Annotated in this window: 45 protein-coding genes (2 of these 45 cut by a window edge); 12 read left to right on the top strand and 33 right to left on the bottom strand. The window is 72.5% G+C overall.

What is annotated here, in order from left to right; all coding sequences use genetic code 11:
• Both Msi02_RS21595 and Msi02_RS43355 read right to left on the bottom strand, forming a co-directional pair.
• Window positions 1-297 carry the 5' end (the start) of a sulfotransferase family protein gene (locus Msi02_RS21595; protein WP_079318221.1) on the bottom strand. 744 nt of this gene lie to the left of the window's left edge, so only the first 297 of its 1041 coding nucleotides appear in the window; its start codon is at window positions 295-297; its stop codon lies beyond the left edge, outside the window.
• Between the two features lie 123 nt (window positions 298-420).
• Complete coding sequence (locus Msi02_RS43355; RefSeq protein WP_239108588.1) at window positions 421-1311, bottom strand: CDP-alcohol phosphatidyltransferase family protein; 891 nt, start codon at window positions 1309-1311, stop codon at window positions 421-423.
• A gap of 154 nt (window positions 1312-1465) precedes the next feature.
• Between Msi02_RS43355 and Msi02_RS21585 the strand changes: the two genes are divergently transcribed.
• Complete coding sequence (locus tag Msi02_RS21585; protein WP_204049971.1) at window positions 1466-3046, top strand: stealth family protein; 1581 nt, start codon at window positions 1466-1468, stop codon at window positions 3044-3046.
• Here the strand turns inward: Msi02_RS21585 and Msi02_RS21580 are convergent.
• From Msi02_RS21580 to Msi02_RS21560, 5 genes are all read right to left on the bottom strand, one after another.
• On the bottom strand, window positions 3013-4740 hold the full coding sequence (locus Msi02_RS21580; protein ID WP_204049970.1) for a glycosyltransferase family protein: 1728 nt from the start codon (window positions 4738-4740) through the stop codon (window positions 3013-3015). The two genes, Msi02_RS21585 and Msi02_RS21580, sit on opposite strands and share 34 nt — an antisense overlap.
• Window positions 4737-7691, bottom strand: coding sequence for a bifunctional glycosyltransferase/CDP-glycerol:glycerophosphate glycerophosphotransferase (locus Msi02_RS21575; protein WP_204049969.1), 2955 nt, complete (start codon window positions 7689-7691; stop codon window positions 4737-4739). The genes Msi02_RS21580 and Msi02_RS21575 overlap by 4 nt, the downstream gene beginning before the upstream one ends.
• Window positions 7692-7787: 96 nt before the next feature.
• Complete coding sequence (locus Msi02_RS21570) at window positions 7788-11144, bottom strand: bifunctional glycosyltransferase/CDP-glycerol:glycerophosphate glycerophosphotransferase (RefSeq protein ID WP_204049968.1); 3357 nt, start codon at window positions 11142-11144, stop codon at window positions 7788-7790.
• Between the two features lie 76 nt (window positions 11145-11220).
• Window positions 11221-12801: a glycosyltransferase family 2 protein gene (locus Msi02_RS21565; RefSeq protein ID WP_204049967.1), complete on the bottom strand. Its 1581-nt coding sequence runs from the start codon at window positions 12799-12801 to the stop codon at window positions 11221-11223.
• The gene (locus tag Msi02_RS21560; RefSeq protein ID WP_204049966.1) at window positions 12798-14669 is read right to left on the bottom strand and encodes a glycosyl transferase family 2; all 1872 of its coding nucleotides are present in this window, start codon (window positions 14667-14669) and stop codon (window positions 12798-12800) included. Before Msi02_RS21560 ends, Msi02_RS21565 begins: the two co-directional genes overlap by 4 nt.
• A gap of 219 nt (window positions 14670-14888) precedes the next feature.
• On the opposite strand from Msi02_RS21560, the gene Msi02_RS21555 reads away from it, so the two are divergent.
• Window positions 14889-15626: a polysaccharide deacetylase family protein gene (locus tag Msi02_RS21555; RefSeq protein ID WP_204049965.1), complete on the top strand. Its 738-nt coding sequence runs from the start codon at window positions 14889-14891 to the stop codon at window positions 15624-15626.
• On the opposite strand, the gene Msi02_RS21550 is transcribed toward Msi02_RS21555, so the two are convergent.
• Window positions 15565-16785 (bottom strand): acyltransferase family protein, encoded by a 1221-nt coding sequence (locus Msi02_RS21550; RefSeq protein WP_239108587.1) that lies wholly within the window; start codon window positions 16783-16785, stop codon window positions 15565-15567. The genes Msi02_RS21555 and Msi02_RS21550 overlap by 62 nt on opposite strands.
• A gap of 92 nt (window positions 16786-16877) precedes the next feature.
• Complete coding sequence (guaA, locus tag Msi02_RS21545) at window positions 16878-18425, bottom strand: glutamine-hydrolyzing GMP synthase (protein WP_204049964.1); 1548 nt, start codon at window positions 18423-18425, stop codon at window positions 16878-16880.
• A gap of 148 nt (window positions 18426-18573) precedes the next feature.
• Between guaA and Msi02_RS21540 the strand changes: the two genes are divergently transcribed.
• Window positions 18574-19104, top strand: a complete 531-nt coding sequence (locus Msi02_RS21540) for a MarR family winged helix-turn-helix transcriptional regulator (RefSeq protein ID WP_204049963.1) — start codon at window positions 18574-18576, stop codon at window positions 19102-19104.
• 5 nt (window positions 19105-19109) lie between these two features.
• Here Msi02_RS21540 and Msi02_RS21535 read toward each other — a convergent pair whose 3' ends face one another.
• Window positions 19110-19967, bottom strand: coding sequence for a class I SAM-dependent methyltransferase (locus tag Msi02_RS21535; RefSeq protein WP_204049962.1), 858 nt, complete (start codon window positions 19965-19967; stop codon window positions 19110-19112).
• 39 nt (window positions 19968-20006) lie between these two features.
• On the bottom strand, window positions 20007-20651 hold the full coding sequence (locus tag Msi02_RS21530; protein ID WP_204049961.1) for a TetR family transcriptional regulator: 645 nt from the start codon (window positions 20649-20651) through the stop codon (window positions 20007-20009).
• Window positions 20652-20753: 102 nt separating this feature from the next.
• Here Msi02_RS21530 and Msi02_RS21525 point away from each other — a divergent pair, with 102 nt between their 5' ends.
• Entirely contained in the window at window positions 20754-22739 is a 1986-nt protein-coding gene (locus Msi02_RS21525) for a HelD family protein (RefSeq protein ID WP_204049960.1), read from the top strand.
• On the opposite strand, the gene Msi02_RS21520 is transcribed toward Msi02_RS21525, so the two are convergent.
• The 8 genes from Msi02_RS21520 to Msi02_RS21485 are packed head-to-tail and all read right to left on the bottom strand — an operon-like array spanning window position 22675 to window position 33040.
• Window positions 22675-23457 (bottom strand): tyrosine-protein phosphatase, encoded by a 783-nt coding sequence (locus Msi02_RS21520; protein ID WP_204049959.1) that lies wholly within the window; start codon window positions 23455-23457, stop codon window positions 22675-22677. The genes Msi02_RS21525 and Msi02_RS21520 overlap by 65 nt on opposite strands.
• Entirely contained in the window at window positions 23454-25067 is a 1614-nt protein-coding gene (locus tag Msi02_RS21515; protein WP_204049958.1) for a beta-N-acetylhexosaminidase, read from the bottom strand. Before Msi02_RS21515 ends, Msi02_RS21520 begins: the two co-directional genes overlap by 4 nt.
• A 25-nt stretch (window positions 25068-25092) precedes the next feature.
• The gene (locus Msi02_RS21510) at window positions 25093-27090 is read right to left on the bottom strand and encodes an NPCBM/NEW2 domain-containing protein (protein ID WP_204049957.1); all 1998 of its coding nucleotides are present in this window, start codon (window positions 27088-27090) and stop codon (window positions 25093-25095) included.
• An 11-nt stretch (window positions 27091-27101) separates the two neighbouring features.
• On the bottom strand, window positions 27102-28646 hold the full coding sequence (locus tag Msi02_RS21505; RefSeq protein ID WP_239108586.1) for an alkaline phosphatase D family protein: 1545 nt from the start codon (window positions 28644-28646) through the stop codon (window positions 27102-27104).
• Window positions 28647-28653: 7 nt separating this feature from the next.
• On the bottom strand, window positions 28654-29988 hold the full coding sequence (locus Msi02_RS21500) for an ABC transporter substrate-binding protein (RefSeq protein WP_204049956.1): 1335 nt from the start codon (window positions 29986-29988) through the stop codon (window positions 28654-28656).
• Between the two features lie 15 nt (window positions 29989-30003).
• Window positions 30004-30813: a carbohydrate ABC transporter permease gene (locus Msi02_RS21495; RefSeq protein ID WP_204049955.1), complete on the bottom strand. Its 810-nt coding sequence runs from the start codon at window positions 30811-30813 to the stop codon at window positions 30004-30006.
• 8 nt (window positions 30814-30821) lie between these two features.
• Window positions 30822-31730 carry a carbohydrate ABC transporter permease gene (locus Msi02_RS21490; protein WP_204049954.1) on the bottom strand — a complete coding sequence of 303 codons (909 nt, stop codon included), beginning with the start codon at window positions 31728-31730 and terminating at the stop codon, window positions 30822-30824.
• Window positions 31727-33040: a glycoside hydrolase family 36 protein gene (locus Msi02_RS21485; RefSeq protein ID WP_204049953.1), complete on the bottom strand. Its 1314-nt coding sequence runs from the start codon at window positions 33038-33040 to the stop codon at window positions 31727-31729. The genes Msi02_RS21490 and Msi02_RS21485 overlap by 4 nt, the downstream gene beginning before the upstream one ends.
• A 171-nt stretch (window positions 33041-33211) precedes the next feature.
• Here Msi02_RS21485 and Msi02_RS21480 point away from each other — a divergent pair, with 171 nt between their 5' ends.
• Window positions 33212-34396: an ROK family transcriptional regulator gene (locus Msi02_RS21480; RefSeq protein ID WP_079316221.1), complete on the top strand. Its 1185-nt coding sequence runs from the start codon at window positions 33212-33214 to the stop codon at window positions 34394-34396.
• On the opposite strand, the gene Msi02_RS21475 is transcribed toward Msi02_RS21480, so the two are convergent.
• Entirely contained in the window at window positions 34393-36105 is a 1713-nt protein-coding gene (locus tag Msi02_RS21475; RefSeq protein WP_204049952.1) for a GMC oxidoreductase, read from the bottom strand. The two genes, Msi02_RS21480 and Msi02_RS21475, sit on opposite strands and share 4 nt — an antisense overlap.
• Before the next feature lie 13 nt (window positions 36106-36118).
• Entirely contained in the window at window positions 36119-37675 is a 1557-nt protein-coding gene (locus Msi02_RS21470; RefSeq protein ID WP_204049951.1) for a succinic semialdehyde dehydrogenase, read from the bottom strand.
• 109 nt (window positions 37676-37784) lie between these two features.
• Between Msi02_RS21470 and Msi02_RS21465 the strand changes: the two genes are divergently transcribed.
• Window positions 37785-39731, top strand: a complete 1947-nt coding sequence (locus Msi02_RS21465) for a beta-propeller domain-containing protein (protein ID WP_204049950.1) — start codon at window positions 37785-37787, stop codon at window positions 39729-39731.
• 3 nt (window positions 39732-39734) lie between these two features.
• On the opposite strand, the gene Msi02_RS21460 is transcribed toward Msi02_RS21465, so the two are convergent.
• Window positions 39735-41495, bottom strand: a complete 1761-nt coding sequence (locus Msi02_RS21460; RefSeq protein ID WP_239108585.1) for a glycerol-3-phosphate dehydrogenase/oxidase — start codon at window positions 41493-41495, stop codon at window positions 39735-39737.
• Between the two features lie 193 nt (window positions 41496-41688).
• Here Msi02_RS21460 and nagA point away from each other — a divergent pair, with 193 nt between their 5' ends.
• On the top strand, window positions 41689-42834 hold the full coding sequence (gene nagA / locus Msi02_RS21455) for an N-acetylglucosamine-6-phosphate deacetylase (protein WP_204049949.1): 1146 nt from the start codon (window positions 41689-41691) through the stop codon (window positions 42832-42834).
• 57 nt (window positions 42835-42891) lie between these two features.
• Here the strand turns inward: nagA and Msi02_RS21450 are convergent, their stop codons facing one another.
• Both Msi02_RS21450 and guaB read right to left on the bottom strand, forming a co-directional pair.
• On the bottom strand, window positions 42892-44010 hold the full coding sequence (locus Msi02_RS21450) for a GuaB3 family IMP dehydrogenase-related protein (RefSeq protein WP_179155270.1): 1119 nt from the start codon (window positions 44008-44010) through the stop codon (window positions 42892-42894).
• A gap of 33 nt (window positions 44011-44043) precedes the next feature.
• Window positions 44044-45525, bottom strand: coding sequence for an IMP dehydrogenase (gene guaB, locus Msi02_RS21445; RefSeq protein ID WP_204049948.1), 1482 nt, complete (start codon window positions 45523-45525; stop codon window positions 44044-44046).
• 573 nt (window positions 45526-46098) lie between these two features.
• Here guaB and Msi02_RS21440 point away from each other — a divergent pair.
• Entirely contained in the window at window positions 46099-47103 is a 1005-nt protein-coding gene (locus Msi02_RS21440; protein WP_204049947.1) for a helix-turn-helix transcriptional regulator, read from the top strand.
• 84 nt (window positions 47104-47187) lie between these two features.
• Window positions 47188-47565 carry a DUF5319 domain-containing protein gene (locus Msi02_RS21435; protein WP_030508386.1) on the top strand — a complete coding sequence of 126 codons (378 nt, stop codon included), beginning with the start codon at window positions 47188-47190 and terminating at the stop codon, window positions 47563-47565.
• On the opposite strand, the gene Msi02_RS21430 is transcribed toward Msi02_RS21435, so the two are convergent.
• The 5 genes from Msi02_RS21430 to Msi02_RS21410 all read right to left on the bottom strand — a co-directional run bounded on the left by Msi02_RS21430 (window position 47526) and on the right by Msi02_RS21410 (window position 51966).
• Complete coding sequence (locus Msi02_RS21430; protein ID WP_143737446.1) at window positions 47526-47741, bottom strand: anti-sigma-D factor RsdA; 216 nt, start codon at window positions 47739-47741, stop codon at window positions 47526-47528. The genes Msi02_RS21435 and Msi02_RS21430 overlap by 40 nt on opposite strands.
• A complete protein-coding gene (locus Msi02_RS21425) occupies window positions 47738-48364 on the bottom strand; it encodes a sigma-70 family RNA polymerase sigma factor (protein WP_030508385.1) in 627 nt (208 codons plus the stop codon). Before Msi02_RS21425 ends, Msi02_RS21430 begins: the two co-directional genes overlap by 4 nt.
• Window positions 48365-48678: 314 nt before the next feature.
• Window positions 48679-50304 carry a chaperonin GroEL gene (gene groL / locus Msi02_RS21420; protein ID WP_079316228.1) on the bottom strand — a complete coding sequence of 542 codons (1626 nt, stop codon included), beginning with the start codon at window positions 50302-50304 and terminating at the stop codon, window positions 48679-48681.
• Between the two features lie 67 nt (window positions 50305-50371).
• Window positions 50372-50683 (bottom strand): co-chaperone GroES, encoded by a 312-nt coding sequence (gene groES / locus Msi02_RS21415; protein WP_030508383.1) that lies wholly within the window; start codon window positions 50681-50683, stop codon window positions 50372-50374.
• Window positions 50684-51123: 440 nt separating this feature from the next.
• Window positions 51124-51966 carry an NAD-dependent epimerase/dehydratase family protein gene (locus Msi02_RS21410; RefSeq protein WP_204049946.1) on the bottom strand — a complete coding sequence of 281 codons (843 nt, stop codon included), beginning with the start codon at window positions 51964-51966 and terminating at the stop codon, window positions 51124-51126.
• Between the two features lie 140 nt (window positions 51967-52106).
• Here Msi02_RS21410 and Msi02_RS21405 point away from each other — a divergent pair, with 140 nt between their 5' ends.
• The 3 genes from Msi02_RS21405 to Msi02_RS21395 all read left to right on the top strand — a co-directional run bounded on the left by Msi02_RS21405 (window position 52107) and on the right by Msi02_RS21395 (window position 54937).
• Window positions 52107-52667 (top strand): MarR family winged helix-turn-helix transcriptional regulator, encoded by a 561-nt coding sequence (locus tag Msi02_RS21405; protein ID WP_204049945.1) that lies wholly within the window; start codon window positions 52107-52109, stop codon window positions 52665-52667.
• A gap of 44 nt (window positions 52668-52711) precedes the next feature.
• The gene (locus Msi02_RS21400) at window positions 52712-53920 is read left to right on the top strand and encodes a class I SAM-dependent methyltransferase (RefSeq protein ID WP_239108584.1); all 1209 of its coding nucleotides are present in this window, start codon (window positions 52712-52714) and stop codon (window positions 53918-53920) included.
• A 156-nt stretch (window positions 53921-54076) separates the two neighbouring features.
• Window positions 54077-54937 carry a hypothetical protein gene (locus tag Msi02_RS21395; RefSeq protein ID WP_204049944.1) on the top strand — a complete coding sequence of 287 codons (861 nt, stop codon included), beginning with the start codon at window positions 54077-54079 and terminating at the stop codon, window positions 54935-54937.
• A gap of 39 nt (window positions 54938-54976) precedes the next feature.
• Here the strand turns inward: Msi02_RS21395 and tsaD are convergent, their stop codons facing one another.
• The 4 genes from tsaD to Msi02_RS21375 all read right to left on the bottom strand — a co-directional run.
• A complete protein-coding gene (gene tsaD / locus Msi02_RS21390) occupies window positions 54977-56014 on the bottom strand; it encodes a tRNA (adenosine(37)-N6)-threonylcarbamoyltransferase complex transferase subunit TsaD (protein WP_204049943.1) in 1038 nt (345 codons plus the stop codon).
• Between the two features lie 103 nt (window positions 56015-56117).
• Window positions 56118-56606, bottom strand: a complete 489-nt coding sequence (rimI, locus tag Msi02_RS21385) for a ribosomal protein S18-alanine N-acetyltransferase (protein WP_239108583.1) — start codon at window positions 56604-56606, stop codon at window positions 56118-56120.
• A gap of 19 nt (window positions 56607-56625) precedes the next feature.
• Window positions 56626-57348 carry a tRNA (adenosine(37)-N6)-threonylcarbamoyltransferase complex dimerization subunit type 1 TsaB gene (tsaB, locus tag Msi02_RS21380; protein WP_204049942.1) on the bottom strand — a complete coding sequence of 241 codons (723 nt, stop codon included), beginning with the start codon at window positions 57346-57348 and terminating at the stop codon, window positions 56626-56628.
• Window positions 57349-57481: 133 nt separating this feature from the next.
• Window positions 57482-57671 carry the final stretch of a class F sortase gene (locus tag Msi02_RS21375; RefSeq protein WP_239108582.1) on the bottom strand. 365 nt of this gene lie beyond the right edge of the window, so only the last 190 of its 555 coding nucleotides appear in the window; its start codon lies beyond the right edge, outside the window; its stop codon occupies window positions 57482-57484.

Here is a 57671-nt window from a genome sequence, read left to right as displayed (position 1 = left end):
GCCGATGACCGAGCCGAAGCTGCCCGGGCCGAGCATCGCCGCCTGGACGAAGTCGGGGCGGCTCAGCCCGAGCTCGTGGAACTTCGTGGTCCGGCCCTCGGCGATCCAGGTCGCCAGCCTGCGCCTGTTGTCGGCCAGCCGCATGTCGCCGTACGCCCGGCGGGAGAAGTAGGCCGGGACGAGGAACCGCGTCTCGGGCGGGACCGCGATGCGCGGGTGCGAGTGCAGCATGAGCTGCAGCATGGTGGTGCCGGAGCGCGGGCAGCCGACGACGAAGACAGGCCTGTCCGAATGCATAGTTCTATCCCCCGTGGTGAAATTGCCAGACGCCAGGCCGCCGCCCTCCCCCGGGCGCGGCTCGTGACGCGGGTCCTACGGCGTCACGCCGTACGAGCGTGCGGATCCGGCCGGGACGGCCGGTCAGACAAGGATCTTCTGTTTCTCGGCGGCGGTGCGGGGCACCTGGCGCGCCGCCAGCCAGACGCGGTAGACGAGGCTCATCTCGAACGCCAGCAGCAGTGCGCCGGCCACGACCGAGACCGGCACCAGGGCCTTGGGTCCGAACAGCGGGCCCACGACGAAGATCGCGGCGTGGAACTCGATGCCGCTCACCACGTGGGTGCGCACCCGGTGCCGCACCAGGAAGACGCGGAACCGGTCGTACCAGGGGAAGCGGGCGTGGAACGCCTTCTGCAGGTCGACCACCGCGGCGCCGTCCTCGGCGGCGACCTGGCCGAACTCCGCGGCGACCTGCCCCAGTTCGGTCCGCGGCCTGGAGCGCAGGACGCTCTCGGCGAGGACGTACTGCCCCTCCAGCCGCGCCTCGAGCAGCGCGCGCGTGGCGTCCTTGACCCGCTTCAGCTGCGGGCCGTTGATGTAGCGGAACAGGTCGAGCACCACGACGCCGACGGCGGCGAGCACCACGTCGGTGTCGCCCGTGCGGGTGTACTCCCCGAACCCCCACCCGAAGGCGCAGCAGACCACCCGCACCCGGTCGCCGACGTAGTCGAGCCACAGGCCGAAGGGCGTCCCCGTGCCCTTGAGCCTGGCGATCTTCCCGTCCATGCAGTCGACCGTGAAGCTCAGATAGAACAGAGCCGCCCCGGCGACGAGCATGCCCTCCGCGAAGGCCGCCGCCGACGCGAAGCCGATCAGCATGGACAGCCTGGTCAGCCCGTTCGGCGTGATCGAGGTGTGATTGGCCACGAGCAGCGCGAGCCGGCAGGCGAGCGGATCGACCATGAAGACGGTCCACCACGAGTCTCTCGGCTTGCGCGTCGCGAGTATGTCGTCCAGCGTGAAGCCCCCCATGCAGGCAAGAATGACTACAAGCGGTAGCCGCGGCCTGCTCTTCTGTAACAGGCAGGGCATCTCGTTGCCGGTTCTTGACCATCTCCCCCATCTACGTAAACCATCCGCCAATCCGGTCGCCGATCGGTTACAGTCCGTGTTCGAGGGGGAGACCATGCCCGTTGTCACGTTGTACCGGCGGCTGCAGGGGCGGCTGCCGTCGTGGGAGCCCGCGCCGCGGGCCGCACTCATCCGGGCGGACGCGGGTCCGCTCCAGGCCCAGCGCGAGACGCTGGACGTGGTGTGCGCCCTGCTGACCGAGGCGCGCGTGCCGTACTTCTGCGTGCGCCCGCTGCCCAACCGGCCACCGGTGATCGCCGTGCCCGAGGACGACCGCACGCGCGCGCTCGCCGCGCTCGCGGCCGGCGGTCATCCGCTGTTCGCGGCGCGGCAGCCGTACGGCAGGCAGGGGGCGCGGGCACGCCAGGCGGACGCGGGCCGGATGCGCCCGGTGCGGCGGGCGGCGGCTCTGCTCGGCGACGCCAAGGTCGTGCGGCTGGCCATGTACTTCGCCAGCCCCTCGCGCACGCTGACGCTCGGCCCGGAGAACGGATGCGACCTGGAGTTCTGGGCCCGCGAGGGCGACGAACTGGTCGCCCCGAGGCCGAACCCCGCCTGCGACCGCGTCCCCGCCGACGGCCCCGCCGTGGACGGCGGCGAGGAGCTGTTCACGCCGCTGGCCTGCGCCGCCCGCCGGGCCCGCGCCTACCGCACCCGGCCCGAGTTCGTCCGGCGGCTGCTGGACGACATCGACTTCCCGATCGACGCCGTCTACACGTGGGTGGACGGCGCCGACCCGGCCTGGCGGGCGCGGCGCGACCAGGCCGAGCGCGACGAGGCGCTGCGCACCGGCACTCCGCCGAGCGAGATGGCGACCACGGAGGCACGGTTCACCAGCAGGGACGAGTTGCGTTACTCGCTGCGCTCCCTGCTGATGTACGCCCCCTGGATCAACCGGATATGGATCGTCACCGACGGCCAGACGCCTCCGTGGCTCGACACCACCCACCCCATGGTCTCGGTGGTCGACCACAAGGAGATCTTCACCGACCCGTCGGTGCTGCCGGTGTTCAACTCCCACGCCATCGAGACGCAGCTTCACCACATCGACGGGCTCAGCGAGCACTTCCTGTACTTCAACGACGACTTCTTCCTGGGCCGGCCGCTGCCTCCCCGGACGTTCTTCGAGGGCAACGGGATCACCCGCTTCTTCCCCAGCACCGTCCACGTGCCGTTCGGCATGCCGGAGACCGAGGAGTCCCCGGTGCACGCCGCGGGCATGAACAACCGGCGCATCCTGGAGAACCTGACCGGCCGCACGATCACGCAGAAGCTCAAGCACGTGCCGTACGCGCTGCGCCGGTCGCTCATGTACGAGCTGGAGGGGCGTTTCGCGGCGGAGTTCACGGCGACCGCCCGCAGCAGGTTCCGCACGTCGCGGGACATCTCGGTGGTGTCCTCGCTGGCGCACTACTACGGCTACCTCAGCGGGCGGGCGGTGCCCGGCACGGTCGACTACACCTACGTGGACCTGTCGCTGCCGAAGACGCCCGCCAAGCTGCGCCGCATGCTGGCCCGGCGCAGGCACGACGTGTTCTGCCTCAACGACACCGCCCCCACCACCCCCGACCAGGACGCGCTGCTTGCGCGGTTCCTGGAGGCCTACTTCCCCACCCCGGCGCCGTTCGAGCGGTGAGCGTGCCGCAGGTCGTACCTGTCCACGAACAGGCCGCGGAAGGTCCAGCGGCCGGCGGGGGCGAACGAACGGGCGACCAGGGCGCGGCGGCGGGCGGGCATCGCGTTCTTGCCCGTGTGGCCGACGACCCAGAGCGTACGCAGCCCGTCGAGCCGGGCGGCGAGCACCCGGGTGCCCACCTCGCGGCCGGGGAAGCTGCCGTCCTGCTCGGGTGACCTGGCCAGCGCCACGTCCCGGAGCCTGCCGAAGACCGACGGGTAGACCGCTTCGTACTTCCTGACCTTGGCGGGGACGAACAGCACCCCGTCCCCCGGTTTCGCCTCGGCCGCGAGCAGCGCCATGACCGGCCGCGGATCGTCCTGCCTGCCGTCCGGCCCCCGCGTGGCGAACTGCCCGGGAACCGACAGGCCGAGCCAGGCGGCCAGCATGGCGGCGGCGAGGCCGGGAGGCAGCGCGGCCAGGCCCGCCCCGGCCAGCAGCGCCGCCGCCGGGACGCAGCAGAAGACGTAGCGGAACACGTACACGGGATGGAGGGCCCAGGAGGCCGCGAGCAGCACCAGCGCGGGCACGAGCAGCCACGGCAGCGTCAGCCGCACGAGCGCCGCATGGCCGAAGGGGGCCGGACCCGCCTCACCGGCGGGCGGCTTCCCGGCCGAGGCGGCGGCCCAGGGCGCTGCGGCGCGGCGCGCGACGGATCCTTCGGCGGGCATTCCGTCGAACTCCTCGATGGGCTTTCCGGCGCGGCGGGCGGCGCGGGCCCGGCGGACGCCCGCGACCGCGGCGTACGCGAGGCCGAAGAGCGCGAGCGCCCAGGTCAGCGGGGCCACCCCGGGTCCCGTCGCCCCGCCGAGGTCGCCGAACAACTGGACGGCCAGCCTGCCCACGTCCCCCGCATCCGGCCGGGGGATCCACCCCACCTGCGCGCTCTGCCGGGAGCCGAGCCAGGCCAGCGGCGCCACGGCCGCCAGTGCCGGCGTCGCCGCGCACGCCCACCGGAGCAGCGGTCCCCTCGACAGGATCAGCGCGACGCCGTGCGCCCCCACGACCAGGAACGCGAACAGGTTGAGGTAGGCCAGCACGGTCAGCGCCGCCGCGTACGCCGCCAGGACGCCCGAAGTGGGCGATCGCAGCACGCGCAGGAACAGCAGGGTCACGCCGACGGCCGCCGCCGCCGTCAGCGCGTACGGCCGGGCCTCCTGGACATACCTGGAGAAGATGGGCATGAGGGCCAGCAGCACGCCGCCGTACAGGCCCGCCCGGGGGGCGCCGAGGGCGCGGCCGAGGGCGCCGGTCCCGGCCGCGGCCAGCGCGCCCGCGACGACCGACGGGATCCGCAGCGCCACCTCGGCCGTGCCGGACAGGCCCGCGACGACGTGCATCAGCGCGTAGTAGAGGCCGTGCACCGCGTCGACCGACTGCAGCAGGTGCGCCAGCTGGGGGAAAGTGCGGACGGCCGCGCTGACCGTGGCCGCCTCGTCCCGCCACGGCGGCGGCCCGCCGAGGTCCCACAGCCCGGCGGCCAGCGCGAGAACGGCCGGCACGAGGGTCACGACGGCGGGCCGGTCCAGCCGGGCGGCCCGCCCGGTCGCCTCGGCAGGGCACGCCGAGGGAGCCTCGGCCGCGATGGGCTGCGACGGCGTTCCGGCGACACGGCGGGGCGGGCGACCGGCGACATGCCGGGAGGCGCGGGTCATGGCCGCATGCGCGCGACCACGCGCGCCGAGGCGTGCCCGTCGTCCCAGGGGCAGTATCTGCGGGCGAACCGCTCGTAGCGCGCCGCGAACGGCCCGAGGTCGCCGTGCCGCAGCACGTCGAGCACGTCGTCGCCGGTCCTGAGGACGGGCCCGGGGGCCTCGGCCTCGAAGTCGAAGTAGAAGCCGCGCACCTGGTCGCGGTAGCGCTCCAGGTCGTGCGCGAAGAACACCATGGGCCTGCCGGTGCACGCGAAGTCGAACATCGCCGACGAGTAGTCGGTGACCAGCACGTCCGCGGCGGCCAACAGATCCGCCATGTCCGGAAATCTGGAGACATCGCGGATGCGGTCGCCGTTCGGGATCGCCATGTCCCGCGCCACCAGGTAGTGCGCCCGCACGAGCAGCACGTCGTCGTCGCGCAGCGCCCCGGCCGCCCTGACCGGGTCCAGCGCGAGCCGCCCGGTGGTCTCGTCGTCCCGCCACGTCGGCGCGTACAGGATGACCCGCCGGTCGTCCGGCAGGCCCAGCCGCCGCCGGGCCGCGCGGGCGCGCCCGGGATCGAACAGCACGTCGTTGCGCGGATAGCCCGACTCCAGGATCTCCCCTTCGTAGCCGAACGCCCCGCGCAGCGCGGAGGTGGCGAACGGGCTCGGCGACAGCAGCAGATCCCAGGTCGCCACCTGCCGCGCCAGTTCGTCGCGCGGCACCCGCTGCGCGTACGGCATGCCCTCCAGGTCGAGCCCCAGCCGCTTGAGCGGCGTGCCGTGCCAGGTCTGCACGACCGTCTGCCCGCGCGGCTTGCGGTACCACCCCGGCTGGGTGCGCCGGTTGGCCACGACGAAACGGCTGGTACGCAGCGCCTCCTCGTGCTCGCGCGAGCCGTACAGGACCAGGCGCACACCCGGCGGGACCGCGAACTGCCCGTCCCGGGTGACCCAGACGATCTCCACGTCGGGGTGGCGGCGCGCCAGTTCCTCGGAGACGGCGCGGGGATTGCACGAGTACTGCCCGCCGCCGTAGCTGTCGAAGACCGCGGCGTTGCGCAGGGTCACCCTGCGTGGAGCCGACGCCCGCCGCCTGCGCGTCGCGTACGGCCCGCGTTCGTGCGGGCCGAGCGCGGGGCGCACCGCGAGGCTCAGTTCGCCGTCCCGCGAGGTGCGGACGGAGATCTCGTGAAATCCGGTGACCCGCGGCCTCGGCGGGTCGGCGATCAGGGCCGGGCTCAGGCGTACGCGCTCGTCCCCGCCCGCCGGTGACAGAGCCAGCACCCGCCAGGTCCCGCTGCGGAGCGGAAGCCCCTCGGCCGTCCTGCCGATGGCGGCCGTCCACGTGGCCTCGTCCTGGCGAACCGGCCAGGAGTGCCGCTCCGCGCCGCGCTCCAGGACGATCCGGCCGGCCGGGCACCGGCCCGTCCCCTCCAGGACCAGCTCGCCGGACTCCGTCCACCGCGCCGCACCGACCTGGCCCTCGGACTCCGTCCTCCGATCCGTGTCCACGCGGTCGTCGGGATCGGGAGACGGGCCGGCGGCGGCGCGGGGGCCGAGCGTCAGCCCGCGGTCGCGGGTGAGGGAGACCCGCACGTTCCCGGCGTCGAAGACGCGGTCGCCCGGGGCTCCGATCGCCCGGCCCACCCGGGTCACGCCCCGCGCGCGCACCCGCGTGTGCAACGCCCACCGGCCGGCGGGCAGGGCGTCGAGGGCGATCACGGTCTCGAAGCCGGAGTCGTCGTGGCAGGCGACCGACTGCCGGGAGTCGGCGGTCACGTCGGGCCTGCGGGTTCGATGCACCGGCAGGATGATCCGCTCCTCTCCCCGCTGGAGCCACAGCTCGATCCGGCTGCGCCCGCTGTCCAGATGGGCGATGTACGCGTGGCCGGTCAGGGCGAGCCTGCCGTCCGCGTGGCGTACGTCGTCCACGCAGGCGACGAGCCGCAGGTCGCGGGTGGCGTCGAACAGCGAGCGCGGCAGCCGGGGGTCGCGGCGGAAGGGATAGTCGAGATACCAGCGGCGGCGCCTCAGCCCCCGCCGCAGCACGCCCCGGTGCCTGATCTCCGACGCGGCGAACGTCCGCAGCTCCGCCAGTTCGCCGGTCATGCCGTGCGCGGCGAAGTGGATCTGGAGCCGCCTGAGCACCGGCAGCCGTTCCACCGCGTTCGGGTCCAGGCGGCCCAGGGCCTCGGCGAGCTCGTCGGGAACCCGGTCGCGTACGGCCTCAAGCACGGCTTCGAGGTCCGGCCCCTCCGCCAGGCGCAGGTCGTAGGCCGTGCGCAGTTGCGGCGCGTGCCGTCCGAGCAGGTCCGACACCTCCAGCATGGCCCGCAGGCGGCGCAGCGGGTCGGCCTGCGACCGGGACCCGCGCGTGAGGCAGACCACGTCGCCGAGCACGTCGGCCGAGGTGGACAGCACGTGCGCGGGGATCGTCACCGGAAAGTCCTCGCCCAGGCCCGCCGGGAAGGCGAACCCGTGCCGGTTCCAGAACTCCCGGCGGAACACCGTGCCACCCGCCCGCGGGTCGTCCAGCAGCTTCTGGTGCCGGGTGATGTGCGTGCGCAGCCTGGCCTTCGCCGCCGGGACGGGCGCCTGGCCCGGCGCGTACGGCGTCCAGGTGCGGATCCGGCCGCAGGCGAGGTCGGAGCCGGTGTGGTCGAGGGCGCCGACCAGCGCGCGGTAGGCGCCCGCGGGGACGACCGAGCCGGGGTCGGCGAAAGCGAGGTAGCGCCCGGTGGCGAAGGCCGCGCCCGCGTTGCGCGCCGTGCCGGGGTCGTCGCCGCCGTCGCCGAGCGTGAGGAGCGTGAACCTGTGGTCGGGCGGGCGAAGACCACGCGGGCGGCCGACAAGGATCACCTCCATGTCGTCCAGGGTCTGGTCGCGCAGGGATTCGAGGCACTCCTCGGCGTGTTCCTCCCCGCCGTGCAGGGGGACGACCACCGAGAGCCTGGCAGGCACCGTCACGCCGTCAGGATGCCGACGCGCGGCCGCACGCCACCCGGCTCATCCCCATTGCCTTACGGTCGCTTGGGCACCTCTTGACCTACCCCGACCAGGCGGTCAGGCGAACAGGGCGTCCACCAGGCGGCGCGCGGCCTGCCCGTCGGCCATCGGGCGATACCTCGTCAGGAACGCGGCGTACGCGTCCCCGTGCTTGTCCGCCACCTCGTCAAGGTGCGCGAGCGCGTCGAGCACCTCGGCCTCCCGCCGGAGCACCGGCCCCGGCGCCTCGGGCAGGAGCCACAGGTCCTGCGGCCGGCCGGCGTGCAGGAGCACCGGGCGTCCCGTCACGACGAAGTCGAACACCGCCGCCACGTCCCCCGCGAGCAGGACGTCGGCGGCGAGGTACAACTCGTGCGGGTCCGGATGGCCGCCGACGTCCCACACCGCCCCGTTTCCTGAGGGATGGGTTCCCGAGGGGTGGCGGACCAGCAGGACCTGGTCGCCGGTCAGGCCCGCCGCCAGGCGCCCGGCGTCGAGCGTGTCGTGCTCCCCCGCGACGTACAGCAGGACGTGGGCGCGTTCCGGCAGACCGAGGCGGCGCCGCACCTCGGCGGCGCGCTCCCGGGCGCCGGGACCGGTCAGCAGGTCGTCGCAGGGCAGACCTGTCTGCAGCACCTCTCCCTCGAAGCCGGACGTCCGCCGCAGGGACGCCGTCGATCCCGGGCCCGCGGACACGAGATGGGTCCACTGACCCGCCCCGCGACCGCCGGCGGCGTCCGTCCCGGTGTACACGACCACCTGGCCGGGCCTGCGCTCGAACCACGGCGGCAGCGGCGCGTCGGTGACGACGTAGCGGCACCGGGCGAGGGCCTCGTAGTGCTCCCGTCCGAGCATGCGCACCGGTTCGACGTCGCCGGGCAGGGCGACCTGGCCGTCCCGCACGTTCCACAGCAGCGGCAGGTCGGTCCCCCGGCGGCGCAGTTCCTCGCAGACCGCCCTCGGGCTGCCGCCGAAGCGGGTGCCCGCGCCGCCGTCGAACAGGACGGCGTCCCGCAGCGGCCTGTCCCTCATCTGGGGGTAGGTCCTCGTGCGCAGCACCCGCTGGGCCTTCTTGCCGCGCTCGTCGGCGGTCAGGTCGCCGCTCACGGTCAGCACCGCCCGGCCCGGACCCGACGTGACGATCCCGAACGTACGGCGGGCCGTCTGGTGGGCCGCCGGCAGGTCCGTGTCGAACTCCAGCGGCAGGTCCGTCCACTCTCCCCCGGCGGCGCGTGCCCGGATCGCCAGGGCGTACCGGCCGCGCGGCAGCGGCAGCCGCCCGGCGGTCGAGCCGACCTGCTCGGGCGTCAGCCGCGCCCGGAAACGGGTTCCCGCTCCCTCGATCGGCAGCAGCCACTCCCCGGGCCGGGGGGTCACCCGGGTGACGGGGCCGAGTGCGGCCACCACCAGCGCCGACATCTCGTGCGGCACCGCGAGGCCGCCCTCGACGAGCAACTCGCCGCCAGGCAGCCACTCGGCGAGGTCGGCGTACGCCGCGACGGGCTGGTCCCGCAGCACCAGGCCGCCGGTGCGGTCGCGGAACACGACGATCTCCCGGCCGGCCAGGCCGTACCGGCCGGTGGGCACGTCCTCGGCGAGGGTCACGGGCGTCACCGTGCCGTCGGCGGCCCGCACCTCGACCTCCCACCACGTCTCGGGCGCGGCGACCTCCGCCGGCACGGCGATCTGTGCGGTCCGGGACACGGGCAGCAGGTCGCGCAGGTCGACGGCCGCCTCGAACGTACGACGGTCGACGTTCACCGGATAGGTGCGGGGGACGCCTCCGGGGCGCCGGGCGACCTGGAGCACCGGGGTCGGGCCGAGGTCGTTGACGACGTGGCCCACCAGGCGCAGGCGGCCGTCCCGCACCTCCCGCGTGACGACCCGGGCGGTCTCCCGCTCGGCCCGCAGCACGAAGACGCCGGTCTCCCCGAGCAGCGGCGCGACGTAGTGGTCGGGGCCGACGGCGCGATACCCCGCCTGCTCGACGATCGAGGCGGCGGCGCGCGGGTCGGTCAGCCGTCCGCGCCGCAGGACGCCCCGGTGCAGCACGCGCAGTTCGACGTGCCACCGTCCGAGCCGGCCCGGCCTGGCCAGCGATGCGGGGTCGATGGTGAGCCGGAAGCCGCCCCAGTCGCGCTCCTTCGACTTCGTGGACACGCGGGCCCTGGTGACCGAGGCCGGCACCCGGACGCGCCGCCCGGTCCGCTCCTGCACGAGGGCGGCGAAGACCTGCTGGTGGACCCGCCGGGTGGGGCGCAGGAACGGCGGTGCCGCGCGTCCCTCCACCACGAGCAGGCCGTCCTCCCAGCGGACGGCGTCGATGCGGTGACGCGGGACGAGTTCCTCCCTGGCCCTGGTGACAGCGGCGGGGATCTCCCGGTCGGCGGAGCGGGCGAGGGGCACGTTCAGGTGGTGGCCGCCCATCCTGCGGACGAGCCGCCGGTCGGGTTTCACCTCCCGGTCCCAGGCCAGGACCTCGAGCAGCTCGGCCGGGCGGCGCAGGCGCACCAGATGCCACTGGAGGCGCCGCAGCGCGGGCAGCCCGTCGAGCACGGGCGGCGCCACGTCCTCCAGGTAGCGGCCGGCGAGGTCGAGGAAGCGCTCCCGGAACGCCGGGGAGGCCTGGTCGAGCACGTCGAGGAAGTTCGTGAGGTCGCCGTCGAGCACGGCGTGGTCCCAGGCGTGGATGTGGGCGGTGAAGTTGTGCTCGCTGAGGAAGCGGCGGACCTCGGTGACGGCGGCGAACCGGTCCTCCAGATGCGCGGCCCGCGTCTTGTCCTGCGTGATCGAACGGCCGCCGCCCTCGCGCCGCCGCCACAGGTAGACCGGCGCGGGCAGCACGTCCACGGCCCGCGCCAGGAAGTGGGCGCGCAGGGCCACCGCGATGTCCTCGTACAGCACGCCTTCGGGGAAGGCGAACCCGTGGGCGTCCCAGAACGAGCGGCGCCACAGCTTGTTGGTGACCAGGCGGTCGCACAGGAGCGCGCGCGTCCGGGTGATGTGGGTGGCCGCGGCGGCGTCGGAGAAGACGGCCCGGTGCATGGCCGACTGGTGGGCGCCGCGCCCGTCGAGGCGCAGCACGTTGCCCGTGGCGAGGTCCGACCCCGACCGCTGCAGGGACGCCAGGAGGTATTCGAGGGCGTGCGCCGGCAGCAGGTCGTCGCTGTCGAGGAACATCAGGTGCTCCCCGGTCGCGTGCCGCACGCCCGTGTTGCGCGCCGCCCCGAGCCCCGCGTTGGCCTGGCGGACCAGCCGGAACCGGCCGTCGCGCGCCGCGAAGGCGGCGGCGATGTCGGCGCTGCCGTCGGGCGAGCCGTCGTCGACCATGACGACCTCGATGTCCTGCCAGGTCTGCGCGGCGACCGAGGCCAGGCAGCCGGCGAGGTACGGTTCCACGTCGTAGATCGGGATGATCACGCTGAGGCGGGGCACGGGCGGTCCTTAGGGTCGGCGAAGCGGCGGGCGGCGGGTGTGAGCGCCCCGATGGTGCGCGGGAAACACGCGCGGCTCAGGCCGGGCGCACGAGCGCGCGCAGGCGCCTGCGGAGCAGCCGGGCGGTGCGGCGCAGCGGCCGGGCACCCGGGCGCCGGAGCGCCCTCGCGGCGCCCGCCTCGCCGGAAGCGGCCGTCCAGGCGCGGCCGGGCACCGGCGGGGCGGTCGTCGCGGCGAGCGCCGCGGGAAGGAACCCCCATTTGTCGCCCGCGTCCCACACCGTGCCGTACATCTCGTGGACCAGGTCGTCGAGGTCGTCCCCCGGCCCGGCGCACCGGCGGGCCCGGCTCATCGCGGCGGTGCGCTCCAGCCGGGCGTGCACGACGCGGCCGTCCTCGCGCTCGTCCAGCGCGAGCGAGACGATCCCGAGCCGCTGCCGGTCGGCGTGCTTGATCACCGAGCCGATGGTGCCGCGCGACGGCACCCACCCCGGCGGGCAGTGGAAGCGGAACGGCACGGGGAAGCAGTCGTCCGGCACGGCCTCGCGGAACCGCACGCGCGGCTCGCCCTGATAGCAGGCGAGCACCAGGCGCAGGTCGAGCGCGGGGTCGCCGAGCGGGTCGCGCCGCCCGCCGCCGAGCCGTCCCCAGGGCCCGACGACCGTCACTCGCACGTCGGGCAGCCGCCCGGCGAGCACGGCGTCGACGGTCGCCCTGACCTCCTCGAACGACGCGTCCCCCACCTCGACCACGACATCGACGTACGGCACGAGGTAGGTGCGGTGGGGGTGCCTGCGCAGCCAGCGGAAGCTCGGCACACGCTCGGCGAGGTGGGGCCAGTTGTGCCGCTTCACGTCGGGCTCGCGGCGCATGACGGTGGACCGGCCGAGGTGCCAGCACCGGCTGCGGCGGTCGGGCACGAACACCGCTCCCGCCTGGGCCAGCCGGTAGCCGAGCTCGGTGTCCTCGCCGAGGACCAGCGAGGCGTCCAGCCCCCCGGCGGCGCGCAGCAGGCGGGCCGGCAGCGACGCGGTGGCCCCGACCATGACGGAGAACGCGCTGAAACCGGCCGTCCGCAGGTCGTCGGTCTGGTCCCAGCGCCGCTCGGTCCACTGCGGCGTGGCGTCCTCCTCGGCGAAGAGCTTGTGTACCGCGCCCGCCTCGACGGCCGCGAGCACCTCGCTCGCCGGCACCTCGTCGAGGCCGGGCACGAACCGCAGGTGCCCGAGCACGACCAGGTAGTCGGCCAGGTGGTGCCAGCGCATCTGGGCCTCCACGTGCTCGGGGAACACCACGAGGTCGGCGTCCAGGTAGAGGATCACCTCGCCCTCGGCCGCCTCGGCCCCCGCCGCGCAGGCGCTCGCCCTCCCCCACGCACCGCCGCGCGGGCGGACCACTCGCAGCCGCTCCGGGAGCGGCCCCGCCGACGACTCGGGCGGCTCCATGGGCCGCTCGCCGTCGTCCACCACCACGACCTCCATGAGGTGGGCCGGGTAGGTCTGCCGGGCCAGACCGGCCAGCGTCAGCGGCAGCGTGCGCTCCGCCCGGTAGGCGGGGATCACCACGCTCACCGTGAGCGTGGGGGTCCACTCCCCCGGCGCGGGCGGCTCTCCGAGCACCCCGTAGTCGTTGAGCGGGATGCGCGCAGCCCCCGTCACGTCCTCACCTCCGCCCGCCATCGGGCACCGTCCTCCATCAGTTCGTTGAAGACCAGCCCGCGCCACTGCTCCTGATAGGACGCGAGGAACGACTGCACGGGCTGGCGCCAGGTGTGGCCGTACGCGCTGCGGCGGCGCAGCACGTAGCCGAGGCCGTGGGTGCGGTAGATCCGGCCGCCGACGGCTTCCACCGCCTGCAGCAGCTGGCCGTCCACGGTCCGCGCCAGGGGCCGGAAGCCGCCGGCCGCCTCGAACGCCGCCCGGGTGACCAGCATCGTGCCGCCGGCCACCAGCGGCGCGAACCGCTCGGTGCCGATGCACCTCCTGATCGTCACGTCGAGCGGCTCCAGGTAGACGAACTCCGCGGCCGACCCGACGAGGTCGGCGCCGCTGTAGCGCCGGGCGAGCAGGAGGTCGGCGAGGTGGTCGGGCCCATACCAGTCGTCGTCGTCCACCTTGGCGAGGTACGACCCGGAGGCGACGGCCGCCATGCGGTTCAGGACCTCCCCGAACGGCGTCGCGGCGGGGGCCTCGATCACGGTGACCGGCAGCCGCGTGCGGGGGATGGCCGCCTCCCGCGCGGTGAAGCCGTGGAGGCCCACGATCAGCTCGGCGGTCACGCCGCGCTGGCGCTCCATCTGCTCGACCGCGAACGGCACCATCTCCGGGCGGCGCGTGCACAGCAGGATCGAGACCCTCGGGTGCGGCGGCACCGGCAGGCCGGTGGCCAGGGCCAGGCCCCGCCAGCGGGCGGCGGCCCCGTGCTCGCGCAGCGCGGCCCTGCGCAGCCGGATGCTCAGCTCCTCACGGCGCAGGTCGGACGCGAGCGCCTCGCCGGTCACGGCGGCCAGCGCGGCGGCGAGGCCAGGACCCAGCGCCCGGTCGCGGGCGGGATCGGGCGCGGCGAGCACCGGGATCCCGGCGGCCGAGAAGGCGGCCACGACGCGGGCGACCTCACTCGCCCGCCCCCGCTCTGCCTGCGGGTCGAGCGTGGGCACCTCGATCCCGCGCACGTCCCGCAGCCGGGCGACGTCCACGTCCGTGACCCGCCCGCAGGCCGGGAGCCGTACGAGCCTGTCGCCGCCGAGGGTGACGACGAACCCGTCCCGGTGCGCGGCGAGCGCCGCCAGCCCCTCCGCGGGATGCTGGCGGAATCCGATGGGGTTGACCACGGCCTCGTCGAGCGGCGGCGGCAGGCCGTCCGCACCCGCGCCGTCCACCTCCACTCGCCGCAGTGGCAGGTCGCAGCCCGGGGCGTCGCGGCGGTCCGGCACGGGCCCGCCGGGCGGCGACAGCGTCACGTTTGGGTCGCCGGGCCGCCAGTCGGCCGTGCCGCCGCCCTCGATCCCCGCGACGGGAGTGGTCGCCGCGCATCCGCCGAACAGGCCGTTCGCGACGTGGGCCACGACGTCGCCGGCCGGCACCGGCTCGGTGAAGGCGGCGTCCAGGTGCCAGCCGCGGCCCCGGCGTACGATCCGCATCTCGGTCAGGTGCCGCCAGCAGGCGCCGGGTGCGGCGACCGGCAGCGGCTGGGCCGCCCAGGACGGCGCGTCGGCGAGGGCGATCCGCACCCGCGTCGCGATGGGCAGCAGGCCGCGCAGCGGTACCGCCCTGCGCAGGTCGGCCGGGGACCGCGCGGCGAGCACGACGCATCCGATCGCGCCGGCCGGGTCTCGCGCCGGGTCCCGTGTCGTGTCCCGGCTCGCGTCCGCGTCGCCCACCGGAGCCGTGGCGGGACCGGGGACGGGAACGTCCTGCAGCGGGGTCCAGGGACCGGCGAAGCCCTCGACGAGGCGGCCGAGCAGCGTGGGGCAGGACTCGAACCCGATCCACGTCCCCCACGCCGACCGGGTGGCGGTTCGCGTCACCCGCCCTCCTCATGCTGCCCGGTTCCTCTTCCGACGGGCCCAGCATCGCGAACCCCACTCGTGAGGGGGCAGCCTTAGTCCCTTCCTTGGCCGAAGGTTTAATCGCTCCCGTCCCAGGTGGACGGAGGTTTCCGGTCGGTACCAAAACGGACTGACGAGGAGGAAGTTACGCGAAGCACGTTACGATGCCGCGTTATAGATCCCCCCGAGGAGTACCCCATGGCTGTACGTCGTCTGATCCCTCTGGCCGTCGCGTGCGCCCTCGCCGCGGCCGCCGCCACCCCTGCGCAGGCTCGCGGGACCGATGAACCGTACTGCGCGACTCACAAATGCATCGCCCTGACCTTCGACGACGGTCCGGGGCCGTACGCCCAGACGTTGCTGAAGACCCTCTCCGAATACAAGGCGAAGGCGACGTTCTTCGTCATCGGGACGGAGGTGAAGAAGCATCCGAAGCTCACCGCCCAGATCGCGAAGGCGGGCCACGAGATCGGCAACCACTCGTGGGACGCCAGCTACCTGACCGAGCTCACCTACGCCCAGATCAACAAGAAGATCGGCGACACCCAGCGGCTGATCCAGAAGACGACCGGGAAGGCGCCGAAGCTCTTCCGCGCGCCCGGCGGGCTGCGCAACGGCGGCGTGGAGGAGATCACCGCCAAGTTCGGGCTCATCCAGGTGCCCGGCACGACCGCCACGAAGGACTACATCAAGAGCTACCGGCACGTGGACCTTCTCACCACCCGGGCCCTCGACGTGGCCGGGGAGGGCGAGGTCGTCCTGATGCACGAGACCGTCAAGGAGACCGTGGAGTCGATGCCCGAGGTGCTCCAGACGCTGACCGCGGAGGGCTACAGCTTCGTGACGGTGTCCACCCTGCTGGAGGGCCAGCAGCTCACCCCGGGACAGGTATATCCCGACCGGTCGGGGACGGAGACGACGACCGACGTCTACTGATCCTGCGGCCCAGCGCCTGGGCCGGCGCCTCCACGAAGCGGTAGGTGAGCCAGCTCAGCGTGAGCAGCGCCACGAGGTAGCCGAGCGCGACGGCCACCTGGCCGGTCGGCGTGAGCGACCGCAGGTCGCCGGCGAGCGCGTTCAGATACTTGAGCAGCGGGTGGTGCACCAGGTAGACCGAGTAGCTGATCAGGCCGAGCCAGGTCAGCACGCCGGGGACGCGCCGCCCGCGCAGCGCCATGCCGAGCGCGAACGTCCCGCCGGCGAGGACGATCGTGACGATCCACACGTCGGGCTGCACCCACCACCAGCCCGCCTGGATCGACCACACCGGCGCGGCGGCCACCAGGGCCGCCGCGGCCACGACCGGGCCGAGCCCGGCCGTGCCCCGCTCCCAGCGGTACAGGGCCGTCCCCGTGAACATCACCGCGAGGATCGCCGCACCGAACCACGGCACGAAGCTGCCGAACACGAGCAGCACGAGCGCCATCAGGCCCAGCGCGTACGCCGCGACCGCGCGGAACCGGCCGGTGATCAGGCAGGCCAGGCCCGCGACGAACAGCACGCAGGCGGCGATGGCGGGCCACGGCCCCGGCAGCAGCGGCGCCGACAGCACCAGCCCGGCGGCGACCGCCACGACGCCGAAGGCGATCGCCAGCGTCCCGCTGCGCCGGTGCACCCCGCCCACGAACAGCGCGGTCACCAGCAGGTAGAACACCATCTCGTACGACAGCGTCCACATCGGGTCGGCGAGGGCGCCGGTGTGGACGACGTCGAGCAGCATGCTCACGTGCGCGGCCACGGCCGACGGGTGCCGGGGCACCTCCTGGCGCACCGGAACCCAGAACGCCATGACGAGCACGACGGCGATCACCAGCAGGTAGAGCGGGTACAGCCGGAAGACCCGGCTGACCCAGAACGCTCCGACGTCACCCCTGTTCTCCAGGGACGCGGGGATGATGTACCCGCTGACCAGGAAGAAGACCAGCACGCCGTACATGCCGAGGCTGAACCAGTAGGGACGCAGCGACGGCATGAGCCAGGGCAGCGCGTGCTCGGCGACCACCGCCATCGCGCCGATCCCCCGCAGGGCGTCGAGCCACGCGAGGCGGCTGACTTTCGCACCTGACCGATCGGCGACGGGGTGAGTGGCAATCACACCGCGCCACTCTATCCGGCACGGCCGGGATCATTCCGATTGATCCCCACTCATTGATCCCCACTCATTGATCCCCACTCACCGATCCCGGGTCACTCCCACTCGATGGTGCCCGGCGGCTTGCTCGTCACGTCGAGGACCACCCGGTTGACCTCCCGGACCTCGTTGGTGATCCGGGTGGAGATGCGCGACAGCACGTCGTACGGCACCCGCGCCCAGTCGGCGGTCATGGCGTCCTCGGAGGTCACCGGCCGCAGGACGACGGGGTGGCCGTAGGTGCGGCCGTCGCCCTGCACGCCGACGGAGCGGACGTCGGCGAGCAGCACGACCGGGCACTGCCAGATGTCGCGGTCGAGACCGGCGCGGGTGAGCTCCTCGCGGGCGATGGCGTCGGCCTCGCGCAGCAGGTCGAGGCGCTCGCGGGTGACCTCGCCGATGATCCGGATGCCGAGGCCGGGCCCGGGGAACGGCTGGCGCCACACCATCGCCGCGGGCAGGCCCAGCTCCTCGCCGGCCCGCCGCACCTCGTCCTTGAACAGCGTGCGCAGCGGCTCGACCAGTTCGAACTTGAGGTCCTCGGGCAGCCCGCCCACGTTGTGGTGCGACTTGATGTTGGCGGTGCCGGTGCCGCCGCCGGACTCGACCACGTCGGGGTAGAGCGTGCCCTGCACGAGGAAGTCCACCGGCCCGTCGGCGAGGATCGCGCGCTGCTCGTCCTCGAAGACCCGGATGAACTCGCGGCCGATGATCTTGCGCTTCTCCTCGGGGTCGGTGACGCCCGACAGCGCCTTGAGGAAGCGCTCCGAGGCGTCCACGACGCGCAGCTTGACGCCGGTCACCTCGACGAAGTCGCGCTCGACCTGCTCGGCCTCGCCCTTGCGCAGCAGCCCGTGGTCGACGAAGACGCAGGTCAGCCGGTCGCCGATGGCCCGCTGCACGATCGCGGCGGCGACCGCGGAGTCGACGCCGCCCGACAGCGCGCAGATCGCCCGGCCGTCGCCCACCTGGGCGCGCACGGCCTCCACGGCGTCCTCGACGATGTTGAGCATGGTCCACGAGGGGCGGCAGCCGGCCGCCTCCAGGAAGTGCTTGAGCACCTGCTGCCCGTGCTCGGAGTGGAGCACCTCGGGGTGGAACTGCACGCCGTACAGGCCACGCGAGGGGTCCTCCATCGCGGCGACCGGGGTGGCGTCGGTGGCCGCGGTGACGGCGAACCCGGCGGGGGCGCCGACCACGGAGTCGCCGTGGGACATCCAGACGGTCTGCGCGACGGGCAGGCCGGCGAACAGCAGGCCCTCCTGGAGGACCTTGAGCGCGGTCCCGCCGAACTCGGCGGAGTCGGTCCTGGCGACCTCGCCCCCGAGCGCCCGGGCCATGGCCTGGAAGCCGTAGCAGATGCCGAAGGTCGGCACCCCGGTCTCGAACAGGCCCTCGGGAACCGGCGGCGCGCCCTCGGCGTACACGGACGAGGGGCCGCCGGACAGGATGATCGCCTTGGGCTTCCTGGCCAGCATCTCCGACACCGGCATCGATGACGGGACGATCTCGGAGTAGACGTGGCACTCACGCACCCGTCGCGCGATCAGCTGCGCGTACTGCGCGCCGAAGTCCACGACGAGGACCGTGTCGAACTCAGACACTGGAAAGGACCCCCAAGAAGGCAGCGAGGCGGTAACGCCAGTCTATCGGCGCGGTGATGCTGCCCGCCCGGACCTGCCGCAGCAGCCGGCGCTCGAAACTTGGCCGACCAATATACAGCGGGTACGATGACCGGGTAAGGAGGTCCCCATGGTGGAGAGGGTGGAGTCGCCGGCCCAGGACGCCCCGGCGTGCCCCGCGGACGCCCCGGCATGTCCCACGCTGCCCGCGGACGTCGAGGACTCGCTGGGCTGCCTGATGGCCAGGGCCTCGCTGGGGCACCGGAGCCTGCTGGGCGCTCTGCTGGCGGAGATCGATCTCTATCCGGGACAGGACCGCGTGCTCAACGTGTTGTGGACGCACGGCCCGCAGTATCAGAACAAGCTCGCGGCGAAGCTGGGCATCGACATGTCCACGATGACCAAGAGCCTCCAGCGCCTGGAGCGCAGCGGCCTGGTGAGCCGTTCGCCCTGCCCCACCAACCGGCGCCTCAGCATCGTGAGCACGACACCGAAGGGCGACGCCCTGCGCCCGCGGCTGCGCGGCATCGAGGAGGAGGTCCACCGGAGACTGGCGCGCGGCCTGACGCCGGAACAGGTGGAGACGCTCTGCTCGCTGCTCGCCGTGGTCCGGGACAACACCTGCCGTGAGGACCTGCGCTCACCCGGCGCCAGAGGCTGACCCCGTCAAGCCCTCCGGCGGGCGTGGGTGATCACCGAGATCCCGCTCCCGGCCAGGGCGTCCGCACGCTCCCGGAGGGCGGGGCCGGCGGCGTCGCACTCCGGCACCTGCTCGACCACCTCGAAGCCGTGCTCCTCCAGCAGGTCCGCCGCCTCTCGCGGGCCGAGGAACGTCAGCCACGGCTCACCGCCCTCCGCCACCAGCGGCATCAGGGTCTCGGCGTACGCCCGGGCACGCGGGCCGCGCAGGGCCTCGGGCAGCAGGTGGTCCACGACGATCTCGCTGCCGGGGGCGAGGCGGCCGAGCCCGGCCAGTGTGCGCGCGACGGCCTCGCGGGTGAGGTAGACGGTCACGCCGAGCCAGCTCACGAACGCGGGCCGGGCGAGGTCGAACCCGTGCGCGGCCAGCCGGTCGACGGGGCACTCCCCCGTCTCCATGTCCGCGGGGACGTACGTGAGGCGGGGCGGCGCCGGGAGGCCCGCGCGCGCCATCGCCCGCCGCTTCCAGCGCTGGGTGCCCGGATGGTCCACCTCGAAGACCTCCACGGGCCCGGAGGCCGACCGCCAGGCATAGGTGTCGAGACCCGCGCCGAGGATCACGTACTGGCGGACGCCCCGCCGTACGGCGCCGGCCAGGCGGTCCTCGGTGTAGCGGCCTCGGGTGACGACGGCCGCGCGCAGCCCGGCGAGTACGGGGTGGTCCGCCATCTCGCGGTGCGGGCGCACGTATTCCTCGGCGCACTCGCCCAGCAGGGCGTACGCGAACGGGTCGAGGAAGACGACCGGCTCCCCGTCGACGATCAGGTGGGCGGCACGCGCCGCCGCCGTGTGGAGCGCGGTCCCGCTGGGCCCCTCGGTCTGCACCCGTCGAGCGTAAACCGCCTCGGCGATCTTGACGATGGGTCAGAGGCCGTGCGCCCGCGCGCCCTGCCGTAGCAGGTCGAAGGCGATGCCGGCGGCGGCGACGGCCTCGCCGTACACCTCGCCTGCCGTCCGGCCGGACGCCAGCGCCGCGTAGTTGTCCCTGGCCAGGATCTGCCGGACGGCGACGTACTGCGCGGCCACCAGGCGCGACGTCAGGCGCGGCATGGGCCGGGAGGCGGAGTTCGCCGCCTCGCTCATCGCCTCCGCCAGGGCCTCCGTCTCCGCCGCGGCGTACTCGGCCACCCGGGACGCCAGGCTCGGGGTGCCGAAGACGAGGCGGTGGTAGGCCATCACCGCCGGATGGTCGCACAGGCCGGTGGTCGGCTCGCGGGCGTCCAGTCCCGCCATGAAGGCGTCGTGCAGCGCGTCCAGCGGCGTGCGCCCGGCCGGGCGGGCGCGCACCACGGCCGCCGCCTCTCCCCTGTGGTCGGCGATCCGATCCAGGACCAGATCCTCCTTGGAGGGGAAATACCGGAACAGCGTGGGCTTGGAAACCTCCGCCGCGGCCGCGATCTCGGCCACGCTCACCCGGTCGAAGCCGTGCTCCAGGAACATCGCGATCGCGACCTCGGATATGGCCCGGCGGGTCCGCTCCTTCTTCCGCGTCCGCAGCCCATCGACCATGCGCACAGGCTAGCAGCATCGCCGAGAAGAGTTAACCCGGTTGCATTTTTAACCGAGTTGCTGTTCCATGCTCCTACGGAACCCGGGGGAAGGAGACGGCGGATGACCCCGCTGGAGGAGGAGCAGGCGTACGTCGAACGCTGCAGGGAGGGCCTGCGCCGGATGCTGGACGGCGCCCGGCACAACGTGGTCGTCGGGGAGACCGTGGCGGGCGACCGCTACAGCGCCGAGCGGCTGGGCCGCCACCTGAAGAGCCTGGCGAAGGAGCTGAGCGAGGACGACGGAGGGCCGCCGTTCTTCGGGCTCCTCGACTTCGGTCAGGACGTGAGCGAGCACGCCGGGCGGCGCTATCACATCGGCCGCCGCCACATCTCCGCCGACGGCGGCGCGCAGCCTCTGGTGATCGACTGGAGGGCGCCGGTCTCACGGACGTTCTACCAGGCGTCGGCGCGCGACCCGCGGGGCGTGTCCGTACGGCGGCGCTTCGGCTGGGCCGGCGGGGAACTGACCGGCTTCGAGGACGAGCGCCTCGACCTCGGCGTGGATCTGGGCGGCGCGGGCCGGATCCTGACGGCCGAGATCGAACGCCCCCGGGTCGGGCCGATGCGCGACATCGTCGCCACCATCCAGCCGGAGCAGGACGACCTGGTCCGCGCCGACCTGGAGGACTCCCTGTGCGTGCAGGGCGGGCCGGGCACCGGCAAGACCGCCGTCGGCCTGCACCGCGCCGCCTACCTGCTCTTCACCCACCGCAAGCGGCTGTCGCGCGGCGGTGTGCTCGTGCTCGGCCCGAACCGGGCCTTCCTCGGCTACATCTCCGCGGTGCTGCCGGTCCTGGGCGAGGTCGACGTCGAGCAGACCACGCTGGACGCGCTCCTCGCCCGGGTGCCGGTCAAGGGGACCGACGGCACGGACGCCGCCGTGGTCAAGCACGACCTGCGCATGGCCGAGGTGCTGCGCAGGGCGCTCCACGGGCGCGTCCGCGAGCCCGCCGAGCCGCTCGCCATGGCCGACGGCTCCTCCCGCTGGCGCGTCTCGGAGAACGAACTGCGCCGCGTGGTCGAGGAGACCCGCCGCGAGGCGATGCCGTACGGCGTGGGCCGTGAGCGCGTCATCGCCCGCGTGGTGTCACTCGTGCGGAGCCGGGCGGAGGCCCGCGGCCGGACGATCGACACGGCGTGGACGCGCCGGGCCACCCGGGCCGTCACCTCCGCCGTGGACGCCTTCTGGCCGGCCGTACGCCCCGAGGAGGTGCTGTTCGAGGTGCTCCGCGACCCCTCGGAGGCCGCCGGGGGCGTGCTCACGGCGGCCGAGCGGGCGGCGATCACCTGGGCGAGACCGCCGCGCACCTACCGGAGCGCCGCCTGGACGGCCGCCGACCTGATCCTGCTCGACGAGCTCGCCGGTCTGATCGAGCGCCCGCAGGGATACGGCCACGTGATCGTCGACGAGGCGCAGGACCTGTCGCCGATGCAGTGCAGGGCCGTCGCCCGGCGCAGCGAACACGGCTCGCTGACCGTGCTCGGCGACCTGGCGCAGGGCACGACCCCGTGGGCCGCCCGCGACTGGGGCGAGCAGATGGCGCACCTGGGCAAGCCGGACGCCAAGGTCATGGCGCTCACCACCGGCTTCCGCACGCCCGCCGCCGTCGTGGAACTCGCCAACCGCCTGCTGGCGGAGCTCTCGGTGGACGTGCCGCCCTCCCGCTCCTTCCGGCGCGACGGCCGGCTGCGCATGCTGCGCGGGGACGACCCGGTGGTCGTGACGGCGGTGCGCGAGGCGCTGGATCACGAGGGCTCGATCGGCGTCATCGCCGCCGACGCGTCGGCCGGCCGCCTGCGCGCCGCGCTCGTGGACGCCGGGCTTGCCGTCGCCGGCGGCCCCACGCCCGACCCGTCCGTACGGATCTCCGTGGTGCCCGCCACCCTGTGCAAGGGCCTGGAGTACGACCACGTCGTGCTGGCCGAGCCCGCCGAGATCGTCGAGGCCGAGGAGCGCGGGCGCCACCGGCTCTACGTGGCGCTCACCCGCGCGGTGTCCCGTCTCGACGTGGTGCACCGCCGTCCGCTGCCGTCCCCCCTGACGTGATGCCCCACGACCAGGCCGAGGTCAGCCGGGCGCGCAGCGCGGCGACGCCCGTGAACCCCGCCCGCGTGAGGTACGACTCCGGCCCGCCGTACCGGGCGTCGAGGTAGGCGAGGGTGCGCAGCATGGTGGCGGGGGTGACCTCGGCGAACAGGCGGCGTGACCGCAGCCGCGCCGCCTCGTCGGGAAGAGCGGCGAGGTGGTCGTCGAGGCTCAGGCAGCGGGCCGTCTCGGCGTAGTCGGCGGCGATATGGCGGGCAGGAACACCGGCCAGTGCGAGCGCGAGGGCGGCCACCACGCCGGTGCGGTCCTTTCCCGAGTGACAGTGCAGCAGCACGGGACCGGGAGGCGCGGCGGCGACGGCGGTCAGGACGGCGGAGATCCGGGCCGTCCCCCGGTCGAGCATGGCGCTGTAGATGCCCGTCAGTGTGTCAGCCATGCGCTCCAGCACCGAGTCGCCGGGCCCGAGAACGGAGATGTTGCGGTAGGCGGGATGGGCGGAAAGCGGGCTGGGCAGCGTCTCGCACTCCGCGGGGAGCCGGAGATCGACGATCAGACCCGGCCGGAGCGCCGAGATCGCCTCCGCCGCCGAGGCCGGGGGAAGCTCCGAGCGCAGCAGGGCGCCCGGGCGGATCCGGCGGCCCCCGGCGGCCGGAAGCCCGCCCAGGTCGCGTGCGTTGACGCAGCCAGGCCAGGACGGGCCGGGGATCGCCCGGCTCACACCCGCCCCCTCAGGTTTCTGGTCCAGCCGGCCACCGTGGCCCGCCATTCGTCGGGATCCTCGGGCCGTCCGGGTACGCCGGGCCGGGTCTGCCACGGCCGCGGACCGTCCTCACGGCGGTACTCCACCCCGATGGCGTCGAGACGGGGCAGGTGGGCCTGCAACCTGTCGCGGAACTCCGCGAAGTCCCGCTCGGGCGGGCTCCAGACGGTCTCCGCGAAGGCACACAGCCGAGGGAACGTCATGTAGTCCACCTGGCGGTTCGAGTCGATCAGCTCGGTCCACACGGCGCACTGGGATCCGATGACATGCGCCTCCGCCGGATCGCCGCGCAGGCCGGCGGGGACGGGCTCGAAGGCGTACACGTCCGCCAGCGTGAGGACGGTGCCGAACGGGACGGGCTCGCGCGGGCCCTCGTCCTGCCGGTAGTCGAAGTAGACCGAGGTGTTCGGGCAGGTGACAACCTCGTGCCCGGCCCTGGCGGCGATCACGGCGGCGAGGTCGCCTCGCCAGGAGGCGACGATCGCGCCGGAGACGTGGCCGCCCTCGAGGATCTCGTCCCAGCCGACCAGACGGCGTCCGCGCGCCGTGAGGTAGTCGTCGAACTGTTTGATGAACCAGCTCTGCAGTTCGTCCTCATCGCGCAGGCCCAGCGCGGCGATCCTGGCCTGTGCGGCGGAGCTGGTCTTCCACTGGTCCTTGCGGCACTCGTCCCCGCCCACGCAGACGTAGGGACCGGGGAACAGTTCGAGCACCTCGTCGAAGACGTCCTTGAAGAACGCGATCGTGGCGTCCTCCACGTTGAGCACGTTGTCGCCGATCCCCCAGGTGGTGCGGACCTCCAGCCGTGTGCCGACGTTGCCGAGCTCGGGATAGGCGGCGATGGCGGCCTGAGTGTGGCCGGGCAGGTCGATCTCGGGGACGACGGTGATGTACCGCCGCGCCGCGTATGCGACGATCTCGCGAATGTCGTCGTGGGTGTAGTAGCCGCCGTGCGGGCGGCCGTCCATGGCGCCGTTCCAACCGGTCTGGCTCTCCCGGCGCCAGGCTCCGACCTCGGTGAGGCGCGGGTGGCGCTTGATCTCGATCCGCCATCCCTGATCGTCGGTGAGGTGGAGGTGCAGGACGTTCAGCTTGTGCATCGCCAGAAGGTCGATGAAACGCAGCACGTCGGCCTTGGTCATGAAGTGCCGTGCGACGTCGAGCAGGCAGCCGCGCCAGGCGAAGCGCGGCCGGTCCTCGACCCGTACGGCGGGCAGCGACAAGGGGACGCCGGTCGCCGCCCGCCGGAACGCCGCGGCGGGAAGGAGCTGCCGGAGGGTCTGTGCGGCATAGAAGGCCCCGGCCGCTCCGCCCGCTTCGACGCGCACTCCGTCGGCGCCGACGGTGAGCAGGTAGCCCTCGGGATGCATGCCGTCGCGCAGGGCAAGAGTGATCGTTCCCGGGCCGGTCCGGCCTGGCAGCAGAGCGCCGCCGGTGACCGGGCTCAGCTCCCCCCGTAGCCAGGCGGCCACCTCGCCGAGCTCGGGATCGGCGGCGAGCGCGGTGTTCCGGTCGAGGACGAAGCGGCCCTGTCGGGTCTCAACCCGGACAGGCCTCGGGATGATCATGGGGATTCCTCCTGGTTAGGGTGGTCTAGTCGCAGGTGATCGTCGCGTCCGCGAGGTCGGCGTGGTCGAAGTAGGCGTTGTCACCGGCGTTCGTGACGACCAGGCGGACATAGCGGGCGTCCCGTACCGCGGCGCTGACCCTGACGGCCGGCTGGGAGCCGGTGATCACGCCGGAGCGGGCCACCCGCTCGCCGTCGGCCCAGACCTCGAACTGAACCGAGCCGTTCGCCCCGACCTCGTCGTCGACACCGCCGAGGAACCGCACCTCGGAACAGCGCCGTGCCACGTAGAACTCGATGTCTGCCGGCGCGTGCGCGCCGAGGCCCTGGGCGTAACGGACGCCCTCGATCGTGATCGGGCGGCCGTCGCCCGCCGCCGCGTCGCCGTTGCTGGTGTCCCGCTCGACCGGGCCGAGATGGCTGGTCGCCCGGGTCCAGCCGAGGTCGCTGAGCGCGGTGGTGCCGCGAGCGGGCGCCTCCGCCACCTGGACCACCGCGTGGCCGCTCACCTGTGCCGTACGCCCGCGCCAGCCGAAGGAGGCCCTGCCGCCGATCTCGAACGCGGTGCGCGGGGCGCCGGCGGGCGGGGTGACCGCCCAGCGCACGGTGAAGATCTCACCCGCGCCGAGGCGGCCGGACGACCGGGCGGGAGTGAGCGCCCTGGCCTGCCATCCCTCGGGCACGTCGAGCGTCACCTCGACGTCGTCGAGCCGGTCGGTGCCGCCGGTGTCGGTCACCCGGGTGACCAGCTCGTTCTCCCGCCCGGGCTCCAGGGCCGAGGGCCGGTCGTCGCCGAGGAACGTCGCGGGGTCCACCTCGAACGTCACAGCGGGCGGCGCCTGTTCACGCCCGGCGCCGATCCGGTACATCACCACCCCGTGCGCGGGCACGGCCGCGGCCAGCCGGCCCTCGGTGAGGGTGACCTCGCCCGTCCACAGATCCTCGACCCGATAGGCCGACGCGTGGGGCAGCTTCAGCCGGGAGGCCGTCGTGGAGATCGTCGTCTGCCGGTCGCTCTCGTTGAACAGCGCGACGGCGCGGTCGCCGTTCTCCAGCGGTTTGACCAGCACGTGGTACCAGCCGTCCGTGGCGGCGAAGTGGGCCTGCACCCCCAGCGGGTCCTGGTCGACCGCGATCACCTTGGGGTTGGCGACGATCGCGGCGGGCGCCTTGACCGGGTCGGCCATGAGGACCAGCGGCGCGGCGCCCATCGCCCACAGGCTGAACTGGCTGCGGTATTCGGTCTCGGTCATCCCGCCCCCACCGGTCAGGATCAGGTCGGGGTCGGCCCAACTGCGCGGACCGGGGTAGTCGGCGCGCAGCATGTCGGTCTCCCAGATGCCGACCATCGCCGCGTAGTTGTCGGTGATGGGCCGGTTGTAGACGTTGGTCCGCCACGTGGTGGCGACCTGGGCCCCCCAGAGCCAGGGGACGCTGTTGCCGTCCTCGTTGTTCATGGCGAACGCGATCGTGTCGCCGAGGGCCTGCCGCATGCGGGGGTAGAGCGTCTGGGCGATGGCCTGGGAGTTCTTGCCGGGGAAGTCGGCCGTGGGGATGGAGCACCAGTCGTACTTGAGATAGTCGACGCCCCAGGACCGGATCAGCGCGCCGTCGGCCGCCTCGTTGTCGTAGGAGCCGGGGCCGCCGCCAGCGCAGGCCTTGGTGCCGGCCGACAGGGCGAGGCCCAGCTTGAGCCCCTTGTCGTGGACGTAGTCGGCCAGTGCCGTGATCCCGGAGGGGAAACGGGTGCGGTCGGCGACGAGGGCCCCACCATCGCGCTGCGGCGCCAGCCAGCAGCCATCGATGATCACGTAGCGGTAGCCGACCGCGGCCAGCGCGGCGAGGCCGTCGGCGGCCTGCCGCACCGAGGTCTCGGAGACCGAGCAGCCCAGGCTGCGGCTGCTCCAGCCCATGGGCGGGGCGTCGATCGCGGGGGGCGACGTGGCGCGGGCCGCGGCGCCCGCGGCGGGTATGGCGAGCATGCCGAGGAGGACCGCCGTGAGGGCGGCCGAGCGTATGCGCATGGGTGGTCCCGTCAGGCTGAGTGGAGGCGCGGGTCTCCGCGCTCGATGGCGAACGAGCCCGAGGTGTAGGCGGGGGCGTAGGGCTCGGTGACCCGGCTGAGCGAGCGGAAGTCGACCTGCATCTCGTCCTGCGTCAGCCGCGCCCGCACGTAGCCACGGCGTCCGTTGAAGAACTTGACGTGCGGGTTCTCGGCCAGCAGCTGCTTGGTGTTCGGGTATTCGTCCATGCCGTCACCGGCGGAGGTGACCGACGTCGTGACGAGCTCGACCGCGACAGACGGCGACTCGGGGTCCTGGTAGTCGCGCTTGATCTCGCCGGCCCAGTGGGAGTGCACGTCGCCGGTGAGCACGACCCCGTTGCGCCGGTTGTCGGCGATCGCGGCGGCCAGCCGATTCCGGGACGCGACGTACCCGTCCCAGCCCTCGTTGCTGTAGCCCTTGCCCTCGCCGGTCGTCCAGTCCATCTCCATGAGGAAGACCTGCTGGCCGATCAGGTCCCAGGTGGCCTCGGACGTGCGCAGCCGGTCGGTCAGCCAGGCCTCCTGTTCGTCGCCGAGGATGGTGCGGTTGGGCGCGAACCGCTCGGCGCAGTCGGGTCCCACGGTGCCCGACTTGCCGGTGCAGGGGTAGAGGTCCCGGTATTGGCGGGTGTCGAGCAGGTGCAGGTTGGCCACCCGGCCCCAGCGCAGCGAGCGGTACAGGTGCAGCGCGGCGCCCTGCGGCCGCTGTGCCCGGCGCAGCGGCATGTTCTCGTAGTACGCCTGGAAGGCGGCGGCGCGGCGCTGGAGGAACGGCGGGTCCGGCTGCTCGGGGACGTCGCCCGCCCAGGCGTTCTCGATGTCGTGGTCGTCGAAGACCACCGTCCAGGGGGCGACGGCGTGCGCCATTTGCAGGTCGGGGTCGGCCTTGTGCTGGGCATGCCGCAGCCGGTAGCCCGCCAGGTCGAAGCACTCCCCGCCCGCCTGGTCGCGCACCGGGTACTTGTAGTCGCCGTACTCGTAGATGTAGTCGCCGAGGAAGGCGACGAGGTCCGGCTCGTCCTCGGCCATCCGGCGATACGGGGTGAACCAGCCGACCTGGTAGTCCGCGCACGAGGTGAAGGACAGGTTGAGGGGGCGGCCGAGGGTTCCGGGGGCGGGCGCGGTCAGGGTACGCCCGGCCGGCGATGTCTCCGTGCCCACCCGGAAGCGGTAGAAGTACTCGGCGCCCGCGTCGAGGCCGTCGACCTCCACATGGACGCTGTGCGCCGCCTCGGGCCGGGCGATCTCGGTGCCGTGCCGTACGACCTTGGTGAAGCGGTCGTCCTCGGCGACCTGCCACTGGACCGGGACGGGCCGGTTCGGCATGCCGCCGAGACCGTCCGGGGCGACGGGGTCGACGGCGAGGCGGGTCCACAGCACGAAACCGCCGGGGTCGGGCTCGCCGGAGGCGACACCCAGTTGGAAGACGTCGGACAGGGGGGACTGGCGGGCGGCCGCGCGCACGGGCGGGACGCCCAGCGCCGCCGCGGCGGCCACGCCGGCACCCCCGGCGAGGAAGCTACGCCGGTTGATCATCATGCTCCTACTTGATGCTCGCGTTGCCTTCGGCGACGGCCTGGTCGGCTGCCTGCTTCGGAGTGATCTTGCCGAGGTACATCTCGTTGAAGATCTGGTTGAGCTTGGGCTCGAAGCCGGTGAACCCGGTCGTGACGGGCAGGCTGAAGGTGTCGCCCTTCGACTCCTCAAGGAACGGCGAGACGTCGATGCCCTCGGTCTTCTGCCAGTAGTCGAGGTAGCCCTGGGCCAGGCCGTTCAGCGCCGGGAACACGTATCCGCCGTCCGCCATGACCTTCTGGGCCTGCTCGGAGGCCAGGAAGGTCGCCAGCTTCATGGCCTCCTTCTCGTGCTTGCTCTTGGCGTAGACGGTCTCGGACAGCCCGTTGATGTTCACCGATCGCCCGGTGGGCCCCTGCGGCATCGGCGCCACGCCGACCTTGAACTTCGCCTCCGGCACCACGAACGGCAGCAGCGCGTTGTTGGCCGGGAACATCGCCACCTCGCCCCGGGTGAACATGTCGGTGACCTTGCCGGTGGGCGGGTTGGTCCGGGTCGCGGGCGGCGAGACATCGTACTTGTTGACCAGGTCGACGCCGAACTGGAGCGCCTGCACCGACGCCTCGTCGTTGAAGGTGTATCGGCCGAACGGCTTGTCCAGCAGTCTGCCGCCGTTGGAGTTCACCCAGTTCATCCACTGGGTCTGGTAGTGGTTCCAGGACGCGAAGCCGTACGTCTTGACCTTGTCCTTGTCGAATCCGGGATCGCCGGGGTGGCGGCCCTCCTCGTCGGCGGTGAGCTTGCGCGCGGTCTCCAGCAGCGTGCCCGAGCCGTCCGGCGCCCAGGTCAGCGTCTCCGGCATCTCGACGCCGGCCTTCTTGAAGAGGTCCACGTTGTACAGCAGGCCGACGATGCCCCAGTCCTTGGGCACGCCGTACAGCTTGCCGTTGTAGGTGTAGGCCTCGACCACCTTGTTGTTGTACTTGGACGTGTCCAGCTTGAGCGGGGTCAGGTCCGCGAGCACTCCCTTGGTGACGAACTCGGGGAACTGACTGGTCTGCATCCAGAAGACGTCCGGCGCCGAGCCGGCCACGGCGTCGGCGGTCAGCTTGGTCCAGTACTGGTCGTACGGCAGGACCTCGATGGTCACATCGATGTCCGGGTTGGCCTTCTCGAAGGCGGCCATCACCTTCTCGTAGCCGGCCTTCTGCTGTTCGTCCCAGAGCCGGTAGGTGAGGGTGACCGGGTCACCCGGAGAACCGGAACCGGAACCGGAACCGCCGCAGGCGGTGACGGTGGCGGCCGCGGCGAGCAGTGCGACGCCGGCGAGCGGCTTGGCCCAGCGAACTCGGGGGGCTTGCATATTCGCTGACCTTTCTCATTTGAGGCCGGTGAGAACCACCGACCGGATGATGTACCTCTGGAAGAACACGAAGATCGCCACCATCGGGACCAGGGCGATCAGACCGCCGGCCATCATGAGGTTGTAGTCGACGCCGATGCCGCCCTTCAGCCCGGCGATGGCCACCGTGATGACCTTGGTGTCGTCACCGCTGGTGATGATCAGCGGCCACAGGAAGTTGTTCCAGGACGAGATCACCGTGATGATCGCGAGGGTGCCGAGCGCGGGGCGGGACAGCGGCAGCAGGATGCGCAGCAGGATCTTCAGCGGCCCGGCGCCGTCGATGCGCGCCGCCTCCTCCAGGCTCGCCGGCAGCCCGCGGAAGAACTGCCGCATGAGGAAGATCCCGTACGGCGTTCCGAGGAGGTACGGCAGCAGCAGGCCCCACCAGGTGTTGACCAGGCCCAGCTGCCGCATGATGAGGAAGAGCGGGATGACGGTGACCGCGCCGGGCACCATCATGGTCGCCACGTAGAGCCAGAAGAGACCCTCTCGCCCCCGGAAGCGCAGCCGGGCGAAGGCGTAGGCGGCGAATGTGGTGAACACGAGCTGGCCCGCGGTGAGCGCGGCGGTCATCAGCAGCGTGTTGGCGATGTAGTGGGGGAAGTCGCCGCCGAGCAGCTCGGCGAGGTTGGCCGTGGTGGGCGGCATCGCGGGCAGCCACGGCGGCGTGGAGTTGAGCTGGGTCCGCGTCTTGAACGCGGTCAGGACGACCAGCAGGTAGGGGAAGACGGAGAGGAAGGCGCCGACGGCGAGGGCGGCGTACAGCAGGGTCCGCTTGGTCATCGTGGCTCTCAGCTGAGGTCGTAGGTCGTGCGCTTGCCGAAGAACCGCACCTGGGCCAGCGTCACCACGAGGATGATCACGAAGAGCAGCATGGAAAGCGTGGAGGCGTAGCCGAAGTCGAAGTCCTTGAAGGCCGTGTTGTAGATCCGGAAGTTGATTACGTCGGTGCTGCCGCTGGGACCACCGTCGGTCATCACGAAGATGGTGTCGAAGATCTGGAAGGCGCCGATCAGGTTCGTCACCGTGACGAAGAACATGGTGGGATTGAGCAGCGGCAGCGTCACCCGGAAGAACCGCTGCACGGGCGTCGCCCCGTCCGTGGCCGCGGCGTCGTGGAGTTCGCTCGGGATGCCCTGCAGGCCGGCCAGGAAGAACAGCATGTTGTACCCGGTGTGCTGCCAGACGTTCACCAGCGCGACCGCCGGCAGCGCCCAGGCGGGATCGGACAGCCAGTCGGGACCGGTGACACCGATCAGGGAGAGGGCGCCGTTGAGCGCGCCACCCCGCGGATCGAAGATCCAGTTCCAGGTGAGGCCCATGACGATCGGCGTCGCCATCCACGGCACGACGAACAGCGCGCGGTAGTAACGCATGCCCCTGACCCGCTGGTTCAGCAGGAGGGCGAGGATCATGGCGAGTACCGTCTGCAGCGGGACGCACAGCAGGACGTAGAGGACCGTGACCCAGACCGAGTGCCAGGCGGCGCCGTCATCGGCGAGGCGCCGGTAGTTCTCCAGCCCGGCGAACATCGGGTCGGACAGCAGCTTCCAGTCGAAGAAGCTCAACCCGAGCACGATCAGGACCGGCAGCAGCAGGAACGCGGCCACGCCGAGGAGGCTGGGGGTGACGAACAGGTAGCCGTACCAGGCGCCGGATCGCCCGGTGCGGCCGGTGCGGCCGGCCGGGTCCGCTGTCACGACGGGTTCGGGCGGGTGGGGACCATCAACCGCCGGGTCGTGTCCAGGCCCCACTCGTCGAGAGCGGCGATCGGGTCGCTCGACCCGCGCAGGCCGCCCGTGCGGTGGACGTGCTCCGCCCACTCCTCGCGCGCCTCCATCTCCGGCCGGGCGATGAGGCAGTCGGGGTCGTTCACCCACCACCGGGCGTGGAGGAACTCGCGGGCCGCGCCGGTGAGCCGGGCGCCGAGCTGGGAGGGCTGGCTGATGTCGCCCGACCTGGGCAGCACCCGCAGCGCCACGTCCGGGCTGACCCGCATGATGTCGACCAGGCCGATGCTGGGCAGCATGGGCGCCCCGCAGCCGTGCAGGACGGCGTCGTCCCCCGCGCCCTCGCGGATCAGTTCCAGCCCGCGGCGGTAGGCGGCGATCGGATCGACGTCCTCGCTCCGCCGGCCCGGAAGGGCGCCGGCGTAGAGGTAGTCGAGCTTGAAATGCGTGATGCCCTTGGCCCGCAGGGTGCGGAAGACGTCGACCAGGTGGGCGGCGGCCTCCGGGTGCGTGACGTCGAGGACGGCGAGGTCCTGGTCCCACATCGTCCCGGCGTGGGCGCCGCCGACCAGCCAGTCGGGGTGCTCGCGGAAGACGCGGCTGCGGTGCCCGGCCAGGAAGGGCGCCACCCAGATGCCGGCCCGTCTGCCCGCCTGCGTGACCTCGCCGACGACCCGGTCGAGCGAGCCGAACCCGGGGCGCGGCTCCAGCCAGTCGCCGATCTCGGCCTCGTAGCCGTCGTCCAGCAGGAACATGTCGGCCTCGATTCCGTGGCGGGGCGCGAGGCGGAGGTTTTCCAGGATGTCGTCGTCGGTGACCTTGTCCCAGTAGCCGTACCAGGAGCACCACATCGGCGGCACCGCGGGAAACCGGTCCGGGGCGAACCCCGCGGCCATCGCCGTGGCCCAGCCGCGGAGCGCGGCGTCGAGTCCGCCCTCGATCCGCTCGTGCCGTACCGGCCCGTCGGCGGAGACGACGAGGCGGCCGCCCTCGGCGCGCAGGCGGATGGACGGGACCCGCAGCGGGTCGGGCGCCGACCAGAGGAAGATCGGTGCGCCCTCGCCAGGGTCCACCGCCAGGAGGCCCTCCCCCTGGTAGGTGTCAGCGGGGACGGGCGTCTCCGGGCGGTAGCAGAGGACCTGGATGTTGGCGTCCGCGGCCCGGGGAGGAGTCTGCCCGAAACGATAGGTGCCGGTGGGACTCCAGGACTGCCACCCATGCTCGAAGACCAGGGCCTTCGCGGGGTCGCACACGATCTCGCCGATGTCAGTGAACGACATCAGACTTCATTCCTCTCGCTCACTTGTGATGGAGTCCTTCATTAGTAACAGTGGGGTGTTGACGGGTCAATAGCCGCTTGCGGCGAACTCCGAGGACCTGACGGGCCGCAAGATCCTCCACCGTCTGTCATAATCGGTACTTCTGGAGGTTTCCTACGTTAGGGACGGTTCATGGGGAACCCGCCGCTCGGCGGTGACCTGTCGCGGCTGCGACAGCTCAACGCGCTTTCCACGATCAGGGCGCTGCGCGGAAGCGCACCCGCCACGCTGTCGGCGCTCTCCGCGCGGACCGGCCTGTCACGCCCCTCCTTGAAGGAGGTCGTCGGCGAGCTGACCAGTCTCGGCTGGGTGGAGGAGGTTCCCCCCACCTCGGGCGGAATGGGGCGGCCGGCCCGCCGCTACCGCTTCCGGGCCGACCGCGGTCACCTGGTCGGGATCGACATCGGGGCGCACAATGTCCGCGCCGCCCTGTCCAACCTCGACGGGACCGTCCTGGCCGAGACCAGGCAGGCCGTCGTCCCGGAAACGCCGGTACGGGAACGGATGGAGGCGATCGGACGCGCGGTCGGCGGTTGCCTCGCCCTCACCGGCCTGACCATGGCGGACGTGTGGACCGTGGCCGTCGGAACCACCGGCATCGTCACACCGGAGGGCGTCGTCACCTACTCCGCGGGAATCCCGGCGTGGACCGGTCTCGACCTGGCCGGTCTGCTCGGCGCCATGTTCCCGTGCGAGGTGCTCATCGAGAACGACAGTCGGCTCGCGGCCCTGGCCGAGGCCAGGCGAGGGGTGGCCCGCGGCGCGCGCGACGTGGTGTTCCTGCACGTCGGGCGGCGCATGGGCACCGGACTGATCATCGATGGGAAGCTTCATCGTGGGTTCGGGGCGGCGGCGGGAGAGATCGTCATGCTTCCGCAGGCCCGCTGGTTCGACGCGCCCGACCATCTCAACAACTGCCCGGTGGTCCCGGAGGGCACCCCTGTGGAGGACGCCGCCAGCCACACGCTGGCCGCCGCCAGAGACGGCGACCCGGCGGCGCTGGCCGCCGTCGAGCGTTACGTCGACGATCTCGCCGTCGGAGTCGCCGCGATCGTCCTGGTGCTCGATCCCGAGATCGCCGTGCTCGGTGGCGGCTTCTCCCGCTCGGCCGACGTGCTGCTCCCGCCGCTGCGCCGCCGCCTGGAGGCGGTCTGCCTGCGCATGCCCGAACTGCGCGCCTCCACGCTCGGCGACGAGTGCGTGGTGTTCGGCGCCATCGACCACGCGGTCGACCACCTCGACCGGCAGTTGTTCACGGCGGACTCCGGCACGTCGCTGCCCGTCCCCCTCACCCGGGACGCCGTCTCGCGATCCTAACCGGCGCGCCCTTCCGCATCCGGTGTGGTGGCGGCGCCGTGGGTGATGCCCACGATCGGCAGGCGCAGCGCGCCCGGCGCCGACGCGGGGACGACCGGCCGCACGGGCGCGACCGGCCCGAGCCGCACGTACACGGAGCCGAGGGCGGGGCGCGGGTCCGGCTCGCCCTTGTTCGGCCACAGCGCCATCGCGCGCTCGGCCTGGGCAGTGATCGTGAGCGAGGGGTTCACGCCGAGGTTGGCCGACACGGCCGAGCCGTCCACGATGTGCAGGCCCTCGTAGCCGTAGACGCGGTGGTAGGGGTCGATCACGCCGGTCTCGGGCGAGTCGCCGATCGCGCAGCCGCCGAGGAAGTGCGCGGTCGCCGGGATGTCGAACAGGTCGAGCCAGGAGCCGCCGGGCAGGCCGCCGATCTCCTCGGCCGCCAGGCGGACGGCCTCGTGCCCGGCGGGGATCCAGGTGGGGTTCGGCTCGCCGTGGCCCGGGCCCGCCCGCAGCTTCCCGCCCTTCAGCGAGAGCGTGATCGAGTTGTCCTTCGCCTGCATGACCAGGGCGATGACCGTGCGCTCCGACCACCTGCGGTGGTTGAACAGCCGGGGCAGCAGGTGCGGCCGCCGCAGGGCCGCCCCGAGGAACTTGAGCCAGCGCGGCGCCCGCCCGCCGCCGTCCACGAGCAGCGTGCGCAGCAGTCCCATGGCGTTGGAGCCGTCGCCGTACCGGACCGGCTCGATGTGCGTCTCCGGGTCGGGATGGATCGAGGAGGTGATCGCCACGCCGTGGTTGAGTTTGGCGCCCTTGGCGGTGAGGCGTTCGAAGCCGAGCAGGGCCTCGGAGTTCGTCCTGGTCAGCGCGCCGAGCCGAGGCGAGATCCGGGGCAGCGTGGTCGCCCTGAGCCGGTGGAGCAGGTGCTGCGTGCCGTACGTCCCGGCGGCGAAGACCACCTGCCCGGCGGTCAGCGTGCGGGTGGGGCCGAACGGGCCGGTGCGCCTCACCGTGATCTCGAAGCCGCCCTCGATCGGCCGCACGCCGGTGACGGTGGTCTCCGGGTGGACCTTCGCCCCGGCCTTCTCGGCCAGGTAGAGGTAGTTCTTGATCAGCATGTTCTTGGCGCCGTGGCGGCAGCCGGTCATGCACTCGCCGCACTCGGTGCAGCCGCGGCGGCGCGGCCCAGCCCCGCCGAAGTAGGGGTCGTCCACCTCGACGCCGGGCTCGCCGAAGAAGACCCCGACGGGGGCGAGATGGAAGGTGTGGCCGACGCCCATCCGCTCGGCGACCTTCTTCATCACCTCGTCGGCGGCGGTGACCGTGGGGTTGTCCACCACGCCCAGCATGCGCCTGGCCTGGTCGTAGTAGGGCGCGAGCTCGGCCTTCCAGTCGGTGATGTGCGCCCACTGGGGATCGCGGAAGAACGGGTCGAGCGGCTCGTAGAGGGTGTTGGCGTAGACGAGCGAGCCGCCGCCCACCCCCGCACCGGCCAGCACCATCACGCCGTTGGCGCCGCGCAGGACGTGGATGCGCTGGATGCCCTTCAGGCCCAGGGCGGGCGCGAACAGGAAGTCCCTGGCCCGCCAGGAGGTCTTCGGCAGGGTCTTCTCGTCGAACCGCCGACCGGCCTCCAGGACGCCGACCGAATAGCCCTTCTCGGTGAGCCGCAGCGCGGTCACGCTCCCGCCGAACCCCGACCCGATCACCGCGACGTCGTAGTCCAACGCCCCGCCTTCCTTACTTGAGGTGCAGCCGCTTCATCGTCTTGAGCAGCCCCGCGAGCGTGTCGGCGTACTTGTCGTAGGTCATGCCGAGGATCGGCTCGAAGCCCAGCCACGTGGCCTGGCTGGCCACCGTCTGGACCTCCGTGTACTTCAGCAGGCCCTCGGTCCCGTGGCGGCGGCCGAGCCCGGACGACTTCATCCCGCCCATCGGCGCGTCGTAGGAGGCGTACGCCGAGCCGTACCCCTCGTTGATGTTGACCGTGCCGGCCTTGATCCGGGCCGCGAGGCGGCGGCCCCGCGCGACGTCCCTGGTCCAGATCGAGGCGTTCAGCCCGTACGCGGTGTCGTTGGCCGCGTGCACCGCCTCGTCCTCGTTCCTGAAGCGGTAGAGCGACACGACCGGCCCGAACGTCTCGTCCCTGCAGACGGCCATGTCCTCGCCGACGCCGTCGAGGATGGTCGGCTCGTAGAAGAACGGGCCGAGGTCGGGGCGCGGCCTGCCGCCCGTCAGCACCGTGGCGCCCTTGGCGACGGCGTCCTCGACGTGCGCCGACACCCCGTCGAGCTGCCGCTGGGAGGTGAGCGAGCCCATCTGCACGTCCCAGTCGAGACCGGGGCCGATCCTCATGTTCTCCACCGCCCGGACGAACTTGTCGCGGAAGGCGTCGGCGATCGCCTCGTGCACGTAGAGGCGCTCGATCGAGATGCACAGCTGGCCCGCGTTGGTGAAGCAGGCCCGGATCGCGCCCTGGGCGGCCACGTCGAGGTCGGCGTCGTCGAGCACGATCATCGGGTTCTTGCCGCCGAGCTCCAGCGAGCAGCCGATGAGCCGCTTGGCCGCCTCCTCGGCGATCTTCCGCCCGCCGCGCGTCGAGCCGGTGAACGCGACGTAGTCGGCGCCGTCGATCAGCGGGTCGCCGACGTCCTCCGGATCGCCGAGCACGACCTGCCAGATGTCGCGCGGCATGCCCAGCTCGGCCAGCAGGTCGATCGTCCAGAGCGTGGACAGCGGGGTCTGGGTGTCGGGCTTGTGCACGACCGCGTTGCCCGCGATCAGGGCGGGGACCACGTCGGTCACGCCGAGGGCCAGCGGGTAGTTCCACGGGCTGATCACCGCGACCACGCCCTTGGGGTGGCGCAGCTCGGCGGCCCGGGTGGCGATCGGGAAGATGCCCTGCCTGCGCTGCGGCTCGAGCAGCCCGGGCGCCCGCCGCGCGTAGTAGAGCGTGCAGCCCGCCACGTCCGCCACTTCCTCGTACGCGTGCCGCCGTGCCTTGCCGGTCTCCCACTGCACGATGTCGAGCAGCTCCCGGCGGCGGTCGAGCAGCGCGTCGTGGAGCCGCAGGAAGGGCCTGATCCGCTCCCGGACCGGCAGCGCCACCCAGGCCTCCTGCGCCGCCCTCGCCCTGGCGTACGCCGCGCGGACGTCCTCGGGGGTGGAGATCGGGACCTCGGCCAGGACCTCGCCTGTGAACGGCGCGAGGATCTCCCTCGTCTTGCCCTCGGAGGAGACGTGCGTGAGGATCCGGTCGACCACGGCCGCGTCGAGCGTCCGATTCATGGCACCCATGGCGGAAGAATATTCCGGAGCCCCGCTCATGGCTACCGGTAAGTAATGCCTGGAGCCCCGACCGGCCGCGGCCGTCGAACCGGGACGGGACGTGATCCGTCTTGGGGGCATGAGGACATCGATTCGTACGGCGGGCATTCTCGCCGCGCTGCTGGCCACGGGAGCCACGGGCTGCGCGGGTGGCCGTACGACACAGGACTTCCCGCCCCCTCCCACGGACCTGACCGGCAAGGTGCGGCTCGTCGCGTATGCCGACTGCGACGAGATGACGGAGGGGCTGCGGCAGGCGGCCGCGCGGAACGTGACCCCCTGGGGCTTCGGGGACGCCATGCTCTACGCGGCCCGCTCCGACGTCGCCGCCGCCAAGCAGGCGACGCCCGAGCAGTCGTACTCGACCACGAACACGCACGAAGCGGGCGTGGACGAGCCCGACCTGGTCAAGACCGACGGCGACCGGGTGATCACGGTCACCCGGGGCGTGCTGCGCGTCGTGGACGCGAAGACCCGGAAGGTCACCGGGACGCTGCGGCTCGTCGCCGAGGACCAGTCGTGGGCCCAGGCCGACCTGCTGGTGCACGGCGACCGCGCGCTCGTGCTGTTCCAGGGCGGCGGGATCGTCCCGTTCGGGGCGACGGCCAAGATCCGGGCCGGCTCCGGTGGCCCGAGGTACGTCCTCGTGGACCTGTCCGGCGAGCCGCGCGTCCTCGGCGCGATGACCGTGCACGGGCAGCACATCGACGCCCGCCAGGTCGGCTCCACGGTGCGGCTCGTCGTCCGGTCCCAGCCGGAGATCGCCTTCCCCGCGCCGGAGCAGGACGAATCGGAGAAGGAACTGCTCGAAGGCAACCGCAAGGCCGTGCTGTCCGCCCCCGCCGACGCGTGGCTGCCGTCGTACGACGTCGAGTCGGGCGGCGCGAGCCACACCGAGCGGGTCGGCTGCGGCCAGGTCAGCCACCCCGACCAGTTCACCGGCACCTCGATGCTGACCATCCACACGATCGACCTGGCCGCCGCCACGCCGTTCGGCTCGCTCACGCCGATCGCGGTCGCGGCCGACGGCGACACCGTGTACGGAACGGCGGGCAGCCTCTACGTCACCAGCAATCCCCGCTGGTGGGCGGCGCGCCCGATCGACGTGGTGCCGCTGCCCGATTCACCGGCCGCGCCCACGGCCACGCCGGAAGCGCCGCCCGAGCGCACGGAGGTGCACCGCTTCGACGTCTCCGCCCCCGGCGCCCCGCGCTACGTCACGTCGGGATCGGTGCCGGGACGGCTGCTGAACCAGTACTCCCTGTCGGAGTACGACGGCCATCTGCGGGTGGCGACGACCAGCGGCGCCGAGGTGTTCGGCGCGAGCCCGGGCACGAGCGAGAGCGGCGTGTACGTGCTCGACGCCGGCACGCTCGCGCAGACGGGCTCGGTCACGGGCCTCGGCAAGGGCGAGCGGATCTACTCGGTGCGGTTCATGGACGGCCTCGGCTACGTGGTGACGTTCCGCCAGACCGACCCCCTGTACACACTGGATTTGCGGGACCCGGCCGCGCCGAAGGTCACCGGCGAGCTGAAGATCACCGGTTTCTCCGCCTATCTCCACCCGGCGGGTCAGGGGCGGCTCATCGGCATCGGCCAGGAGGCGAGCGAGAAGGGCCGGGTGCTCGGCACGCAGATCTCGCTGTTCGACGTCTCCGACCCGGCCGCGCCCGCGGTGCTGTCGCGGTTCCACCAGAAGGAGTCCGGCTCGGAGGCCGAGTGGGACCCGCACGCCTTCCTCTACTGGCCCGCCACCGGGCTGGCCGTGCTCCCGCTCCAGAACTGGTCCGAGGGCGGGATCGCGGGCAGCGCGGCCCTCGCGCTGCGCATCGGCGACCGCGAGATCACCAAGCTGGGCGTCGTGACCCACCCGCGGCCGCCCGCGAAGAGCGACTTCGCCCCCGCCGACCAGGGCATCCGCCGTTCCCTCGTCATCGGCGACGACCTGTGGACCGTGTCCGACACCGGCCTCAAGGTCAGCGACGCCGCCACGCTGGCCGACCGGGCGTGGATCCCCTTCGCCTGACGATCAGTTGCCGTTTCCCCCCGCCTTGGCGAGATCACGCGGGGGCGCGACGGGGACGATCTCCGGCGCGCCGAGGCGGATCGCGTCGGCCTCCTGATCGGTGTCCTGCTCCTGGGAGGCCCGCTCCGCCTCGACTCGCTTGGTGTAGTACTCGACCTCGCGCTTGACCTGATCGGCGTCCCAGCCGAGCGGGCCGGCCATGAGCTCGGCGGCCTCCTGGGCGACCGCGGTCCCCCGGTGGAAGGTCTCGATCGAGATGCGGGTGCGCCGCGTCAGCGCGTCGTTGAGGTGCCCGGCGCCCTCGTGCGTCGCCGCGTACACGATCTCCGCGCGCAGGTAGTCGTCCGCGCCGTCGAGGGGCCGGCCCAGCGAGGGATCCTTCTCGATGAGCGCCAGCACCTCGTCGATGAGCGAGCCGTACCGCTCCAGCAGGTGCTCGATCCTGGCCACGTGCAGCCCGGAGGAGCGCGCCATGCGGTGGCGGGAGTTCCACAGGGCCTGGTAGCCCTCCGCGCCCGCGAGCGGCACCTGGTCGGTGCAGGACGACGGCACGCGCTGGTCGAGGCCGTGCGCGACCGCGTCGACGGCGTCGGCCGCCATGACCCGGTACGTCGTGAACTTGCCGCCGGCCACCATGACCAGCCCGGGCACGGGGTGGGTGACGACGTGCTCGCGCGAGAGCTTGGAGGTCTCCTCGGACTCGCCGGCCAGCAGCGGCCGCAGCCCGGCGTACACGCCTTCGACGTCGTCCCTGGTCAGCGGCACCGAGAGCACCGAGTTGACCCGGTCGAGCAGGTAGTCGATGTCCGCCCGCGAGGCCGCGGGGTGCGCCTTGTCGAGGTTCCAGCGGGTGTCGGTGGTCCCGATGATCCAGTGCCGGCCCCAGGGGATGACGAACAGCACCGACTTCTCGGTGCGCATGATGAGGCCGGTGAGGGAGTGGATGCGGTCGCGCGGCACCACGAGGTGGATGCCCTTGGACGCGCGCACGTGGATCTGCCCCCGGCCGCCGACGAGTTGCTGGATGTCGTCGGTCCACACGCCGGTCGCGTTGACGACCTGGCGGGCCCGCACGTCCAGCTCGGCGCCGGTCTCCAGGTCGCACACGCGCACCCCGGTGACCCGCTCCCCCTCACGCAGGAAGCCGACCGCCTGCACCCGGGAGGCGACGTGCGCGCCGTACGTCGCGGCGGTGCGCAGCGTGGTCATCACGAAACGAGCGTCGTCGACCTGGGCGTCCCAGTACTGCACGGCGCCGGTGAACGCCGACCTGCGCAGCGAGGGGACGACCCGCAGCGCCTGGCGGCGGGTCAGGTGGCGGTGCCCCGGCACACCCCGGGTGAGGCCGAAGGACAGCCCGAGCGTGTCGTAGAGCGCGAGTCCCGCTCCGATGTACGGCCGCTCCCAGCCCGCGTGCGTGAGCGGGAACAGGAACGGCACCGGCCTGACCAGGTGCGGCGCGATCCGCTTGAGCAGCAGCGACCGCTCCCGCAGGGCCTCCCTGACGAGGTCGAAGTTGAGCTGCTCCAGATAGCGCAGCCCGCCGTGGATCAGCTTGGACGACCGGGACGACGTGCCCGAGGCGAAGTCGCGCGCCTCCACCAGGCCCACCGAGAGTCCGCGGGTTGCGGCGTCGAGCGCGACGCCGGCGCCGACCACGCCGCCGCCGATCACGACCACGTCGAGTTCCTGCGCCTCCATCCGCGCCAGGGCGGCGGTACGTTCTGCCGGGCCGAGCCGTGCCGTCCCCATCCTCGCCGTCATAAGGCTCCTTCTGTACCGCTTTCGCCATTGCCGAGTAAATCTACCCGCGAGTAGCTACCCGGGAATCCATCGTTTCCGCCGCCTTTCCCAAGGATCTCCGGAAATGTCGGTGAACAATCCTGAGGAGCCGCGCCCCGGTCCGTCATCCCGCCCCGGGGCGGCGGTCGGGCGCCGTACGCGGAAGGATGGCGGCATGAGCGTGACTCTCTCCGATGCCCGCGTCGTCACTCCCGACGGCGTCCACGACGGCTGGCTCACCATCGAGGACGGCAGGATCACCCACATCGGGCGCGGGCAGGCCCCGCGCGACGGGCTCGGCCTGGGCGGGCGCACCGTCGTCCCCGGCTTCGTCGACATCCACAGCCACGGCGGCGCCGGCGGAAGCTTCCCCGACGGCGACCCGGAGACCGCCGCCGCGGTCGCGGCCTTCCACCTGAGCCGCGGCTCGACCACCCTCATGGCGAGCCTCGTCACCGCCGCGCCCGACACGCTCGCGCGGGCCGCCGCGACGCTCGCCGACCTGTGCGAGCAGGGCCTGATCGCCGGCATCCACTTCGAGGGGCCGTACATCGCCAGGTCGCGTTGCGGCGCGCATGAGCCGACGCTGCTGCGCGAGCCCGACGTGGCGGAGTTCCGGGCGCTGGTGAAGGCCGGGCGGGGCCACGTCCGCATGCTGACGATCGCGCCCGAACTGCCGAACGCGCTCGACGTGATCAGGGACGCCGCCGCCGAGGGCGTGGTCGCCGCGCTGGGTCACAGCGACGCGAGCTACGAGCAGACGATCGAGGGGATCGACGCCGGGGCGACCGTGGCCACCCACCTCTACAACGCGATGCCGCCGCTCGGCCACCGCGCGCCGGGACCGATCGCCGCCCTGCTCCAGGACGAGCGGGTGACCGTCGAACTGATCAACGACGGCGTCCACGTCCACCCGGCGATGCTGCGCCTGGCCATGCACGCCGCGGGCGCCGGCCGTACGGCGCTGATCACGGACGCGATGGCGGCGGCGGGCATGGGCGACGGGCGCTACCCGCTCGGCCCGATGACCGTCGACGTCGTGGACGGGGTGGCCCGGCTCGCCTCCGACACTCCCGGAGGCGGGTCGATCGCCGGCAGCACGCTCACGATGGACGTGGCCTTCCGCCGCACCGTGCGGGAGGCCGGGCGCTCCCTGGTGGACGCCGCGCTGATGGCCTCGCTCACCCCCGCCCGCGTGCTCGGCCTGGACGGCGAGATCGGGTCGATCACGGTCGGCAAGTACGCCGATCTCGTGGTGCTCGACGACGACCTGGGCGTCGGCGGCGTGATGAAGCGCGGCGCGTGGGTGCGCCACCCCTGACCGATCCCCGGAAAGCCGAAGGCCGGGCCCGGCGGGCCCGGCCTTCCCGGCGGCGGCTCAGCGCTGCGGCGGGGCGACGACCACCTCGACGCGCTGGAACTCCTTGAGGTCGGAGTAGCCGGCGGTGGCCATCGTGCGGCGCAGCGCGCCGAGCAGGTTCATCGAGCCGTCGGCCAGCGACGACGGGCCGTGCAGGATCTCCCGCAGCGTGCCGATCGTGCCGAACTCGACCCGCTTGCCGCGCGGCAGCTCGGGGTGGTGGGCCTCAGAGCCCCAGTGGAACCCGCGGCCGGGGGCCTCGCTGGCCCGCGCGAGCGGCGAGCCCACCATGACGGCGTCGGCGCCGCAGGCGATCGCCTTGGCGATGTCGCCGGAGCCGCCCATGCCGCCGTCGGCGATGACGTGGACGTAGCGGCCGCCCGACTCGTCCATGTAGTCGCGGCGGGCCGCGGCCACGTCGGAGATCGCGGTGGCCATCGGCACGACCACGCCCAGCACGTTGCGGGTGGTGTGCGAGGCGCCGCCGCCGAAGCCGACCAGCACGCCGGCCGCGCCGGTGCGCATGAGGTGCAGCGCCGCCGTGTACGTCGCGCAGCCGCCCACGATCACCGGGACGTCGAGCTCGTAGATGAACTGCTTGAGGTTGAGCGGCTCGGCCCGGCCGGAGACGTGCTCGGCGGAGACCGTCGTGCCGCGGATCACGAAGATGTCCACGCCCGCGTCGATCACGGCCTTGTGGTGCTGCACGGTGCGCTGCGGCGACAGCCGTACGGCGGTCGTGACGCCGGCGGCGCGGATCTCCTCGATGCGCCGGCCGATCAGCTCGTCCTTGATCGGCGCGGTGTAGATCTCCTGCAGCCGCCTGGTCGCGGCCTCCCGGTCGAGGGTGGCGACCTCCTCCAGGAGCGGCGCCGGGTCCTCGTAGCGGGTCCACAGCCCTTCGAGGTCGAGCACCCCGAGGCCGCCCAGGCGGCCGATCTCGATGGCCGTCTGCGGCGACACGACGCTGTCCATCGGGCTCGCCACGAGCGGAGAGTCGAACCGGTAGGCGTCGATCTGCCAGGAGATCGACACCTCCTCCGGGTCGCGGGTGCGCCGGGAGGGCACGATGCCGATCTCGTCCAGCGCGTAGGCACGCCGCCCGCTCTTGCCGCGCCCGATCTCCACCTGTGTCATATCGCCTGTTCTTTCCGTTTCTTCCGCTACGAGCTAGCGCCCGTGGTAGTTCGGGGCCTCGACCGTCATCTGGATGTCATGCGGGTGGCTCTCCTTGAGCCCGGCCGCGGTGATCGGCATGAGCTGCGCCTTCTCGTGCAGCTCCTGGATCGTCCGGGAGCCGGTGTACCACATGCCCTGCCGCAGACCGCCGACGAGCTGGTGGGCCACCGCCGCGACCGGTCCGCGGTAGGGCACCTGGCCCTCGATGCCCTCGGGGATGTACTTGTCCTCCCCGGACACCTCGGCCTGCGCGTACCTGTCCTTGCTGAACGACGCGCCGCCGCGCTCGCGGTTGCGCACCGCGCCCAGCGACCCCATGCCCCGGTACGACTTGAACTGCTTGCCGTTGATGAAGATCAGCTCGCCGGGCGACTCCTCGCAGCCGGCCAGCAGCGAGCCGAGCATGACCGTGTCCGCACCGGCGGCCAGCGCCTTGGCGATGTCGCCCGAGTACTGCAGGCCGCCGTCGCCGATGACCGGGATGCCGGCCGGGCCGCACGCCAGCGCGGCCTCGTAGATGGCGGTGAGCTGCGGGGCGCCCACACCCGCGACGACCCGGGTGGTGCAGATCGAGCCGGGCCCGACGCCCACCTTGACCGCGTCTGCGCCCGCGTCGACCAGCGCCTGCGCGCCCGCGCGGGTGGCGACGTTGCCGCCGATGACGTCCACCCGGCCGTTGGCCTTGATCTTCGCGACCATGTCGCACACGCCGCGCGAGTGGCCATGGGCGGTGTCGACGATGATGACGTCCGCGCCCGCCTCGATCAGCGTCATGGCGCGTTCCTCGGCGTCGCCCGCGACGCCCACGGCCGCGCCGACCATCAGGCGGCCGTCGGCGTCCTTGGTCGCGATCGGGTACTGCTCGCTCTTGGTGAAGTCCTTGACGGTGATGAGGCCCTGCAGGCGGCCGGCCTCGTCCACGAGCGGCAGCTTCTCGACCTTGTTCTGCCGCAGCAGCCGGAACGCCTCGTCGCGGTCGACCCCCACCGGCGCCGTCACCAGCGGCATCGGGGTCATGACGTCGCGTACGGCCCTGCTCTGGTCGCTCTCGAACCGCATGTCGCGGTTGGTGACGATGCCCACGAGCACGCCGTCCGCGTCGGTGACCGGGACGCCGGAGATCCGGTAGGTCGCGCACAGCCGCTCGACGTCGGCGAGGGTGTCCTCGGGAGAGCAGGTGACGGGGTTGGTCACCATCCCCGCCTCCGACCGCTTGACCAGGTCGACCTGCTGCGCCTGCTCCTCGATCGAGAGGTTGCGGTGCAGGATGCCGATGCCGCCCTGCCGGGCCATGGCGACCGCCATGCGCGCCTCGGTGACCGTGTCCATCGCGGCAGACACCAGCGGGATGCGCAGCGTGATGGTGCGGGACAGCCGGGTCGACGTGTCGGCCTCCCCCGGCTGCAGGTCCGAATAGGCGGGAACGAGGAGCACGTCGTCGAACGTGAGTCCCGGTTCGGTGAACTTGGCCATCTGCTGCACCCTCCTGCGCTGTGGGTCCCTCGCGCGTGGGTCCCTCGCCAGACCCGAGGTCAGTCTAGTGGGCGCCCCAAACCGCATCCGGCAGACCTGTCAAGGGGGAGGGCACAAAAAGTGGGGGGACCGGCTTCCGGTCCCCCCACTTCCCCGCGTCGCGCCCGCCACGCCCGTCGAGCCCCCCTCCGCGCCCGGCAGACGCGGCGTTCCCGGCTAACGCTGGGTCAAGAATGCGTCACGGAGCGTCCACGCGCAATGGCGTAACGTGCAACTGCACAAAGATGCATTTCCTGGCTCTCGAAACTCCGCCCGAAACAAATGCGAAACCTCACTTCGATACAAAAGCCGCCACGGCTCAACCCTGCCGAATGTGTGAACGGGACGGACAGCGCGGAAAATCCGAGCTATTCTCGCGACCCGAAGCGAGTCGGGGATGGGGCGCACGTCGGCGCGCCGGATGCCGGGAAACGTTTTCTCCCAGGGACCAGTGAGCCAGTGGACAGTGAGCCAGTGGGACCGGTGCGCCCAATGCGCCGCGGCGCGACCAGTGTGACCACCGACGGAGCGAGCATGAGTACGACGCGCAACGCCGCCTCCCGGGCCGACCCCTTCGAAAGCCTCGGCCTCTCCCCCGACCAGGCGGCCCTCTACACGGCCATGCTGCGGCTGCACCGCGCCACGTTGACCGAACTGGCCGAGGCGGTCGACCGGCCCGCCGAGGACGTGCTCGACGCCCTGGACGGACTCGTACGGCTCGGCGCGGTGAACCGGCGGCGGGAGGAGTTCCTCGCCCGCCATCCCGCCGCTGCGATCGGGCGGCTGGTGGCCGAGAGGCTGGACCGCATGGCCAGGGAGACCCGCCAGATCGACGAGGTGCTCGCGGCGGCCGGCCGTCTGGCCCATCACTACGACGCGGGCCGTGACTGGCGCAGCGGGCGGTTCTCGGTCGAGCCGGTGAGCGGCGCGGACGAGCTCTGCGAGAGCGTGATCGGCCTCGCCCTGCAGGCGCCCCCCGCCGAGCTGGTCATGGCCGTGCCGGACCGCCGCACCATGGCCAGGTTCGCGGACGGGTACGGCGGCCAGTGGATCCAGGCCGCCGAGGACGGCATCCTGCGCCCGCGCATGGTCGTCGCGCTCGACGCCGTGTCCGAGCCCGCCCTGCGAGAGGTGTGCGCGCGGTTCTCCGCGGCGGGCGCGGGGCTGCGCGCCCTCGACACGGTGCCGAGCTGGTTCTTCGCGCTCGGCGACGGCACCGCCGGGCTGCCCGCGGAGTGGGGCGTCCCGCTGCCCGAGCACTCCTACAACTGCTACCTGGTCCACGCCCCGGTGGCGGTGGGGGCGCTGCGGGCGCTGTTCGAGGAGCTGTGGGCCCGGGCCGCGCCGATCTCCCCGCACACCAACGCGCTGCAGGTGCTCCGGCTGGCCGCACACGGCCTGTCCGACGACGCCATCGCCCGCCACCTCGGAGTCTCCGTACGCACGGTGCGGGCCAGGTTCGCCGAGGCGATGTCGGAGCTGGGGGCCCAGTCCCGCTTCCACGCCGGGGTGGAGGCCGCCCGCCGCGGCTGGCTGTGACGCCCGCGTCCCGGGGCGCGGCCCGACGAGCAGATGAGGCGCACTTATCCTCGTGGAGGGGGCCGTGGTCATAAGGTGGGATGCGTGCTGGAAGACGTCCCCCGCGACCCGTTCGCGGATGACCCCAACGACCCCGCGGCGGAGCTTGGAGCGCCCGACGACGTGGAGCCGCTGACGCTCGCGGAACGCGACGAGGCGCTGACCGATCTCGCCGACGTGGAGGTCTTCCGTTCCCTGCTCGAACCCCAGGGCGTGCTCGGGCTCGTCCTCGACTGCCCGGAGTGCGGCGAACAACACTACTTCGACTGGGACCTGCTGCGCGGCAACCTGCGCCAGATGATCGACAACGGCCGGCCGCAGGTGCACGAGCCGGCCTACCAGCCCGATCCGGCCGACTACGTGAGCTGGGAGTACGCCCGGGGCTACGTGGACGGCGTGATCGACACGGAGGAGAGCCGCTGACTGTCCACGTCGGCCACGAGCGCGCCGAGCAACCGGATGGCGGCGTCCGTACCGCCGACCGGCTCGCGGCGGGCGAGCGCGTCGAGGACGGCGTCCGTCCGCATTACGTCGCCCTCCACGTCGGCATCGCCGTACGACCCGAGGTGGCGAGCCGTACGACGACGTTTCGTGGTCACGCAATCGACTCCAGCTCGGCCAGCTGCCGGAGCCTGGCGAGCGCACGATGCTGCGCGACCCGGACGGCACCTGGTGACATGCCGAGTACATTACCCGTCTCCTCGGCGGACAGGCCCGAGACCACCCGCAGAATGAGAAGCTCGCGCTGCGTGTCCGGGAGCCGGGCGAGCAGGTCGCGGGCGTGCTGCGCCTCGATGTAGCGCACCACCGTCTCCTCCGGCCCGGGGCCCTCGTCGGGCCCGTCCGGCAGGTCCTGCGTCGGCACGGCCGAGCGGACCGAACTGCGCAGCGCGTCGGCCACCTTGTGGGAGGCGATGCCGAAGACGAACGAGGCGAACGGGCGGCCCATGTCGCGGTAGCGCGGCAGCGCCGACAGCACCGCGATGCACACCTCCTGGGCCACGTCGTCGGCGATGTGATACTGACCGGACACCCTGCCCAGTCGAGCCCTGCAGTAGCGGACCACCATCGGGCGCAGGTGTCCCAGCAGTGATTCGATCGCGGTGCGATCTCCCTGTACGGCAAGGCTGGTCAGTTCCCTGAGGTCGGGCTCATCCGATCTCGTCGCAAGCCTTACCCCAGTTGCGGCGTCGGCGACGCATCCCTCGGTCACGTTAGGCATGATGCCCGTCGCGATCGTTCATGTCGTCATGGTTAACGGCTACGGATTGGTCACATTGACGCGGCGATAACGTTCGGTAATCACCTGATCACTCTTCCGTTGGAACATTCCAACCGGAATGCCCAAAAAGAGAGATATACGCCGGACGGCTTGACAGGGAAAAAGAAGCGTGCCGGTCGTTCGCATTGCCTTCGGCCCGGCTTCGCCCGCGACGGCCCGTCCGCGCGCGGAACGGGCAAAGGGCGGAAAAGCAGTGCGCCCCGCGGTCCACCCTTGCGGGCGGGCGCGGGGCGCGATGCGCGGAAGGCGCGGGATCAGTGGCCGTGACCGTGGCCGTGGCCGTGACCGCCGTTGGCGGCCGGAGCCTCCTCCTCGGGCTTGTCCACGACGAGGGCCTCGGTGGTGAGCAGCATGCCGGCGATGGACGCGGCATTCTGCACGGCCGAGCGGGTCACCTTGACGGGGTCGATGACGCCCTGGCCCACCAGGTCGCCGTACTCGCCGGTGGCGGCGTTGAGGCCCTCACCGACGTTCATCGCGGCGATCTTGGTGGTGACGACGTAGCCTTCCATGCCCGCGTTCTCGGCGATCCAGCGGGCGGGCTCGATCAGCGCCTTGCGGACGATCGAGACACCGGTGGCCTCGTCGCCGGTCAGGCCCAGGTCGTCGAGCTCCTTGGACACGTGCACGAGCGCGGAGCCACCGCCGGAGACGATGCCCTCCTCGATCGCGGCGCGGGTCGCGGAGATCGCGTCCTCGAGGCGGTGCTTCTTCTCCTTCAGCTCCACCTCGGTGGCGGCGCCGACGCGCAGCACGCACACACCGCCGGCCAGCTTCGCGAGACGCTCCTGCAGCTTCTCGCGGTCCCAGTCGGAGTCGGACTGCTCGATCGCGACCTTGATCTCCCGGACGCGGTCCTCGATCGCCTGGGCGTCGCCGGCGCCGTCCACGATCGTGGTGGTGTCCTTGTTGACCACGACGCGGCGGGCCGTGCCGAGCACCTCGAGGCCGACGTGCTCCAGCTTGAGGCCGACCTCCTCGCTGACGACCTGGCCGCCGGTGAGGATGGCGATGTCCTGCAGCATGGCCTTGCGGCGGTCGCCGAAGCCGGGGGCCTTGACGGCGACGGAGGTGAAGGTGCCGCGGATCTTGTTGGTCACCAGGACGGCCAGGGCCTCGCCCTCGACGTCCTCGGCGATGACCAGCAGCTGGCGCTTGCTCTGGGCGACCTTCTCCAGCAGCGGCAGGAAGTCCGCGATGGAGGAGATCTTGCCCTGGGTGATGAGGATGTAGGGGTCCTCGAGCACCGCCTCCATGCGCTCGGAGTCGGTCACCATGTAGTGCGACAGGTAGCCCTTGTCGAACTGGAGGCCCTCGGTGAACTCCAGCTCCAGGCCCATCGCGTTGGACTCCTCGACGGTGATGACACCGTCCTTGCCCACCTTGTCGAACGCCTCGGCGATCAGGCCGCCGATCTTCGCGTCCTGCGCGGAGATCGTCGCGACGTTGGCGATCTCCTTCTTGTCCTCGACGTGGCGGGCGCTGGCGAGCAGCCGCTCGCTGACGGCCTGGGCGGCCTTGTCGATGCCGCGCTTGAGCCCCAGCGGCTGCGCGCCGGCGGCCACGTTGCGCAGGCCCTCGCGGACCATGGCCTGGGCCAGGACGGTCGCGGTGGTGGTGCCGTCGCCCGCGATGTCGTTGGTCTTGGTCGCCACTTCCTTGGCGAGCTGGGCGCCCAGGTTCTCGTACGGCTTGTCCAGCTCGACCTCGCGAGCGATGGTCACACCGTCGTTCGTGATCGTCGGGGCACCGAACTTCTTATCGATGACGACGTTGCGGCCGCGGGGGCCGAGCGTCACCTTGACGGCGTCGGCGAGAGCGTTCACACCACGCTCGAGAGCGCGCCGCGCGTCCTCTTCGAACTCCAGGATCTTCGGCATTCAGGTCTCCTTGTGAGCGCGCGGAGCCCCGGGCGCATGGTCCCGGGGCTCCACAAGCCGGCGCGGCCTACTTCTCGATGATGGCGAGCACGTCGCGGGCCGAGAGCACCAGGTACTCCTCGCCGCCGTACTTGACCTCGGTGCCGCCGTACTTGCTGTAGAGGACGACGTCGCCCTCCTTGACGTCGAGCGGGATGCGCTTCTCGCCGTCCTCGTCCCAGTTGCCCGGGCCCACAGCGAGGACACGGCCCTCCTGCGGCTTCTCCTTGGCGGTGTCCGGGATGACCAGGCCGGAGGCGGTGGTCTGCTCGGCCTCAAGCGGCTGGACCACGATGCGGTCGCCAAGCGGCTTAACGGGAACCTTGGTGGCGGTCGTCACGATCGGACCTCCCCTTCAGATTGCGATGAATGAGCTGAAGAGGCGACCAGCGGCCTGCCGTCGCGGGTGTCAGACCTGTCTCGTCGCTGTTGGCACTCTCGATGGGAGAGTGCCAACACGAAACAGTATGCAAGTGGCGCGTGACAGTCAACACGAACCGGCATCGCAGGTCAGACGCATCCGGCGGCAACGCGCCCGAGATCGCCCGTTCAGCCGTCCGCCGCGCCGGCGTCACCATGGCGCCCTCCGGAGGGAGCGAGGGGGCGACTACGCGGAACAGGTGACATAGAGGGTGGCCGAGGCGGTGTGCAGGAAGTCGGTGTTCTGGTAGCCGACGAAGTACGTCGGCCCGTTCTGCTGGACGTCGACGACGTCGACCCCGGTGGAACCCCGCCCCGGCGGGATCCGGACTTCGACGTCATGGGCCGGTCCGGCGGCCCTCAGTCTCGGGAGGCGTACGAGCCGGAGCGGACGTCGTCGACGATGCCGGGGCGGCTCGGCTCCCAGCCGAGGACCTTCCTGGCGAGGTCGCCGCTCACCACCTGGCTCAGGGCCAGGCCCTCGGCGAACGGGCGGCCGAGCACCTCGCTCGCCTCGTCGATCGGCCACGGCACGGCCTTCCCCGTACGGCCCGCGGCCGCCGCCACGTCGGCGACGCTCACCGACTCCTCGGCGACGGCGTGGAAGAGGCTCCCCGGCGCCGCGTTCTCGATCGCGAGCACGAGCAGGTCCGCCAGGTCGTCGACGTGCACGGTCGCCCAGGTCGGCACCGGGCCGCCCGCGTGGACGTACCGGCCGTCCTCCTGCCCGGGGGCGGTGAGCACCGTGGGAATGCCGGCGCCCCGGCCGTACACGATGCCGGGCCTGACGACGACGCCGCCCGCCTCCAGCACGAGCCTCTCCACGCGCGGCCGGTAGCGGGAGACGGTGATGGGGTTCACCGGCGCGTCCTCGCCCGCCGCCTCGGTCGTGGTGCCGAGAACCCAGACGCCGCTGGTGTAGACGAGCCGCGCGCCCCCTCCGGCCAGCGCCTCGATCGCCGCGACATCCACCTCCTCGTCCCCGACGGGGTTGGCGGCGTGCACGACGACGTCGATGTCCGGCGTCACGGCCTTCCTGAGCGTCTCGGGTTCGTGGAGGTCGCCGTGGCGCACCTCACCCGGTACGGCGGTGTCGCGGGCCCTCGGCCGGACGAGCGCGACCACCTCGTGGCCGCGTTCGGCGAGACGCTCCGCCAGCGCGGAACCGATGTACCCCGTCGCGCCGAGCACCAGGACCTTCATCTCTTTCACCTCGAATACTTCGATGCCTTACTGTTCGATGGAGAAGGTACCCCACGCCCGGCTCACATTTCAACGTCGAAGTGTCGGTTACGATGACGGATGGAGGAGGAGCGGCGTGGAGGACCCAGGCCGCGCGCGCTATGAACGACACCCTCACGAACGACGACCTCACGAACGCCACCTGCGCGAACGACACCGCCGGCAACGACGCCGTCGACCAGATCCTCCGCCAGTGGGCGCGGGCGCGTCCGGACGTGGACTGCTCGGCGATGGGAGTGGCCGGGCGGATCTCCCGCGCGTCCCGGCTGCTGGAGAAGGGCATCAAGGAGTACTTCGCCGGGCACGACCTGGAACCGTGGGAGTTCGACGTGCTCGCGACTCTCTTCCGGTCCAACCCCGACCACCGGCTCTGCATGAGCGACCTCGCCACGGCCGCGATGGTCAGCTCCGCGGCGCTCACCAACCGGGTGGACCGCCTCGTCGCCAGGGGCCTGGTGCACCGGGAGGTCGCGCCCACCAACCGCCGCATGGTCCTGATCACCCTCACCGACGAGGGCCGGGAGGTCGTCGACGCGCTGCTGGAGGGCCACGTGGCCAACGAGGAGCGGCTGCTGTCCGGCCTCACCGACGAGGACCGGGAGCGGCTGTCCGGACTGCTCAGCAAGCTGCTCACCTCGCTCGGCGACGTCGGCTCCTGCTGACCGCCCGCCGACGTGCGCGCCGGGCAGGCGGTAGCGTCGCGGGCGTGGACCTGGACGCCTTCCGCATGCTGCTCACGCCCGCAGGGCGCGAGGCCCTGGACGAGGCCGTGAAGATACTCGCCGACGGCGCCGACCCGGTGGCCGCCGCGAGCGCGTTGCGCAAGAGCCACCCGGCGGACCTCGCGGCGGCGGCGCTCACCCAGGCGTCGCTGCGGCGGCGGGCCGAGGTCAAGTTCGGCCCCGACGCCGCGGTCATGTACTTCACCCCGCACGGGCTGGAGCAGGCCACGCGCCCCGAGGTCGCCGCACACCGCGCCACCAGGATCCGGGCCGCCGGGATCCGGGCCGCCGGAGGGCCGGAGGGCGGCCCTGCCGTGCTGGACGTCTGCTGCGGCATCGGCGGGGACCTCCTCGCGCTGGCGAGGGCGGGCTGCCCGGTGGACGCCGTGGACCTCGACCCGCTGACCGTGGAGATCGCCCGGGCCAACGCGGCGGCGCTCGGCCTGTCCTCCCTGGTCGGCGTACGGACGGGCGACGCCGCGCTGGCCGACCCCGGCGGATACGGCCTGCTGTTCGCCGACCCCGCCAGAAGGGGGGCGAGGGGACGGACCTTCGACCCGATGGCGTACTCCCCCACGTGGCCGGTCGTGCTCGACCTGGTGGCCCGCGCCCCGGCGGCCTGCCTGAAGGTGGCCCCCGGCATCCCGTACGAGTTCATCCCCGAGGGCGCCGAGGCTGAGTGGGTGTCGTACCGCGGCGAGGTCAAGGAGGCGGCGATCTGGACCGGAATGGGAGCGGGCGGCCGGCGCGCCACCCTGCTGCCGTCCGGGGCCACGCTCACGGCGTCCGGCGCGGAGGCGGAGACCGGGCCGGTGAGCCGCTATCTCTACGAACCCGACGGCGCCGCGGTGCGGGCCCACCTGGTCGCCGAGGTCGCCGCCCTCGTGTCGGGGCACCTCCTCGATCCCCGGATCGCCTACGTCACGAGTGACCGTCTCGTACGCACGGATTGGGCGCCCTGCTACGAGGTGACCGACGTCATGCCGTTCTCGCTCAAACGGCTGAGAGCGGCGCTGCGCGAACGGCGCGTCGGCGCGGTCACCATCAAGAAGCGCGGTTCCGCCGTCGACGTCGAACGGCTGCGCAAGGATCTGCGGCTTTCCGGCGACGATTCCGCCGTGATCGTGCTCACCCGCATCGAGGAACGGCCGTTCGCCCTGCTCTGCCGGCCCGTGACCAGTGCGAACGGGTGAAACAGGAACAATTCACCGGCAATTACCGCCTTTCTCATTCCACGCCTGATGGCCGCGGGTCAGGGCCTAAAGTTGGCCGTCGGGCGTGCCGCCTGTTCGTTCATCTGCGCGAGACCGGGCCGAACCGACGTTTCGGCGAGTGAAGGAGCATTCTCGGTGGAGCATTCCAGCCACAACCTCCTCCAGGCGGGCAGCCAGACCGCCATCTCCGACCGGATGCGTGAACTGCTCGCCCGGGCGGCCCAGGACCACGTCTACGAGCAGCGGACGCAGGGCGCCGTGCTCGACGAGATCCGCCAGCGGCTGGAGGGCATGGAGTGGCTCCTGCGCGAGGTGCGCGAGCGCGAGCTGGGCGGCCTCGGCGTGGCACTCGAGGCGATCAGCCAGCGGCTCGACGACATGGCGGTCAGGCCGCCCGCCTGGGCGGAGGGGCTGGCCCAGCACATGGAACTGCTGCGCGACCACGTGGACGAGGTCGGCGGCCGGACCCAGGGCATCGCCGACCGGATGACGGACTTCGCGCACCGGCTCGGCAAGTTCCAGGGGAGCATGGAGGCCGCAGCCGGGCGGTTCACCCGGATCGACAAGGCCCTCGCCGCGCTCACCGAGCGCACCGAACGGCTGGAGGCCGTCGTCGTCGAACGGCTGGACTCGGTCGGGGGCCGGATCGAGGCCGTGGAGAGCGGCGTGGGAGCCGCCGTGGACGGCATGAACGCGACCGTCGCCGGGCTGAGCGCCGGCATCGGGGACGTCGCCGCCGGGGTGGACGAGATGAGCACCACCATCGCGGGCATGAACGCCGACCTCACCCTGGCGGCGGGGGCCGTCGTGCCCCTCGCGGACGCGGTGCGCAGCAGGCCCGACCGTGAGCAGATCGCCGAGACCGTCTCGGACGCGGTCACCCGCGCCATGGAACCGGCCAGGGGCGACGTGGCCCGGCGGCTCGCCGCGCTGGAGGAGACCATGCTGGCGCTCGCCGAGGTCCTCCTGCGCCCCGCCCGCGGCCACGCCGACTGAGGAATCCCCTGTCGCCGGCGAGGGCGAGCGGGGCGGCGATCAGACGTTGACGACGGTGATCGGGAGCGACGAGTCGGCCGGGATCTCCAGGGTGGAGGGCTTCGCGCCCGCCGACACCAGGTCCGCGCCGAGCGCCGCCACCATCGCGCCGTTGTCGGTGCACAGGCCGGGCCGCGGCACCCGCAGGCGCACCCCGGCCGCGTCGCAGCGCTCCTGGGCCAGGGCCCGCAGCCGGGAGTTGGCGGCCACGCCGCCCCCGATCAGCAGGTCCTTCACGTCGTAACGGGCGCACGCCTGCAGGGCCTTGCGGGTGAGCACGTCCACGACCGCCTCCTGGAACGACGCGGCGACGTCGGCCACGGGCACCGCCTCGCCCGCCGCCTCACGGGCCTCCACCCACCGCGCCACGGCAGTCTTCAGCCCCGAGAAGGAGAAGTCGAGGGTGCCGTCGTCGTACTTGCCACGAGGGAAGGCCACCGCCGCGCCCGAGCCGTCGCGGGCGGCCCGGTCGATGTGGGGCCCGCCGGGGAACGGCAGCCCGAGCACCCGGGCCACCTTGTCGAACGCCTCCCCGGCCGCGTCGTCCACGGTGGACCCGAGCGAGATCACGTCCTGCGCCACGTCGGGCACCAGGAGCAGCGAGGAGTGTCCTCCCGACACCAGCAGCGCGATCGAGGGCTTGGGCAGCGGGCCGTGCTCCAACTGGTCCACGGCGACGTGCGCGGCGAGGTGGTTGACCCCGTAGAGCGGGACACCGAGCCCCAGCGCGTACGCCTTGGCGGCGGCCACGCCGACGAGCAGCGCGCCCGCGAGACCGGGGCCGGCGGTGACGGCGACCGCGTCGATGTCGGAGAAGCGCAGCCCGGCGGCGGCCAGCGCGCTCTCGACCGTGGGCGTCATCGCCTCCAGGTGGGCCCGCGAGGCCACCTCCGGCACCACGCCGCCGAAGCGGGCGTGCTCGTCCATGCTGGAGGCGATGGTGTTGGCCAGCAGCGTGTGGCCGCGGACGATGCCCACGCCCGTCTCGTCGCAGGACGTCTCGATTCCCAGCACGATCGGCTCGTCACGCCTGCTCATGCCACCTCCTCGCCTTGCGGCTCGGAGTCCCGTCGTGCCGGAGGCGCGCAGGTGACCCAGCCGCGAATTGCGCTGCGTTTACTGATTCGCTCGCTACGCTCGCTCATGCTCCGCCCCCCAAATCTTCGTGTCCTGGACCGAGGTCCTTCACCATGGTGATGGCGTCGGTGCCGTCCTCGTAGTAGCGCCGCCGCAGGCCCAGCCGCCGGAAGCCGAACCGCTCGTACATCGCCTGTGCGGGCGGGTTGTCGGCGCGCACCTCCAGGAACACCGAGGCCGCGCCGCGCCGTGCGGCCTCGGCGAGCAGTGCGTCCATCAGCGCGGTCCCGACGCCGGCGCGCCGGTGATCGGCGAGGACCGCGATCGTCTGGACGTCGGCCTGGTCACCCGCCGCCGCCAGGCCGGCGTACCCCACCACGCGGTCGCCCACCTCGGCGACGACGTAGTGCCGGGTGCGCGGCTGGTCGGCCAGCTCGCCACGCATCATGGCCTCGCTCCAGGCGTCCGCGGGGAACGTGGTCCTTTCGATGTCCATCACGACCGGCAGATCGTCGTGGGTCATCTGGCGCAGCACGACCTCGGCCTGCCTCATGGGGTGCCCCCGCGGCGGGTCACGCCGTCACCCGCTTCGGCGCCCCGGGCACCTGCGCGTCGGGACGCCGCAGGTAGATGGGCCGCGGCGGGCCGAGCACGGCCAGCTCCCGCGCCTTCTCGACCGAATCCACGCGTCCCTCGGGCACCCGGGCGATCTCGGCCACCTCCTCCTCGCTCAGCGTCGCGAGGTGCTCGGCCGCCAGGGCCGCGAGCGCTCCCGCCGAGGGAAGTTCCGGACCGCGCACCCGGTCGGCGCCGATCACGTCGGCGTACATGGCGCCGCCCGCGCCGATCACGGGCAGTTCCCCGGGCAGGTCGTGCGGCCGGTCCACGCGCGGCCCGTCGAGCCGCGTGCGCGGATCGCCGTACCGCGCCCAGAAGACCTCCCTGCGGCGCGCGTCGGTCGCGACGAGGAACGGCCCGCTCTCCCGCGCGGAGTAGGCGAGGGCGTCGAGCGTGCAGACCCCGAACGCGGGCACACCGGCGGTCATGGCCAGCGCCGTCGCCGTCATCAGGCCGACCCGCAGTCCGGTGTACGGCCCGGGGCCGGTCCCGGCGACGATGGCGGTGACGTCCTTGAGCGTCGCGCCGGACTCGCGCAGGACCTGCTCGACGGCGGGCGCGAGGAGCTCACCATGCCGCCGCGCGTCGATCGTCGTCGACTCCGCCACCACGCGCTCGCCGTCGTACAGCGCGGCGGTGACGGCGGGAGTGGCGGTGTCGAAGGCCAAGACAAGCACGAAGGTCAAGCGTAGTCGCTGTGCGGAGGCGGACGACCACACCCGGGGTCCGTCCCCGGACCCGTTCGTCCTCGTCGCCGCGACGTGCGCGGCCCGCGCGCCCGCCGGACGGCCTTGCGGCAGGCGGCCCGGATCAGGCGGCCCGGATCAGGGAGGCGTAGACGATGATGTTGTCGCGGTACTCGTGCCGCGCCCAGTCGAAGTTCCCGCCGCAGGTGATCAGGCGCAGGCCGTCCTCGGTGTAGACGCGCTCGGCCGGGAACTCGTCCTTCGGCACGCGCTCCACCGAGTCGACCCGGTAGGAGGCGGTCTTGCCGTCGCTG

This window comes from Microbispora siamensis (assembly GCF_016863095.1).
GTDB classification, from domain to species: domain Bacteria; phylum Actinomycetota; class Actinomycetes; order Streptosporangiales; family Streptosporangiaceae; genus Microbispora; species Microbispora siamensis.
The sequence above is the reverse complement of the archived record's forward strand: the minus strand, read 5'-3'. Positions and strand labels throughout refer to the sequence as shown.

What these genes read in the sequence shown, in the direction of transcription:
- Msi02_RS43355 (WP_239108588.1), bottom strand. Translation starts at nt 1,311, where the DNA reads ATGGGGGGCTTCACGCTGGACGACATACTCGCGACGCGCAAGCCGAGA.
- Msi02_RS21585 (WP_204049971.1), top strand. Translation starts at nt 1,466, where the DNA reads ATGCCCGTTGTCACGTTGTACCGGCGGCTGCAGGGGCGGCTGCCGTCG.
- Msi02_RS21580 (WP_204049970.1), bottom strand. Translation starts at nt 4,740, where the DNA reads ATGACCCGCGCCTCCCGGCATGTCGCCGGTCGCCCGCCCCGCCGTGTC.
- Msi02_RS21555 (WP_204049965.1), top strand. Translation starts at nt 14,889, where the DNA reads ATGGCTGTACGTCGTCTGATCCCTCTGGCCGTCGCGTGCGCCCTCGCC.
- Msi02_RS21540 (WP_204049963.1), top strand. Translation starts at nt 18,574, where the DNA reads ATGGTGGAGAGGGTGGAGTCGCCGGCCCAGGACGCCCCGGCGTGCCCC.
- Msi02_RS21530 (WP_204049961.1), bottom strand. Translation starts at nt 20,651, where the DNA reads ATGGTCGATGGGCTGCGGACGCGGAAGAAGGAGCGGACCCGCCGGGCC.
- Msi02_RS21525 (WP_204049960.1), top strand. Translation starts at nt 20,754, where the DNA reads ATGACCCCGCTGGAGGAGGAGCAGGCGTACGTCGAACGCTGCAGGGAG.
- Msi02_RS21515 (WP_204049958.1), bottom strand. Translation starts at nt 25,067, where the DNA reads ATGATCATCCCGAGGCCTGTCCGGGTTGAGACCCGACAGGGCCGCTTC.
- Msi02_RS21510 (WP_204049957.1), bottom strand. Translation starts at nt 27,090, where the DNA reads ATGCGCATACGCTCGGCCGCCCTCACGGCGGTCCTCCTCGGCATGCTC.
- Msi02_RS21505 (WP_239108586.1), bottom strand. Translation starts at nt 28,646, where the DNA reads ATGATCAACCGGCGTAGCTTCCTCGCCGGGGGTGCCGGCGTGGCCGCC.
- Msi02_RS21500 (WP_204049956.1), bottom strand. Translation starts at nt 29,988, where the DNA reads ATGCAAGCCCCCCGAGTTCGCTGGGCCAAGCCGCTCGCCGGCGTCGCA.
- Msi02_RS21495 (WP_204049955.1), bottom strand. Translation starts at nt 30,813, where the DNA reads ATGACCAAGCGGACCCTGCTGTACGCCGCCCTCGCCGTCGGCGCCTTC.
- Msi02_RS21485 (WP_204049953.1), bottom strand. Translation starts at nt 33,040, where the DNA reads ATGTCGTTCACTGACATCGGCGAGATCGTGTGCGACCCCGCGAAGGCC.
- Msi02_RS21480 (WP_079316221.1), top strand. Translation starts at nt 33,212, where the DNA reads ATGGGGAACCCGCCGCTCGGCGGTGACCTGTCGCGGCTGCGACAGCTC.
- Msi02_RS21470 (WP_204049951.1), bottom strand. Translation starts at nt 37,675, where the DNA reads ATGGGTGCCATGAATCGGACGCTCGACGCGGCCGTGGTCGACCGGATC.
- Msi02_RS21465 (WP_204049950.1), top strand. Translation starts at nt 37,785, where the DNA reads ATGAGGACATCGATTCGTACGGCGGGCATTCTCGCCGCGCTGCTGGCC.
- Msi02_RS21460 (WP_239108585.1), bottom strand. Translation starts at nt 41,495, where the DNA reads ATGACGGCGAGGATGGGGACGGCACGGCTCGGCCCGGCAGAACGTACC.
- nagA (WP_204049949.1), top strand. Translation starts at nt 41,689, where the DNA reads ATGAGCGTGACTCTCTCCGATGCCCGCGTCGTCACTCCCGACGGCGTC.
- Msi02_RS21450 (WP_179155270.1), bottom strand. Translation starts at nt 44,010, where the DNA reads ATGACACAGGTGGAGATCGGGCGCGGCAAGAGCGGGCGGCGTGCCTAC.
- guaB (WP_204049948.1), bottom strand. Translation starts at nt 45,525, where the DNA reads ATGGCCAAGTTCACCGAACCGGGACTCACGTTCGACGACGTGCTCCTC.
- Msi02_RS21440 (WP_204049947.1), top strand. Translation starts at nt 46,099, where the DNA reads ATGAGTACGACGCGCAACGCCGCCTCCCGGGCCGACCCCTTCGAAAGC.
- Msi02_RS21425 (WP_030508385.1), bottom strand. Translation starts at nt 48,364, where the DNA reads ATGCCTAACGTGACCGAGGGATGCGTCGCCGACGCCGCAACTGGGGTA.
- groL (WP_079316228.1), bottom strand. Translation starts at nt 50,304, where the DNA reads ATGCCGAAGATCCTGGAGTTCGAAGAGGACGCGCGGCGCGCTCTCGAG.
- Msi02_RS21410 (WP_204049946.1), bottom strand. Translation starts at nt 51,966, where the DNA reads ATGAAGGTCCTGGTGCTCGGCGCGACGGGGTACATCGGTTCCGCGCTG.
- Msi02_RS21405 (WP_204049945.1), top strand. Translation starts at nt 52,107, where the DNA reads ATGAACGACACCCTCACGAACGACGACCTCACGAACGCCACCTGCGCG.
- tsaD (WP_204049943.1), bottom strand. Translation starts at nt 56,014, where the DNA reads ATGAGCAGGCGTGACGAGCCGATCGTGCTGGGAATCGAGACGTCCTGC.
- rimI (WP_239108583.1), bottom strand. Translation starts at nt 56,606, where the DNA reads ATGAGGCAGGCCGAGGTCGTGCTGCGCCAGATGACCCACGACGATCTG.